Source organism: Streptomyces sp. NPDC046887, assembly GCF_040644755.1.
Lineage (GTDB): Bacteria > Actinomycetota > Actinomycetes > Streptomycetales > Streptomycetaceae > Streptomyces > Streptomyces lichenis.
The window spans coordinates 55,306-112,976 of record NZ_JBEYXH010000002.1 but is presented as its reverse complement, the minus strand read 5'-3'; the positions used below and the strand labels follow the sequence as shown (position 1 = coordinate 112,976).

45 protein-coding genes and 2 tRNA genes are annotated in these 57,671 nt (G+C 73.6%); 29 read left to right on the top strand and 18 right to left on the bottom strand.

The features are described 5' to 3' along the window. The first annotated feature begins 123 nt into the window (after positions 1–123). The 5 genes from ABZ945_RS03540 (at position 124) to moeZ (ending at position 6,754) form a co-directional block, all read left to right on the top strand. Positions 124–1,863 carry a DUF3492 domain-containing protein gene (locus ABZ945_RS03540; RefSeq protein ID WP_361263199.1) on the top strand — a complete coding sequence of 580 codons (1,740 nt, stop codon included), beginning with the start codon at positions 124–126 and terminating at the stop codon, positions 1,861–1,863. After that, positions 1,856–3,361, top strand: a complete 1,506-nt coding sequence (locus ABZ945_RS03535; protein ID WP_361263196.1) for a hypothetical protein — start codon at positions 1,856–1,858, stop codon at positions 3,359–3,361. Before ABZ945_RS03540 ends, ABZ945_RS03535 begins: the two co-directional genes overlap by 8 nt. 189 nt (positions 3,362–3,550) lie before the next feature. Then, positions 3,551–4,681: an NAD-dependent epimerase/dehydratase family protein gene (locus ABZ945_RS03530; protein WP_361263193.1), complete on the top strand. Its 1,131-nt coding sequence runs from the start codon at positions 3,551–3,553 to the stop codon at positions 4,679–4,681. Further along, entirely contained in the window at positions 4,669–5,514 is an 846-nt protein-coding gene (locus tag ABZ945_RS03525; protein ID WP_361263190.1) for a spherulation-specific family 4 protein, read from the top strand. Before ABZ945_RS03530 ends, ABZ945_RS03525 begins: the two co-directional genes overlap by 13 nt. Before the next feature lie 61 nt (positions 5,515–5,575). Continuing rightward, positions 5,576–6,754 carry an adenylyltransferase/sulfurtransferase MoeZ gene (gene moeZ, locus ABZ945_RS03520; protein ID WP_361263187.1) on the top strand — a complete coding sequence of 393 codons (1,179 nt, stop codon included), beginning with the start codon at positions 5,576–5,578 and terminating at the stop codon, positions 6,752–6,754. 150 nt (positions 6,755–6,904) lie between these two features. On the opposite strand, the gene ABZ945_RS03515 is transcribed toward moeZ, so the two are convergent. The 3 genes from ABZ945_RS03515 to ABZ945_RS03505 form a co-directional block, all read right to left on the bottom strand. Continuing rightward, a complete protein-coding gene (locus ABZ945_RS03515) occupies positions 6,905–8,461 on the bottom strand; it encodes an alpha/beta hydrolase (protein ID WP_361263184.1) in 1,557 nt (518 codons plus the stop codon). A gap of 230 nt (positions 8,462–8,691) precedes the next feature. Further along, complete coding sequence (locus tag ABZ945_RS03510) at positions 8,692–10,260, bottom strand: alpha/beta hydrolase (protein WP_361263181.1); 1,569 nt, start codon at positions 10,258–10,260, stop codon at positions 8,692–8,694. A gap of 162 nt (positions 10,261–10,422) precedes the next feature. Then, positions 10,423–13,188: a lysylphosphatidylglycerol synthase domain-containing protein gene (locus ABZ945_RS03505; protein ID WP_361263178.1), complete on the bottom strand. Its 2,766-nt coding sequence runs from the start codon at positions 13,186–13,188 to the stop codon at positions 10,423–10,425. A 221-nt stretch (positions 13,189–13,409) separates the two neighbouring features. Here ABZ945_RS03505 and ABZ945_RS03500 point away from each other — a divergent pair, with 221 nt between their 5' ends. The 5 genes from ABZ945_RS03500 (at position 13,410) to nudC (ending at position 23,615) form a co-directional block, all read left to right on the top strand. Beyond that, complete coding sequence (locus ABZ945_RS03500; protein WP_361263175.1) at positions 13,410–13,814, top strand: MGMT family protein; 405 nt, start codon at positions 13,410–13,412, stop codon at positions 13,812–13,814. Positions 13,815–14,023: 209 nt separating this feature from the next. Beyond that, positions 14,024–17,392 carry an ATP-dependent DNA helicase gene (locus ABZ945_RS03495; protein WP_361263172.1) on the top strand — a complete coding sequence of 1,123 codons (3,369 nt, stop codon included), beginning with the start codon at positions 14,024–14,026 and terminating at the stop codon, positions 17,390–17,392. 84 nt (positions 17,393–17,476) lie between these two features. Beyond that, positions 17,477–21,172: a UvrD-helicase domain-containing protein gene (locus tag ABZ945_RS03490; RefSeq protein ID WP_361263168.1), complete on the top strand. Its 3,696-nt coding sequence runs from the start codon at positions 17,477–17,479 to the stop codon at positions 21,170–21,172. Positions 21,173–21,182: 10 nt separating this feature from the next. After that, positions 21,183–22,586: a dipeptidase gene (locus ABZ945_RS03485; RefSeq protein ID WP_361263163.1), complete on the top strand. Its 1,404-nt coding sequence runs from the start codon at positions 21,183–21,185 to the stop codon at positions 22,584–22,586. 78 nt (positions 22,587–22,664) lie between these two features. Next, on the top strand, positions 22,665–23,615 hold the full coding sequence (gene nudC / locus ABZ945_RS03480) for an NAD(+) diphosphatase (protein ID WP_361263160.1): 951 nt from the start codon (positions 22,665–22,667) through the stop codon (positions 23,613–23,615). A gap of 34 nt (positions 23,616–23,649) precedes the next feature. On the opposite strand, the gene ABZ945_RS03475 is transcribed toward nudC, so the two are convergent. Together ABZ945_RS03475 and ABZ945_RS03470 are read right to left on the bottom strand one after the other, a co-directional pair. Beyond that, the gene (locus ABZ945_RS03475; protein ID WP_361263158.1) at positions 23,650–24,132 is read right to left on the bottom strand and encodes a GNAT family N-acetyltransferase; all 483 of its coding nucleotides are present in this window, start codon (positions 24,130–24,132) and stop codon (positions 23,650–23,652) included. Between the two features lie 131 nt (positions 24,133–24,263). Next, complete coding sequence (locus ABZ945_RS03470) at positions 24,264–24,521, bottom strand: mycoredoxin (RefSeq protein WP_361263156.1); 258 nt, start codon at positions 24,519–24,521, stop codon at positions 24,264–24,266. Between the two features lie 769 nt (positions 24,522–25,290). Here ABZ945_RS03470 and ABZ945_RS03465 point away from each other — a divergent pair. The 5 genes from ABZ945_RS03465 (at position 25,291) to ABZ945_RS03445 (ending at position 29,448) form a co-directional block, all read left to right on the top strand. Beyond that, positions 25,291–27,654, top strand: coding sequence for an ATP-dependent DNA helicase UvrD2 (locus ABZ945_RS03465; RefSeq protein WP_361263153.1), 2,364 nt, complete (start codon positions 25,291–25,293; stop codon positions 27,652–27,654). Positions 27,655–27,822: 168 nt separating this feature from the next. Then, positions 27,823–28,146 carry a hypothetical protein gene (locus ABZ945_RS03460; protein ID WP_361263150.1) on the top strand — a complete coding sequence of 108 codons (324 nt, stop codon included), beginning with the start codon at positions 27,823–27,825 and terminating at the stop codon, positions 28,144–28,146. Positions 28,147–28,315: 169 nt separating this feature from the next. Then, the gene (locus ABZ945_RS03455) at positions 28,316–28,684 is read left to right on the top strand and encodes a WhiB family transcriptional regulator (RefSeq protein WP_361263147.1); all 369 of its coding nucleotides are present in this window, start codon (positions 28,316–28,318) and stop codon (positions 28,682–28,684) included. Beyond that, a complete protein-coding gene (locus ABZ945_RS03450; RefSeq protein WP_361263144.1) occupies positions 28,681–29,007 on the top strand; it encodes a hypothetical protein in 327 nt (108 codons plus the stop codon). Before ABZ945_RS03455 ends, ABZ945_RS03450 begins: the two co-directional genes overlap by 4 nt. 222 nt (positions 29,008–29,229) lie before the next feature. Then, a complete protein-coding gene (locus ABZ945_RS03445) occupies positions 29,230–29,448 on the top strand; it encodes a hypothetical protein (protein WP_361263874.1) in 219 nt (72 codons plus the stop codon). 19 nt (positions 29,449–29,467) lie between these two features. Here the strand turns inward: ABZ945_RS03445 and ABZ945_RS03440 are convergent, their stop codons facing one another. Together ABZ945_RS03440 and ABZ945_RS03435 are read right to left on the bottom strand one after the other, a co-directional pair. Beyond that, positions 29,468–30,916 (bottom strand): AarF/ABC1/UbiB kinase family protein, encoded by a 1,449-nt coding sequence (locus ABZ945_RS03440; protein ID WP_361263142.1) that lies wholly within the window; start codon positions 30,914–30,916, stop codon positions 29,468–29,470. A gap of 84 nt (positions 30,917–31,000) precedes the next feature. Continuing rightward, a complete protein-coding gene (locus tag ABZ945_RS03435; protein ID WP_361263139.1) occupies positions 31,001–32,173 on the bottom strand; it encodes a ThiF family adenylyltransferase in 1,173 nt (390 codons plus the stop codon). 179 nt (positions 32,174–32,352) lie between these two features. On the opposite strand from ABZ945_RS03435, the gene ABZ945_RS03430 reads away from it, so the two are divergent. The 4 genes from ABZ945_RS03430 to ABZ945_RS03415 all read left to right on the top strand — a co-directional run bounded on the left by ABZ945_RS03430 (position 32,353) and on the right by ABZ945_RS03415 (position 36,458). Continuing rightward, positions 32,353–32,931 carry a M48 family metallopeptidase gene (locus ABZ945_RS03430; RefSeq protein ID WP_361263136.1) on the top strand — a complete coding sequence of 193 codons (579 nt, stop codon included), beginning with the start codon at positions 32,353–32,355 and terminating at the stop codon, positions 32,929–32,931. Between the two features lie 211 nt (positions 32,932–33,142). After that, on the top strand, positions 33,143–34,990 hold the full coding sequence (locus tag ABZ945_RS03425) for a TerD family protein (protein WP_361263133.1): 1,848 nt from the start codon (positions 33,143–33,145) through the stop codon (positions 34,988–34,990). Positions 34,991–35,003: 13 nt separating this feature from the next. Beyond that, positions 35,004–35,684, top strand: coding sequence for an AIM24 family protein (locus ABZ945_RS03420; protein WP_361263131.1), 681 nt, complete (start codon positions 35,004–35,006; stop codon positions 35,682–35,684). A gap of 18 nt (positions 35,685–35,702) precedes the next feature. Further along, the gene (locus tag ABZ945_RS03415) at positions 35,703–36,458 is read left to right on the top strand and encodes an AIM24 family protein (protein WP_248632559.1); all 756 of its coding nucleotides are present in this window, start codon (positions 35,703–35,705) and stop codon (positions 36,456–36,458) included. 113 nt (positions 36,459–36,571) lie between these two features. Here ABZ945_RS03415 and ABZ945_RS03410 read toward each other — a convergent pair whose 3' ends face one another. Together ABZ945_RS03410 and ABZ945_RS03405 are read right to left on the bottom strand one after the other, a co-directional pair. Then, the gene (locus ABZ945_RS03410) at positions 36,572–37,111 is read right to left on the bottom strand and encodes an NUDIX hydrolase (RefSeq protein ID WP_361263128.1); all 540 of its coding nucleotides are present in this window, start codon (positions 37,109–37,111) and stop codon (positions 36,572–36,574) included. Next, complete coding sequence (locus tag ABZ945_RS03405; RefSeq protein ID WP_361263125.1) at positions 37,108–38,571, bottom strand: zinc-dependent metalloprotease; 1,464 nt, start codon at positions 38,569–38,571, stop codon at positions 37,108–37,110. Before ABZ945_RS03405 ends, ABZ945_RS03410 begins: the two co-directional genes overlap by 4 nt. A gap of 255 nt (positions 38,572–38,826) precedes the next feature. Between ABZ945_RS03405 and ABZ945_RS03400 the strand changes: the two genes are divergently transcribed. The 4 genes from ABZ945_RS03400 (at position 38,827) to ABZ945_RS03385 (ending at position 42,253) form a co-directional block, all read left to right on the top strand. Next, positions 38,827–39,936 carry an SDR family oxidoreductase gene (locus ABZ945_RS03400; protein ID WP_361263122.1) on the top strand — a complete coding sequence of 370 codons (1,110 nt, stop codon included), beginning with the start codon at positions 38,827–38,829 and terminating at the stop codon, positions 39,934–39,936. A 221-nt stretch (positions 39,937–40,157) separates the two neighbouring features. Then, positions 40,158–40,619: a molybdenum cofactor biosynthesis protein MoaE gene (locus ABZ945_RS03395; protein ID WP_361263119.1), complete on the top strand. Its 462-nt coding sequence runs from the start codon at positions 40,158–40,160 to the stop codon at positions 40,617–40,619. Positions 40,620–40,892: 273 nt separating this feature from the next. Beyond that, positions 40,893–41,075: a hypothetical protein gene (locus tag ABZ945_RS03390; protein ID WP_361263116.1), complete on the top strand. Its 183-nt coding sequence runs from the start codon at positions 40,893–40,895 to the stop codon at positions 41,073–41,075. A gap of 89 nt (positions 41,076–41,164) precedes the next feature. Next, positions 41,165–42,253 carry a PDZ domain-containing protein gene (locus ABZ945_RS03385; protein WP_361263113.1) on the top strand — a complete coding sequence of 363 codons (1,089 nt, stop codon included), beginning with the start codon at positions 41,165–41,167 and terminating at the stop codon, positions 42,251–42,253. 85 nt (positions 42,254–42,338) lie between these two features. Here ABZ945_RS03385 and ABZ945_RS03380 read toward each other — a convergent pair whose 3' ends face one another. After that, entirely contained in the window at positions 42,339–42,896 is a 558-nt protein-coding gene (locus ABZ945_RS03380; protein ID WP_361263110.1) for a PPA1309 family protein, read from the bottom strand. 246 nt (positions 42,897–43,142) lie between these two features. Here ABZ945_RS03380 and ABZ945_RS03375 point away from each other — a divergent pair, with 246 nt between their 5' ends. The 3 genes from ABZ945_RS03375 (at position 43,143) to ABZ945_RS03365 (ending at position 48,510) form a co-directional block, all read left to right on the top strand. Further along, a complete protein-coding gene (locus ABZ945_RS03375) occupies positions 43,143–46,169 on the top strand; it encodes a UPF0182 family protein (protein ID WP_361263836.1) in 3,027 nt (1,008 codons plus the stop codon). Between the two features lie 144 nt (positions 46,170–46,313). Continuing rightward, positions 46,314–46,387 (top strand) — tRNA-Met (locus ABZ945_RS03370). A 272-nt stretch (positions 46,388–46,659) separates the two neighbouring features. Then, on the top strand, positions 46,660–48,510 hold the full coding sequence (locus tag ABZ945_RS03365) for a tetratricopeptide repeat protein (protein WP_361263107.1): 1,851 nt from the start codon (positions 46,660–46,662) through the stop codon (positions 48,508–48,510). A gap of 69 nt (positions 48,511–48,579) precedes the next feature. On the opposite strand, the gene ABZ945_RS03360 is transcribed toward ABZ945_RS03365, so the two are convergent. Beyond that, positions 48,580–49,176: a TetR family transcriptional regulator gene (locus ABZ945_RS03360; protein ID WP_361263104.1), complete on the bottom strand. Its 597-nt coding sequence runs from the start codon at positions 49,174–49,176 to the stop codon at positions 48,580–48,582. Between the two features lie 101 nt (positions 49,177–49,277). Here ABZ945_RS03360 and ABZ945_RS03355 point away from each other — a divergent pair, with 101 nt between their 5' ends. Continuing rightward, on the top strand, positions 49,278–50,120 hold the full coding sequence (locus ABZ945_RS03355; RefSeq protein WP_361263101.1) for an NAD(P)H-binding protein: 843 nt from the start codon (positions 49,278–49,280) through the stop codon (positions 50,118–50,120). Positions 50,121–50,170: 50 nt separating this feature from the next. Continuing rightward, positions 50,171–50,244, top strand: a tRNA-Met gene (locus ABZ945_RS03350). Between the two features lie 132 nt (positions 50,245–50,376). On the opposite strand, the gene ABZ945_RS03345 is transcribed toward ABZ945_RS03350, so the two are convergent. Then, entirely contained in the window at positions 50,377–50,796 is a 420-nt protein-coding gene (locus ABZ945_RS03345) for a Fur family transcriptional regulator (protein ID WP_361263098.1), read from the bottom strand. Positions 50,797–50,926: 130 nt separating this feature from the next. On the opposite strand from ABZ945_RS03345, the gene ABZ945_RS03340 reads away from it, so the two are divergent. Further along, positions 50,927–52,378, top strand: a complete 1,452-nt coding sequence (locus tag ABZ945_RS03340; protein WP_361263095.1) for a catalase — start codon at positions 50,927–50,929, stop codon at positions 52,376–52,378. 78 nt (positions 52,379–52,456) lie between these two features. On the opposite strand, the gene ABZ945_RS03335 is transcribed toward ABZ945_RS03340, so the two are convergent. The 6 genes from ABZ945_RS03335 to ABZ945_RS03310 form a co-directional block, all read right to left on the bottom strand. Continuing rightward, a complete protein-coding gene (locus ABZ945_RS03335) occupies positions 52,457–52,885 on the bottom strand; it encodes a CBS domain-containing protein (protein WP_361263092.1) in 429 nt (142 codons plus the stop codon). 141 nt (positions 52,886–53,026) lie between these two features. Then, positions 53,027–53,839 carry a histidinol-phosphatase gene (gene hisN, locus ABZ945_RS03330; RefSeq protein WP_361263090.1) on the bottom strand — a complete coding sequence of 271 codons (813 nt, stop codon included), beginning with the start codon at positions 53,837–53,839 and terminating at the stop codon, positions 53,027–53,029. Positions 53,840–53,918: 79 nt separating this feature from the next. Beyond that, positions 53,919–54,242 (bottom strand): multidrug efflux SMR transporter, encoded by a 324-nt coding sequence (locus ABZ945_RS03325; RefSeq protein ID WP_361263087.1) that lies wholly within the window; start codon positions 54,240–54,242, stop codon positions 53,919–53,921. 135 nt (positions 54,243–54,377) lie between these two features. After that, positions 54,378–55,388 (bottom strand): ribosome small subunit-dependent GTPase A, encoded by a 1,011-nt coding sequence (gene rsgA / locus ABZ945_RS03320; protein ID WP_361263084.1) that lies wholly within the window; start codon positions 55,386–55,388, stop codon positions 54,378–54,380. A 12-nt stretch (positions 55,389–55,400) separates the two neighbouring features. Next, positions 55,401–56,744 carry a 3-phosphoshikimate 1-carboxyvinyltransferase gene (gene aroA / locus ABZ945_RS03315; RefSeq protein WP_361263082.1) on the bottom strand — a complete coding sequence of 448 codons (1,344 nt, stop codon included), beginning with the start codon at positions 56,742–56,744 and terminating at the stop codon, positions 55,401–55,403. Positions 56,745–56,866: 122 nt separating this feature from the next. Next, positions 56,867–57,619, bottom strand: coding sequence for a M50 family metallopeptidase (locus ABZ945_RS03310; protein WP_361263079.1), 753 nt, complete (start codon positions 57,617–57,619; stop codon positions 56,867–56,869). Between the last annotated feature and the right edge of the window lie 52 nt (positions 57,620–57,671).

Genomic DNA, 57,671 nt, shown 5'->3' with positions numbered 1-57,671 from the left:
CTTCCGGTGGCGCGACGGACAACCGTCCATCGCGCCACCCGCGCTTCCGCTTACGTTCATCCCGCCGCCGGTCAGCGCACCCCAACGGTGTCGACCGCAGGCAGAAGGGGATGGGGGTGTGCTGTGCGGATCGGACTGCTCACGGAGGGCGGATACCCGTACGCCAAGGGGGAGTCCGCGCTCTGGTGCGACCGGCTTGTGCGCGGGCTCGCGCAGCACGAGTACGACGTCTACGCGCTGGGTCGCACCCCCCGCCAGGAGCGGGCCGGCCGGTTGCCGGCGGCGCCCGCCGTGCGGTCGGTCCGCACGATGGCGCTGTGGACCCCCGCCGAGGACGGCCCCGGAAACGGCCGCTCTTACGGCCGGCGTGAGCGCCGCCGGTACGCCGGATGCCTGGCCGAGTTGGCCGCCGGAGTGTGCGGGGACGGGCCGGAGCACGGGGGCGCCGACGCCGACAACGCCTTCGCCGCGGGGCTGTACGCACTGGCCGATCTGCTCCGGGCGCACGGTGCCCCACCCGCCGCCCTGCGGTCCGAGGCCACCGTGCGCGCCCTGGAAGCCGCCTGCCGTGCGCCCGGCGCACGCCGGGGCGTACGGCAGGCCACCCTGCGGGACCAGCTCGCCTTCTCGGACTGGCTGGAGCGCGCACTGCGCCCGCTCACCCCGGACTGGTACGGGCCGGACGCCCTCGGCGCCGCCGACCTCTGCCATGCCGTCTCCGGCGGCCTGGCCGCCCTCCCCGGACTGCTGGCCAAACGCTTCTTCGGAGTGCCGCTGCTGCTCACCGAGTACGGGGTGCACATCCGGTCGCACTATCTGACGACCGCAGGCGCTCCCCTCAGCGCCCCCCTGCGCGCCCTGCTCGCCGCGTTCCACGGGCGGCTCGCCACCGAGGTGTACCGCCAGGCCGCCGCCATCACCCATGGCAACGCGCATGCCCGGCGCTGGCAGCAGCGGTGCGGCGCCGACCCCGTCCGGCTGCGCACCATCCACCCGGGGCTCGACGGCCACCGGTTCGCCGCCGTCGGGGAGGCGGGGGAGACCGGTGACCCGTACACCCTGGTGTGGGTCGGCCGCGCCGAACCCGCCAAGGACCTGCTCGGCCTGGTGCACGCCTTCGCGGCCGTGCACCGCGAGGAGCCCCGGGCGCGGCTCCGTATCGTCCACGCGCCCCCCTCGCCCCGCGAGCCCGCCGACTACCTCGCCCACTGCCGGACCACGGCCACCCGGCTCTTCCCCGGCGCCGGGCCGATGGGCCAGGAGGCGCCGGCCTTCCCGGTGACCTTCGAGGAGGTCGGCGGCCCGAGTGTTCCCGACCGGACCGACGCCTACGCCGACGGCGCCGTCACCGTGCTGTCCAGTGTCGTCGAGGGGTTCCCGGCCGGGCTGGTCGAGGCGATGCTCTGCGGCCGCGCCACCGTCTCCACGGACGTCGGCGCGGTGGTCGAGGTCGTCGGGGGCACCGGGCTGGTGGTACCCCCGCGCAACCCCCAGGCGCTCGCCGCCGCCTGCCTGGCGCTGCTGCGCGACCCCGCGCGCCGCGCGCGCCTGGGCGCCGCGGCCCGCGCCCGCGCACTGGAGCTGTTCACCGTGGAGCAGAACCTCTCCGCCTTCCACGGGCTCTATCTGGAGCTGATGTCCCGCGCCCCGGTACGCCGCGACCGGGACGGCACGGCCGCCGACGGCACCCCGCTGCCCTTCGCCCACCCGGCCGAGGCGTACCTCCCCGGACGCTGGACCGGCCGCCTCGACCGAGTGCCGGCCCCCGCCCGGCTCGGCCCTCCGGTCGGCGCGGGCGCCATGAGCGGCACCTGCCCTCACCGCGACGCGGACAACGGCGGAGTCGGGAGCGGCGATGCGTGACAGCGGCCCCCACCATGACCTCGCCCGCGAGGAGGCAGCCGACGGTCCACCGGCCGAGGGCCTTCGCTCCGCGGGAGCGCCGGCCACGGCGGCGCGGCAGGGCGGTGACCCCGTCAAGGCACTGCTGCACCGCCACCGGGCGCTGTGCGAACGGGCCGTCGACCCCCTGGAGATCGCCGCCGCCCTGGAGGCCCACGGCGTCACCGACCGCACCGCCGCCCGCTTCCGGCACCGGGACGTCTTCTCCCTCGCCGAGGAGCTGTACGCCCGGACGCCCCGGTCGGACGACGAGCACCTCGCCCATCAACGGTCCGCCGGTACCGAACACCCCGGCCGAGGGTCCGACGGCGACCGACCCACCAGCGGCCGGCCCACCCCCGGGACCGGCACCCGACCCCTCCGCGGCGACCGGTCACCCGGTGCCGATGGTGCCCGTCCTGCCGACCGCCCGCCGATGCGCGGCCTACGCGGGGCCGCCGGAGTGCGGGGCGCGGCAGCCGACCTGGCCCGCGAGGACGGAACCGGCCGCCCCGTCCCGGCGGAGGAGATAGCCCGGCGAGCCGGGCGCCCCCTGGTATGGGCACCGCTCGCCCTCCTGCCGGGAGCCGCCGTCGGACTGACCCTCGCGGGGCTCGCCGCGACCAGCGGCCCGGCGCGGTTCGCCGTCGGCGCGGCCGGGACGGCGGCCGCCGTCGGGGCGCTCGCCGGCTCCCTTCGCCATGGCCCGCTCCGGGCGGCGCGGCGCACCCACGCGGCCGGCCCCGTCCTGGTCCGGGCCCTGTCCGCTGTCCGCACCCCCCTGTGGTGCACCCTCCTGCTCGGCTGTCTGCTGCTGGACGCCGTCCCCGACCACGATCCGGGCCGCACCTGGGGCCTCGCCGCTCTCACCGCCGAGCCCGACCGGACCGGCGTACCGCTCCACCTCCTTTCCGTCGGCGCATCCGCGACGCTCCTCGCCCTGGCGCTGGCGGTGGCGCCCGCACTCTGGTGCGCGCACCTCTTCTTCGTACGGGCCCGGCGGGCGCTGGCCGCCAGTCGCCGCCTCGCGGACTTCGCCGCCGGTGCCCGACCGCTGCTGCTCGGTGCCGTCGCCCTGTTCGCCGTGCTGCTCGGCGCGCTGGTCGCGATCACCGGCACCGTCCTCGGCGACGCCCCCCGAGGCACCGTGCTCGTCGGCTGCCTCGCCCTCGGCACCCTGTTCTTCCTGGCCCGGCTGCTCACCGCCCATGGCTTCGCCCGGACCGCGGGCAGCGCGCTGTTCGCCACCTGTGCCGCGCGGACGTTCGTCCTCGCCGCGGAGCAGGCGGCCCGCGTCCCCCGACTCGGCTGGCTCGACACCCCGACGCGGGCCGCCGCCGACCTCTGCGGGCCGGGCGCGGTGACCGCGCTGGTCTGCGGGGCGGCCGCGCTCGCCCTGCTGGTCCGCGCCTGCGCCCTGCTGACCCGGGCCTCCGCCCATGCCGTCGACTGGCCGGCTCCCGCCCATGCCGGCGGCTGACCTCCCCTCCGGGCCGCGCCCGGCCCCCGGGACCGCGCCCCTCCGGCCCATCCGGACCGGCCCCCCTCCCCTCGGAGGCGGCCCCTGCCACCTCCCTCCCCCTACCTCTCCCCGACACCCAGGAAGCAAGGAGACGACGACCATGACCGCCACCGCCGCCACGCCCGGCCTTCGCGAAGGAGGCGCACGATGAGGGTGCTGCTGCTCGGCGCCAACGGATTCCTCGGCCGGTTCGTCGCCGACCGGCTGCTCGCCGACCCGGCCGTCCACCTCACGGCCCTGGGCCGGGGCGACGACGCCGACGTACGGTTCGACCTCGCCGGGGGGAGCCCGGGTGCCCTCACCCGGTTCCTGGACGCCGTCCACCCCGGGGTGGTCGTCAACTGCGCCGGGGCCACCCGGGGCGGGGCCCGCGAGCTGACCCGGCACAACACGGTCGCCGTGGCCACCGTCTGCGAGGCGCTGCGCCGCAGCACCTGCCAGGCCCGCCTGGTCCAGGTCGGCTGCGCCTCCGAGTACGGGCCCTCGCAGCCCGGTTCGTCCACGGCCGAGGACGCGGTGCCCCGCCCCGGCGGGCCGTACGGGGTGTCCAAACTGGCCGCCACCGAACTGGTCCTCGGCTCCGGACTGGACGCCGTGGTGCTGCGGGTGTTCTCCCCGGTGGGCCCCGGTACCCCGGCCGGGTCCCCCCTCGGCCGGCTTGCCGAGGCGCTGCGCCGGGCCATCCAGAACGGCGACGGCGAGCTGAAGCTGGGCGGCCTCGGCGTCCAGCGCGACTTCGTGGACGTCCGGGATGTGGCGCGGGCGGTGCACGCCGCCTCGCTGTCGGCGGCCCAGGGTGTCATCAACATCGGCACCGGACGGGCCGTACGGCTGCGGGACGCCGCCGCGGTACTGGCCAGGGTCGCCGGATACCCCGGCAACCTCCATGAGGTGGACGTACCGCCGAACCGGCCGCTCATCGGTGTGCAGCGCGGCGAGGGCGGCGCTGTGCGCGGCGCCGACGGCGGTCTGCTGCGCGGCACCGACGCCAGTGTGCTGCGCGGCACCGACGGCGGCCTGGTACGCGGTGCCGACGGCGGCCCCGTGCGGGGTGGCGACGGCGGCCTCGGGCGGGGTGGCGACGGCGGCCTCGGGCGGGGTGGCGACGGCGGCCCGGACCTCCCGCAGCCGGGGCCCTCCTCCCCGTATCCCGACGGCTGCGGCAGCTGGCAGCAGGCCGATGTGCGCACCGCCCGCGACCGGCTCGGCTGGCGGCCCCGGATCAACCTGGAGGAGTCGCTCGCCGACATCTGGATGGAGGCGGCATGCCGCATCTGACCCGGACCGGTGCCCCGCTCGCCGCCACCGGTGCCGACCGGCTCGGCTTCGGTGTGCCGGGCTACGCCCATCCGCTGCTCGCCCCCGTCGAGTGGGCGGAGCTCACCCGGCCCGGGGTGCCGCTGCACTGGGCGGTGCTCAATGTGGCCGCCGGGCCGGGCGCCCGGCCCGACCCGCACTGCCTGGAGGCGGCCGGCCGGCTGCGCAACGCGGGCGTGCGGGTACTGGGCCACATCGATCTGGCGCACGGCGCCCGCCCGTTCGCGGAGGCCGTGGCCGACGCCCAGCGGTTCGCGGACTGGTACCGGGTGGACGGCTACCTGCTGGACCGCTGCCCGCCGGACCGGGAGCGGCTCGCGTCCGTGCGGCGCACCGCGGCCACCCTGGAGGCGGTGCTCGACGGGGCGGACGGCTGCCATCTGGTGCTGGGCCACGGAGTCCACCCCGATCCGGGGTACGCCGAGGTCGCCGACCAGCTGGTCACCTTCCGGGGGCGCTGGGCCGACTACCGCTGGTCGCAGGCGGCCCCGTGGACGGCCGACCATCCACCGGAGCGCTTTGTCCATCTGGTGCACGGCGTACCGCGCACCCATCTGGAGGAGGCGGTACGGATCGCGCGCTGGCAGGGGGCGGGCACCATCTTCTTCACCGACCGCACTCCGGGGCCGCCACCGGCTGCCGGCCCGGCGGCCGGACGTGCCGGATCCGCGGCAGGCGTTGGAGGTGCCGAGCCCGAGGTCAGGGGGCGAATCGGAGGAAACGCCGCATTCGAGGCGCTGCCCGGCTACTGGGACGAAATCGTCTCGCGCATCGGACCAGGTGTCTCGGAATGAGGAGTGCCATGGCAGTGTTACGGAGAGACAACCGTACTGACTACCGACCAACGGAGTCCCCGTGTCGCTGCCACCCCTGGTCGAGCCGGCTGCCGAGCTCACCGTAGACGAGGTCCGCAGGTACTCCCGCCACCTGATCATCCCGGACGTCGGGATGGACGGGCAGAAGCGGCTCAAGAACGCCAAGGTGCTCTGCGTCGGCGCCGGCGGCCTCGGGTCTCCCGCCCTGATGTACCTGGCCGCCGCCGGTGTGGGCACGCTCGGCATCGTGGAGTTCGACGAGGTCGACGAGTCCAACCTCCAGCGCCAGATCATCCACAGCCAGTCGGACATCGGCCGCTCCAAGGCCGAGTCCGCGCGGGACTCGGTGCTCGGCATCAACCCGTACGTCAACGTGGTCCTCCATGAGCAGCGGCTTGAGGCCGACAACGTGCTGGACATCTTCGGTCAGTACGACCTGATCGTGGACGGCACGGACAACTTCGCCACCCGCTACCTGGTCAACGACGCCTGTGTGCTGCTGAACAAGCCGTATGTCTGGGGCTCGATCTACCGGTTCGACGGCCAGGCCTCGGTGTTCTGGTCGGAGCACGGCCCGTGCTACCGCTGCCTCTACCCGGAGCCCCCGCCGCCGGGCATGGTCCCCTCCTGCGCCGAGGGCGGTGTGCTCGGCGTGCTGTGCGCCTCCATCGGCTCCATTCAGGTCACCGAGGCGATCAAGGTGCTGGCCGGTGTCGGTGAGCCGCTGGTCGGCCGGCTGATGATCTACGACGCCCTGGAGATGCAGTACCGGCAGGTCAAGGTCCGCAAGGACCCCGACTGCGCGGTCTGCGGTGAGAACCCGACCGTCACCGAGCTCATCGACTACGAGGCCTTCTGCGGCGTCGTCTCCGAGGAGGCCCAGGAGGCGGCGGCCGGCTCCACGATCACTCCCAAGCAGCTCAAGGAGTGGATCGACGACGGTGAGAGCATCGACATCATCGACGTCCGTGAGCCCAACGAGTACGAGATCGTCTCCATCCCGGGCGCCCGGCTCGTCCCGAAGAACGAGTTCCTGATGGGCACCGCGCTCCAGGATCTCCCTCAGGACCGGAAGATCGTCCTGCACTGCAAGACGGGTGTCCGCAGTGCGGAAGTCCTCGCGGTGCTGAAGTCCGCCGGTTTCGCGGACGCCGTCCATGTCGGCGGCGGCGTCATCGGCTGGGTCCACCAGATCGAGCCGGAGAAGCCCGTCTACTGATCACCTCCTGATCGCGTCTTGCCTTGATCACTTACTGATCGCAGCGCCGACCCACCGGGGCCGGGCCCACCACCAGGGCCCGGCCCCGACGGCTGCCGGGGTGGCTGCGAGCGTCCTCAAGAGCGGGTGCCGCCTCAGCCGTGGCTGCCCTCAGGAGCAGATGGTGCCGTTCGCCGGCGCCTTGCCGTCCAGCAGATAGGCGTTCACCGCCTTGCTCACGCAGGAACTGCCGCCGTTGTAGGCCCCGTGGCCCTCGCCCCGGTAGGTGAGCAGCACGCCCACCCCCTTGCCCAGCTCCTTCGCCATCCGCACGGCCCCCTCGTACGGGGTCGCCGAGTCACCGGTGGTGCCGACCACCAGTACCGGCCCGGCGCCGGGAGCGCTCGCCTGCGAGGTGGCGCTCTCGCCCTTCACCGGCCACTGGTGGCACCAGCCCGCGGTGTCCCAGGCCATGAACTCCCCGAAGACCGGGGATATTCGGCGGAACTCCGGGAGCAGGGCCCGGGCCTCGGCGGCGGTGGGCCGGCTGCTGCTGTCGGCGCAGGAGATCGCGCGCTGGGAGTGGGCCTGGGTGCTGTAGGAGCCGTCCTCCTGGCGGTCGTTGTACATGTCGGCGAGCTCCAGCAGCCCGTCGCCGCTGCCCTCCCGGGCCTGCCGGAGTCCTTCGGTCAGCATCGGCCAGAGGCTTTCCGCGTACAGCGCCTGGGCTATACCGGTGAGCGCCAGGCTCTCGGTCAGCGGCCGCCCGTCGGAGGTCGCCAGCGGCTGGGAGTCGAGCCGCTTCAACTGCGCCGTCAGCTTGGTGGAGCCGGCCGCCCCCTCGCCGGTGGACTTGAAGTAGTTGTCCAGCGCCCGCTGGAAGCCGGTCGTCTGGTGGCGGGCCTGGCCCACGCTGTCGGCGGTCGGGTCCACCACCGCGTCCAGCACGGTGCGGCCGACCTGTTTGGGGAAGAGGTGCGCGTAGGTGCCGCCGAGCTGGGTGCCGTAGGAGATGCCGAAGTAGTTCAGCTTGGCGTCGCCGAGGACATGGCGGACGACCTCCAGGTCCCGGGCGGTGTTGCTGGTGGTGACATGCGGCAGCACCTTGCCGGAGCGCTGCTTGCAGCCGGCCCCGAAGTCGCCGCCGTCCGCCAGGTAGGCGGCCTCCTCGGCGGGGGTGTCCGGGGTGCGGTCGATCCGCCGCAGGGACTCGGCCTCCTCGGCCGACTCCCGGCACACCACACCGGAGCTGCGCCCCACCCCGCGGGGGTCGAAGCCGACCAGGTCGTAGCGGGCGTTCAGCGCGGTGTACTCGGGGGCGAACTGCGGCAGCAGGTCCACGCCCGAGGCGCCCGGGCCGCCGAAGTTGAAGAGCAGCGAGCCGATCCGCCGGTCCTGCTGCACGGCCTGCTTGCGGATGAGCGCGACGGAGATGGTCTCGCCCTTCGGCCGCTGGTAGTCCAGCGGCACTTCCACCTCGGCGCAGCGCCACTCCGTGCCGGGGGCCTGGCCGCCCTTCGGCGCCTTGCACGACCGCCAGTCGGGCCGCTGGCCGGTCAGTGCGGCGGGCAGACCCGGCACCGCGGGCGCCGTGCCCGCCTTCGGTCCGCCGCCCGCCGCCGGGCTGTCGTCACCTTCCCCGCCGCCACCGCTCTGGCAGCCGGTGACCAGTCCCGCGGTCAGCAGGGCCGCGGCCGCGAGGGCTCCCGCCCGTACTCGATTGGACATCCGTTCCCCCAACGTTGGTACTGCGCGCCATCCTAGGCATAGCCACTGACAGTGGCCAGAGCGTGACGTATTGTCGCCAAACGCTGGAAGCACGGGCGTTCGCCGTGGCAGGGTCGCAGACATAAGGAAGCGGACGACGCACGGGGGCGGGGACGATGGAACGACCGAGGGGAACGGTACGGCGGTGGGGCCGGCGGGGTGCCGGGAGCGCCGGCCGGGTGGCGGCGGCGTCAGCGGCAGACGGTGCCGTTCTTCGGCACCCTGCCGTCCAGCAGGTAGCCGTTGACCGCGTCGCGGACACACGCGGAGCCCCCGTTGTAGGCGCCGTGCCCCTCGCCCTCCCAGGTCAGCTCCACCCCGACGCCCTTGCCGAGCGCGTTCGCCATCGCCTTCGCCCCCGCGTAGGGGGTGGCCGGGTCGCCGGTGTTGCCGATCACCAGGATCGGCGCCGAGCCCGCGGCGCTCACCTCCGGGCGGTCCCAGCTGCCGTCCACCGGCCAGTGCGAGCAGCCGATCAGACCCCAGGCCAGGTAGTCGCCGAACACCGGCGAGGCCTTGCGGAACTCGGGCAGCCTGGCCTCGGCCTGCGCCACCGTGAAGCGGGCCTTGTCGTCCACGCAGTTGATCGCCGCGTTCGCCGCCTGCACATTGCTGTAGTTGCCGTTCTGGTCGCGGCCGTTCATCGAGTCCGACAGGGCCAGCAGCAGGCCGCCGTTGCCGCCGTCCGCCTCGTCCAGACCCTGCTCCAGATAAGGCCAGTACTCCTTGGAGTACAGCGACTGGGCGATGCCGTTGGTCGCCGCCGTCGCGGTCAGCTTGCGCTCCCCGAGCCCGGTGACCGGCTTCTTCTCCAGCCGGTTCAGCAGATCGGTGACGAAGCCCTCCACCTCCTGCACGCTGCCCCCGGGCAGCTTGCACTTGTCACCCCGGGCGACGCAGTCCTTGGCGAAGTTGTCCAGGGCCAGCTGGAACCCCTTCGCCTGCCCGAGGGCGCTCTGCACCGTGGTGCTGGTGGGGTCCACCACCGCGTCGAACACCGCCCGGCCCACGGTCCTCGGGTACAGGTGCGCGTAGACGCCGCCGAGCTCGGTGCCGTAGGAGATGCCGAAGTAGTACAGCTTGTCGTCGCCCAGCACCTGCCGCATCAGATCCAGGTCGCGGGCCGCGTTCACCGTCCCGACGTGGGGCAGTTCACCGCCCGAGTTCTCCTCGCACGCCGCGGCGAACCGCTTCAGCCCCTCGTCGTACGCCCGGACCTCCCGCTCGTCGTCGGGCGTGGAGTCCAGCGCGTAGAGGGCGTCCAGGCCGGCGTCGTCCAGGCACTCCACACCGGCGCTGCGGCCGACCCCGCGCGGGTCGAAGCTCACCAGGTCGTAGCGGGTGCGCAGGGTCTCGTAGTCCTGCGCGAAGGACGGCAGGGCGGTGATCCCGGAGCCGCCGGGGCCACCGAAGTTGAAGATCAACGACCCGATGCGCTTCGCCGGGTCGGAGGTCTTGGCGCGGATCAGGGCCAGCTCGACGGTCTCGCCGCCCGGGTCCGCGTAGTCCAGCGGCGCGTCCATGAAGGAGCACTGCCAGCGGGTGCCGCCCGGCAGCGGAGAGGGCGCGGTACCGCCGCCCTCCTCCATCGAGGGCGGCGGGCAGTCCCGCCAGGTCAGCCGCTGGGAGGCCAGCTCCCTGAGCCGGTCGGCGCCGTCCCCGCCCTCGTCCCCGTTCCCGCCGGAGCAGCCGGCCGCCAGCAGGGCGGCGGCGGTGGCGGCGGCGAGGACGGCTGCGGGCCGGGCGGCGCGGAGGGTCATATGTCCCATGGTGCGCCCGCCGGTCGGCGCCCGCCCGTGCCCGGGGCCATGCGGGTGGCCGGCCCCGCCGCCCCACCGGCCCGGCCCCGGCGCGCGAGCCCCCGGAAGCCTCGGCCCGGCACCGGCCGTACCCCGGCCGGCCCCATCAGCGCACCGGACCGGTCAGAGGGCGCCCTTGCGGGTCAGCGAGTTGAACGACAGCCACCCCGGCAGCACCGGCAGCCACAAGGTCATCACCCGGTACATCAGCACCGCCGGGGTGGCGATCTCCAGCGGCAGCCCGCCGACCGTGGTCAGACCGGCGATCAGCGCACCCTCCACCGCGCCCACCCCACCGGGCGTGGGGGCGGCCGAGCCGAGCGCGTTGCCGGCCAGGAAGACCACGGCCAGGATCGCGTAGCTCACCGGCTGGTCACCCCGCGCGAACGCCCGCACCGAGGCGTCCAGGCAGAACACGAACGCCGCGGTCAGCAGCAGCATGCCGCTGAGCCCGGTGAGCAGCTTCACCGGCCGCTGCAGCACGTCCAGCATCCGCGGCACCACCCCGGCGAACAGCGACCGCAGCCGGGTGGTGACGAACTTGCGCAGCACCGGGATCGCCGTCACCACCAGCGCCAGCACCGCGACCGTCAGCAGACCCGCGATCACCGTCCGGGACGGGGTGAAGTCCTGCGTCTTCTCCGTCCCGGAGAGGTAGCCGAAGGAGAGCAGCAGCAGGATGTGCGCGCCCAGCCCGAACAACTGCGAGGCGCCCACACTGGCCACCGCCAGCCCCGGGCGGACCCCCGAGCGCTGGAGGAAGCGGGTGTTCAGCGCCACTCCGCCGACCGCCGCCGGGGCGACGATCTTCACAAAGGAGCCCGCCACCTGCGCTACCACCGTCCGCTTGAACGGCACCCGCTCCGGGACGAAGCCCAGCAGGCTCATCGCCGCCGCGACATAGCTGAACGCGGAGAACAGCAGCGCCACCGCCACCCACAACCAGTCGGCCTGGGCGAACGTCGACAGCGACAGCGACGACTGCGAGATCGACGACAGCAGGAAGTACACGGCGATCGCGGCGGCGATAAAACTGATCAGCGTCCGCGGCTTGATCCGCTCCAGCCGCACCGGTTCCACCGGCGCCTGCGGCCGGATCAGCAGCACCTGCTGGCGGATCTGCACCAGCAGATCCTCCTCGCGGGCCTCGTCCATCGCCTCGTCCAGCGCCCGCTTCTCCGCCTGCTTGTGCGCCTTCTCCGCCTTCCGCTCGGCCTTGCCGACCGGCTCGCCGCGGTGCTCCGCATGGCGGGCGTGCGCCTCCACCCGGGCCTGCTTGTCGGCCTGCGAGGCGGCCAGCACCGCCTCCCGCTCCCGCTGCGACCGCTCTCGGGCCAGCCTGCGCAGTGTGGCGCGGGTCGACCGGCTCAGCGCGATCGGCTGGAGCAGCGGCAGGCAGCCGGCGACCTTGTCCGGCCCCAGCGCGGCCACCGCCGCCGCCACCGCCCGCTCCGCGCCCACCCGCAGACCCAGCGTCGTCAGCAGCTGCGCCACGTCCATCCGCAGCACCAGATCACCGGCGGCGATCTCACCGCCCCGCAGATCGGTGAGGATCACCCTGCCGGAACGATCCACCAGCAGCGCGTCACCCGTCAGCCTGCGGTGCGCGATACGCCGCGACTGCAGCGCCCGCACCTGCAACCAGGCGCCCCGCACCACCTCGTCGGTGATCTCCTTGTCCTCCAGGGAGTCCAGCGAGCGCCCGCCCACATGCTCGTACACCAGCATCACGGCGTCCGGGCCCAGCTCGGAGGTGGCGATCAGCTTGGGCGCGTTGGCCCCCGCCGCGATCGCCGCGTACGCCAGCAGCGCCTCCTGCTCCAGCGCCTGGCGCAGCGACTGCAGCGAACGCCCCGTGGTGATCCCGCGCAGCGTCAGCCGCCGCCACACCCGGTAGAAGAAGCCGTGCGCCTGCTGCTCCCGGTCCACCACGGTCACATCCAGCGGCGGACCCTCCTCCAGGGTCACCAGGTAGCGGCGCCCCCGGTCCGCCTCCGTACCGTCCGGCAGATCCTCCGCGCGCATCGCGCCCACCGGCCGGAACCCGACATGGCGCAGACCCGCCAGCAGTGTCTGCCCGGTGGGCCGCACATTGGGCGAGCCCACCGCGTACACCGTGCCGTAGGCCACCGTCCAGCCGATCAGGATGGTCAGCACGATGGAGAACGGAGTGGTGTAGCCGGCCACCAGCATCGCGAACGCGTCCAGCAGCAGCACCATCCACAGCACCACCCGCCAGCGCGGCCGGCGCGCCATGCCGACGGCCGTCATATAGGCGATCACCGGCGCCAGGTAGCCGTGCACCGGATCCGACAGCCCGCCACCCGCCTGCGGCTGGGTCAGCGCCTCCTGGATGGTGTCCGGCGCGCCCTGCGCCACCCACAGATCGGTGGCGAGGGTGACACCGTGCGCCAGCACCGCCGCCAGCACCCCGTCGGCGATCCGCAGCCCGTCCCGCTTGACCAGCCGCTCGATCGCGAAGGCCACTGGCACCAGCAGCACCGCGATGCTGGACGCCAGCCCGGCCAGCTGGACGAACACATCGGGCGCCTGCCCGGTCCGCCGGCTGATGTCCGCCTCCAGACCGGAGGTGGTGCCCCGGGCGAACGCGGCGATGGCGATGACCACCGCGATCGCCAGCACACCGACCAGCAGCCGCAGCAGGTCGGACGGCCGGTGCGCCCGGGCCGCCAGCAGCGGCTCGTCACCGGAGACGCGGTCGATGTCCCGCTCCGCGTTCACGCCCACCGTCTCCTCCGGCCGCGGCCGATCGGGGCCCGGGTCCGAAAGCCGGGTCCGCGCGCCCGCCCGTGCCCGTGCCGTGCTCCCTGCCTCTGGCCGGGCCCGTGCCGCGCCCTGGCCCTGCCCCTCCGGCTCATCCTTGTCCATGGTCTCAGGAGCGCCCGCCGGGATCCCAGAAGCGCCCGCGATCGCCGCGGAAGCCCCTGCGCGCCCGGGAGGCCGCACATCCTCCCCCTTCGCCCTCTCGGTCTCTTCTTGCTCTCGTGTCACCGGTCACCGCCCGGAAGATGGTGGCATGCCCGGGCCCCGGACGGGGGCATCAGGGTGCGCGGCCCGCCTTGTCGGTGGTGTGGTGCAGGATGGACCGGGTGACTGCCGAGGAGATTCCGGAGTACCCCGAGTACGCGGAACGGGTGCTGGACGTCGCCGACCTGATCCCGCCCGGCCGGGTGATGACCTACGGGGACGTGGCCGAATGGCTGGGCGACGGCGGCCCCCGCCAGGTGGGCCGCGCTATGGCGCTGTACGGCGGCGCGGTGCCCTGGTGGCGGGTGGTGCGCTCCGACGGGCGGCTGCTGCCCGGCCACGAGCTGCGCGCCCTCGACCACTACCGCGAGGAGGGCACCCCACTGCGCCAGACCGGCAACCGGGCCGAGGGCCATCTGCCCCGGCTCGACATGCGACGCGCCCGCTGGGACGGCTCCCCGGCCGCCCCACCCGAGGACAGCGCCGGGACCGGGGACGGTGCTGGGACCGAGGACCGGACGCCGTAGCGGTCCGCCGACGGCACCATCCGGACCCGGACAGCGCCCGGCGGGCCGTACCGTAGCGGGGCGGCGGACGCACCACCGACGGCCGCGCCACGGACGGATCCCATCCGCCCCGACCGGCACCCGCCGCCGCGCACCCCGCACCGCCACCCACGTCCGCACCCGACCCAGCCTCCTCGTCACCAGCACACCCACCAGGACCGGCGATCCCGTTGAGCACCTCTTCGACCACCACCGGCCGTACGCCCTACCGCGGGCGGGCCGCGGGCCCGTACCGCCTGGTGCGCACCCCGCCGGCCCGGCCCCGCCCCCCTGAGCTGGACGCGTCCCAGCGGGCCGTGGTTGAGCACCCCGGCGGACCGCTGCTGGTCCTGGCCGGCCCCGGCACCGGCAAGACCACCACCCTCGTGGAAGCCGTCGCCGCCCGGATCGCCCAGGGCGCCGACCCCGAACGCCTCCTCGTCCTCACCTTCAGCCGCAAGGCCGCCGTCGAACTCCGCGACCGGATGGCCGCCCGCCTCGGCCCGGCCCGCGCCCCGCAGGCCACCACCTTCCACTCCTACTGCTACGCCCTGATCCGCGCCCACCAGGACGCCGACCTCTTCTCCGAACCACTGCGGCTGCTCTCCGGGCCCGAGCAGGACCTCGCCGTACGCGAGCTGCTCGCCGGCCAGCTCGACCTGGAGAAGGAAGGCCTCGCCCGCATCCGGTGGCCCGACGAACTCCGTGCCTGCCTCACCACCCGCGGCTTCGCCGACGAGGTCCGCGCGGTGCTCGCCCGCTCCCGTGAACTCGGACTCGGCCCCCGCGCCCTGGCCGACTTCGCCGCCCGCACCGGGCGGCGCGACTGGTCGGCGGCGTCCGCGTTCCTGGCCGAGTACCTCGACGTGCTCGACATGCAGGGCGTCCTCGACTACGCCGAACTGGTCCACCGGGCGGTGCTCCTCGCCGGACAGGTCACCCTTCCGGAGTACGACGCCGTCTTCGTCGACGAGTACCAGGACACCGACCCCGCCCAGGTCCGGCTGCTGCGGACGCTGGCCGGCGGGGGAAGGACGGTGTACGCGTTCGGCGACCCAGACCAGTCGATCTACGCCTTCCGGGGCGCCGACGTCGGCGGCATCCTGGACTTCCCGTACGCCTTCCCGCGTACCGACGGCAGCCCCGCCCCGGTCGCCGTGCTGACCACCTCCCGCCGCTCCGGCGCCGCGCTGCTCACCGCCACCCGGCTGCTCACCGCCCGGATGCCGCTGCCCCGGCTGCCCGCCGACAAGGTCCGCGCCCACCGGGACCTCGCCGCGGTACGCGACGGCGGCCGGGTGGAGGCGTACACCTTCCCCACCGCCTCCACCGAACTGGAGAACATCGCCGACATCCTGCGCCGCGCCCATCTGGAGGACGGCGTCCCCTGGCGCGAGATGGCCGTACTGGTCCGCGCCGGCGGCCGCACCATACCCACCGTCCGGCGCGCCCTGACCTCGGCCGGAGTGCCCCTGGAAGTCGACGGCAACGACCTCGCCCTGCGCCACGAACCCGCGGTGGTCCCACTGCTCACCGCCCTGCGCGCGGCGGCCACCCTGCCCGGCACCACGGCGGACGTGCCTCCGGACGCCGACCCCGACGAGCCCTCGGGACCCGCCGAAGGCACACCCGGCGAAGGCACACCCGGCGAAGCCGTATCCGCGGAGGCTGCTCCCACCGCCCCCGCCTGGCTCGACACCGAGACCGCCCTCACCCTGCTCGCCTCCCCCCTCGGCGGAATGGACGCCGCCGATCTGCGCCGCCTCGGGCGGGCCCTGCGGGACGAGGAGCGAGCCGCCGGAAACGCGCTGCCCCCGCCCTCCGACGTGCTGCTCGCCCGCGCCCTCGCCGAACCGGAACGGTTCACCGCGCACGACCCGGCGTACGCCCGCGGCGCCCAGCGCCTCGGCGCGCTCCTGGCGGACACCCGCGCGCTGCTGGCCGCCGGCGGGACCGCCGAAGAGGCCCTGTGGATGCTGTGGAACGGCACCCCTTGGCCCGCCCGGCTCCAGCGCGGCGCCCTGCGCGGCGGCCCCGCCGGGCGCAACGCCGACCGCGACCTGGACGCGGTCTGCGCCCTGTTCGACACCGCCGCCCGCGCCGAGGAGCGCACCGGCGGCCGGGGCGCGCTGAACTTCCTGGAAGAGCTCGACGCCCAGGACATCGCCGCCGACACCCTGGTCCGGCGTGCCGTACGGCCGGACGCCGTCCGGCTGATGACCGCCCACCGCTCCAAAGGGCTGGAGTGGAGCCTGGTCGTCGTCGCCGGCGTTCAGGAAGGCCTCTGGCCCGACCTGCGCCGCCGCGGCTCACTGCTGGAAGCCGACCGCATCGGGCGCGACGGACTCGCCGAACCGCTCACCCCCGGCGCGCTGCTCGCCGAGGAGCGGCGGCTGTTCTACGTCGCCGCCACCCGCGCCCGCCACCGGCTCGTCGTCACCGCCGTCAAGGCACCCGCCGACGACGGCGACCAGCCCTCCCGCTTCCTCACCGAGCTCGGCACCGAACCGAAGGACATCACCGGCCGCCCCCGCCGCCCCCTGGCCGTCGCCGCGCTCGTCGCCGAACTGCGCGCCACCACCGTCGACCCCGCCGCCTCACCCGCCCTGCGCGAGGCCGCCGCCCACCGGCTGGCCCGGCTCGCCGCCCTCGCCGACGACGAGGGCCAGCCCCTCGTCCCCGCCGCCCACCCGCACCGCTGGTGGGGCCTGTTCGAACCGACCCACTCCACCGCGCCGCTGCGCGACCCCGACCACCCGGTCGCCCTCTCCGGCAGCGCCCTGGACCAGCTCGCCAACACCTGCGCCCTCCAGTGGTTCCTGGGCCGCGAGGTCAAGGCCGACGCCCCCGCCACCGCCGCCCAGGGCTTCGGCAACGTCGTCCATGTCCTCGCCGACGAGGTCGCCTCCGGCCGCACCCCCGCCGACCTGGACGTCCTCATGGAGCGGCTGGACTCCGTATGGGACGCGCTCGCCTTCGACGCCCCCTGGAAGTCGGCGCAGGAGAAGGAGCAGGCGCGCGCCGCCCTGGAACGCTTCCTGCGCTGGCACGTCATGGACCGCGGCGGCCGCACCCCCGCCGCCACCGAGCACGGCTTCGACGTCACCCTGGAAGCCGGGGACTACCAGGTCCGCGTCCGCGGCTCCATGGACCGCGTGGAGGCCGACGAGCACGGCCGCGCCTACGTCGTCGACTTCAAGACCGGCAAACAGACCCCCACCAAGGGCGAGGTCGCCCGCCACCCGCAGCTCGCCGTCTACCAGCTCGCGGTACGCGAAGGGGCCCTGGACGAGGCCTTCGAGGGCCGCCGCCCCGAGCCGGGCGGCGCCGAACTCGTCCACCTGCGCCAGGCCGCTCCCAGGAACGAGGGCGGCGAGGCGCTGCCCCGCGTCCAGGGCCAGGAACCGCCCGAGGGGGAGTGGGTCGGCGACCTGCTCGCCACCGCCGCCGGCCGCGTCCTGGACGAGCGGTTCACCCCCACCGCCGGCCAGCACTGCGCCCGCTGCTCCTTCCAGGCCTCCTGCAGCGCCCGCCCCGAAGGCCGCCAGATAGTCGAGTAGGCCGGGCCGCCCCATCCGTCCCCAGAGCCGTCACGGACCGCGTCCGGCCGGCACTGTCAGTGGTGCCGGTTAGCCTCGATGACCGTGACCACACGTCTCACCGACCCCGAGGAGCTCAAGGAGCTCCTGGGCATCCCGTTCACACCGGAGCAGACGGCCTGCATCACCGCGCCGCCCGCCCCGCAGGTCATCGTGGCCGGAGCCGGCTCCGGCAAGACCACCGTGATGGCCGCCCGGGTGGTCTGGCTGGTCGGCACGGGCCAGGTCGCCCCCGAGCAGGTCCTCGGCCTCACCTTCACCAACAAGGCCGCCGGCGAGCTCGCCGAACGCGTCCGCACCGCCCTCGTCCGCGCCGGAATCACCGACCCCGAGCCCCTGGACCCCGCCCTCGGCCCGGTGCCCGGCACCGGCGGCGGAGACCCCGGTACGGGGCAGGGAACCGCCGCCACGGGGCAGGCCGGCTCTGCCACCGGGCAGGGAGCCGACCCGTACTACCTCCCCGGCGAGCCGCGCATCTCCACGTACCACGCCTTCGCCGGCCAACTGCTCACCGACCACGGACTCCGCCTCGGGCTGGAGCCGGCCTCCCGGCTGCTCGCCGACGCCACCCGCTACCAGCTCGCCGCCCGGGTGCTCCGCGAAGCCCCCGGCCCCTACCCCGCGCTCACCAGCTCCTTCCCCACCCTGGTCAGCGACCTCCTCGCCCTCGACGCCGAGCTCGCCGAGCACCTTGTCCGCCCCGAGGACCTGCTCCGCCATGACACCGATCTGCTCACCGCCCTCGCCGGCGCCCGGCTGACCAACGAGGACCTGCGCAAGATCCCCGACGCCGCCGCCGCCCGCCGGGAGCTGACCGACCTGGTACGCCGCTACCGCCAGGCCAAGAAGACCCGCGATCTGCTCGACTTCGGCGACCAGATCGCCCTCTCCGCCCAGCTCGCCCTCACCCGGCCCGAAGTGGGGGAGATCCTGCGCGGCGAGTTCCGCGTCGTCCTCCTGGACGAGTACCAGGACACCTCCGTCGCCCAGCGACTGCTCCTCTCCGGGCTCTTCGGCAACGGCACCGGACACGCCGTCACCGCCGTCGGCGACCCCTGCCAGGCCATCTACGGCTGGCGCGGCGCCTCCGTCGCCAACCTGGACGACTTCCCCGACCACTTCCCGCACACCGACGGCACCCCCGCCACCCGCCAGTCCCTCAGCGAGAACCGCCGCAGCGGCGGCCGGCTGCTCCAGCTCGCCAACGGACTCGCCGAACCCCTGCGCGCCATGCACGAAGGCGTCGAAGCGCTGCGCCCCGCACCCGGCGCCGAACGCGACGGCACCGTACGCATCGCCCTGCTGCCCACCCAGGCCGAAGAGCTGGACTGGCTCGCCGACTCCATCGCCCACCTGGTCCGCACCGGCAAGGAGCCGGGCCAGATCGCCATCCTCGCCCGCACCGCCACCGACTTCCCCGACATCCAGGCCGCCCTGGTCGCCCGAGACGTCCCCGTCGAAGTCGTCGGCCTCTCCGGACTCCTCCACCTGCCGGAGATCGCCGACCTCGTCGCCGTCTGCGAAGTCCTCCAGGATCCCGGGGCCAACGCCCCACTCGTCCGGCTCCTCACCGGCCCGCGCTGGCGCATCGGCCCCCGCGACCTCGCCCTGCTGGGCCGCCGCGCCCGGCTGCTCGTCCACCGCTTCACCGCCGACGCCGACGGCGACCGGGACGAACGCCTCGCCGCCGCCGTCGAAGGCGTCGACCCCGCCGAGGTCATCTCCCTCGCCGACGCCCTGGACACCTTCCTCGAACCGGCCGGCGAAGACGACGGACTGCCGTTCTCCGCCGAGGCCCGCGTCCGCTTCGCCCGGCTCGCCACCGAACTGCGCGAACTGCGCCGCGCCCTCGCCGACCCCTTGATGGACGTCCTCCACCGCGTCCTCGCCACCACCGGCCTCGAAGTCGAGCTCTCCGCCTCCCCGCACGCCCTCGCCGCCCGCCGCCGCGAAACGCTCTCCCACTTCCTCGACATCGCCGCCCGCTTCGCCGCCGTCGACGGCGAGGCGACCCTCCTCGCCTTCCTCGGCTTCCTGCGCACCGCCGCCCAGTACGAGAAGGGGCTCGACAACGCCCTGCCCGGCGGCGAGAACACCGTCAAGGTCCTCACCGCCCACAAGTCCAAAGGCCTGGAGTGGGACGTGGTCGCCGTCCCCGGCCTGGTCGCCGGCCAGTTCCCCAGCGGCCGCGCCCGCGAGTCCTGGACCGCCCAGGCCAAGGTCCTGCCGCACACCCTGCGCGGCGACGCCCCGACCCTCCCCACCCTCGGCAGCTACGACGCCCGGTCCCTCAAGGAGTACAAGGAGGCCATGCGGGACCACCAGCACACCGAGGAGCTGCGCCTCGGCTACGTCACCTTCACCCGCCCCCGCTCCCTGCTGCTCGGCTCGGGGCACTGGTGGGGCCCCACCCAGAAACGCCGCCGCGGCCCCTCGCCGTTCCTGCACGCCCTGTACGAGCACTGCGCCCTCGGACACGGAGAGATCGAGGCCTGGGCGGAGGAGCCCGCCAAGGACGCAGAGAACCCGTCCCTCGCGGACACCGCCCCCGACCACGCCTGGCCCCTGCCCCTGGACCCCACCGCCCTCGCCCGCCGCCGCGCCGCCGCCGACCTGGTCCTGCGGCACCTGGACGAGCTGACGGCCCCACCCCCTGCCCCGGCCCGCCCGGACAGCGCCCAGGACAGTGAGGCATCCTCCGCCGGCGACCCGTACGAGCCGCCGGATCCGTACGAGCCAGGGGAGCACCCGGCCGACGCCGAGGACGGCCTCGCCGACTGGGACGACTGGTCCACCGCCGCGCCCACGACGATCCCGCACCATCCGGACGTACCGGCCCCCCGGCACCCCGCCGATCCGGAGCCGGCCGATCCCGGGCAGCGCCACCCGGCCGACCCCGCGTCCCGCCACCCGGCCGACGCGGACATGACCGACCCCGCGCCCCGCCCCAAGGACACCCACCGGCACGGCGGCGACCGGGGCACCGACCGGGAGGCCCCCGCGCGCGGCCCCCGGCTCACCCCCGAGGAGGCACGGGCGGCCGCCTCCTGGGACCGCGATCTCGACGCCCTCGCCGGGGAGCTGCTGCGCACCCGGGCCACCACCCGCGACGTACCGCTGCCCGCGTCCCTCTCCGCCTCCGACCTGGTGCGGCTCGCCGCCGACCCGGACGGCTTCGCGGCGGAACTGGCCCGGCCCATGCCCCGGCCGCCCCAACCCGCGGCGCGGCGCGGCACACGGTTCCACGCCTGGGTGGAGGCGCGCTTCGAGGCGCTGCCCCTGCCCATGCTCGGCCCCGACGAGCTGCCCGGTGCCGAGAGCGACGAGGACGAGCCCGAGATCGCCGACGAACGGGATCTCGCCGCCCTCAAGGAAGCCTTCGAACGGACCCCGTACGCCCGCCGCACCCCGTACCGGGTCGAAGCGCCGTTCCAGCTCGCGCTGGCCGGGCGGGTGATCCGCGGCCGTATCGACGCCGTCTACCGGGACCCGGACACCGGCGCGTACGAGATCGTCGACTGGAAGACCCACCGGTTCCGCACCGCCGACCCCCTCCAGCTCGCCGTCTACCGCCTCGCCTGGGCCGAGCAGCAGGGCTTGCCGCCCCACGAGGTCACGGCCTCCTTCGTCTATGTACGCACCGGGCAGGTCGTACGCCCCGACGAGCTGCCCGACCGCGCCGCCCTGGAGCGCGTCCTGCAGGGTGGGACGGCGGACGGCCCGCCGCCCGGCTCCGGATAGGCTCAAGGACATGAGCCCCACCCCGGACAGCGCCGTCCGCACGTACATAGCCGGCCACCGTGACGCCTTCCTCGGCGACCTCGCGCAGTGGCTGCGCATCCCGTCCGTGTCGGTGCAGCCGGAGCACGCCCAGGACGTACGGGAAAGTGCCCGGTGGCTCGCCGACCACCTGGCCGGATCCGGCTTCCCGGCGGCCGAGGTGTGGGAGACCGACGGCGGCCACCCCGCCGTGTACGCCGAGTGGCCCTCCGACGACCCGGACGCGCCGACCGTCCTCGTCTACGGCCACCATGACGTCCAGCCCGCCGCCCTCGCCGACGGCTGGGCCACCGACCCCTTCGAGCCGGTCATCAGCGACGGCCGGCTCTACGCCCGGGGCGCCGCCGACGACAAGGGCCAGGTGCTCTTCCACACCCTGGCCGTCCGCGCCCACCTCGCCGCCACCGGCCGCACCACCCCCGCCGTCCACCTCAAGCTGCTGGTCGAGGGCGAGGAGGAAGCCGGCTCCACGCACTTCCGGGCACTGATCGAACGCCACCGCGAGCGGCTCGCCGCCGACGCGGTCGTCGTCTCCGACACCGGTATGTGGTCGGAGACCACCCCCACCGTGTGCACCGGCATGCGCGGCCTCGCCGAATGCCAGATCACCCTGCGCGGACCCGCCCAGGACATCCACTCCGGCTCGTTCGGCGGCGCCGTCCCCAACCCGGCGACCACCGCCGCCCGGCTGGCCGCCGCCCTGCACGACGAGGACGAACGGGTCGCCATCCCCGGCTTCTACGACGGCGTCGCCGAGCTCACCGACGAAGAGCGGAAGCTGATCGCCGAGCTGCCGTTCGACGAGGCGTCCTGGCTGGCCTCCGCCCACTCCGGCGCCACCCACGGCGAACACGGCCACAGCACCCTGGAGCGCGTCTGGGCCCGGCCGACCGCCGAGGTCAACGGCATCGCCGGCGGCTACCAGGGCCCCGGCGGAAAGACGATCATCCCCGCCTCCGCCGTACTGAAGCTGTCCTTCCGGCTGGTCGCCGGACAGGACCCGGACAAGATCGAACTCGCGGTACGGGACTGGGTGCCCACCCGGCTCCCGGCCGGCATCCGGCACGAGATCACCTTCAGCGGCGCCACCCGGCCCTGCCTCACCCCGCTCGGCCACCCGGCGCTCACCGCCGTCGCCCGCGCCATGAGCACCGCCTTCGACGGCGCCAAGGTCCGCTACACCCGCGAGGGCGGCTCCGGACCAGCCGCCGACCTCCAGGACGTGCTGGCCGCGCCCGTGCTGTTCCTCGGCATCTCCGTACCGTCCGACGGCTGGCACGCCCCCAACGAGAAGGTCGAGCTCGACCTGCTGTTCAAGGGCGCCGAAGCCGGCGCGCACCTCTGGGGCGAACTACGAGGCGCTCTGAGCAGCTGACCGCCCCCGCCGGGCCGGCGACACGGCACAAGGCCCGGCTCCCGAGACATCCGCATCCACCGGGGGAGTAGGAAACCAGTGAGCACGATCAGCAACCCGGGCCACCGCCCCATCAGCCTCACCGCGCCCAGCGGCATCGACCGCGCCGCGCACCACCGCCTGGACGAGGCCTGGCTGGCCGCCGCCTGGAGCCACCCCACCACCCGGGTGTTCGTCGTCTCCGGCGGCCAGGCGCTGATCGACGACACCTCCGACGGCGGCACCGCACTCGTCATGACCCCCTCCTTCGAGGCGCCGGTCACCGAGACGCACCGCTACTTCCTCGGCACCGACGAGGACGGCGTCAGCTACTTCGCCCTGCAGAAGGACGCCCTGCCCGGCCGCATGGACCAGTCCGCCCGCCCCGCCGGACTACGCGAAGCGGGCCTCCTGCTCTCCCCGCGCGACGCCGGGCTGATGGCGCACGCCGTGGCCCTGGAGAACTGGCAGCGGCTGCACCGGTTCTGCTCACGCTGCGGGGAACGCACGGTGATCGCCGCCGCCGGGCACATCCGCCGCTGCCCCGCCTGCGGCGCCGAGCACTACCCGCGCACCGACCCCGCGGTGATCATGCTGGTGACCGACGAGGAGGACCGCGCGCTGCTCGGCCGGCAGGTGCACTGGCCCGAAGGCCGCTTCTCGACCCTGGCCGGCTTCGTCGAGCCCGGCGAGTCCATCGAGCAGTCGGTGGCCCGCGAGGTCTACGAAGAGGTCGGCGTGACGGTCGGCGAGGTCGAGTACGTGGCCAGCCAGCCGTGGCCGTTCCCCTCCAGCCTGATGCTCGGCTTCATGGCGCGCGCCACCTCCTCGGAGATCACCGTGGACGGTGACGAGATCGAGGAGGCCCGCTGGTTCTCCCGTGAGGAGCTGGGCGCCGCGTTCGACTCCGGCGAGGTGCTTCCTCCGTTCGGCATCTCCATCGCCGCCCGGCTGCTCGAACTCTGGTACGGCAAGCCCATCCCCACCCGCACCCCCGGCCCGGCGGCCTGACGCCGACGCGGGCGGCGCCCGGTGATTCCCTCCGTCAGCCGACCGTCCGCCGGTAGACCTGCCGGGTCCCACCCTCAGGCCCGGGCTCGGCGGGCTCCGCGGCGGTGAACCCGAGGCGTTCGTAGAAGGCCCGGGACCCGCTCGCAACTGCCCCCGGATGGTCCGCCCCGAACGTCACGACCTCCATGGTTCCCGGCCCCGTGACGAACCGCCGGGTCGCCTCCGCCATCAGCGCCCGCCCGGCACCCGTCCCCCGGGCCCACTCGGAGACGACCAGCCAGTGCACGTGGTAGGTGCCGGCCTCCGCACCGAACAGCAGCCCGCCCAGCAGGTCCTCGGCCCCACTCCCGTCCCTCTCACCGGAGACCGCGACCAGCGCGACGCGCCCACGGATGTGCTCCCGCACGGCCCGACGGAAACCGGGCTCCTCCACCATCGGGCCGAACCAGTGCTCCACCTGGGAGGCAAGTCGGAGAAAGCCGTCGAAGTCCTGGCCACCAGCGAGTCTGACGATCATCGGAACAGTCTGGCTGGGCGGCACCCGCGCCGAAAGGGCGGAGCCCCGGGGAGCCGGAACCTGAGAAACCGGGGCCGGAAACGCCAAGGCCCCGACCGGACACCTCCCGGCCGGGGCCCTCCGCGCACCGCTCAGGCGCCGAGCGCCTGCTTCACCTGCGCCAGACTCGGGTTCGTCATGACCACCTCGGCGCCATCCCCGGCGGCAACAACGCGCACCGTGGGCACAGTCTGGTTGCCACCGTTGGCCCTCTCGACGAAGGCGGCCGACTCCGGGTCCTGCTCGATGTTGATCTCGTTGTACGCGATGCCCTCACGGTCGAGCTGGCTCTTCAGCCGGCGGCAGTAACCGCACCACGTGGTGCTGTACATCGTCACAGTGCCCTGCATGGCCGTAGTGCTCCTCGTCGGTGCCTCGGGGCGGGTGCGCCTGCCGCACCCGTGCACCCCGCCCAACGTCCCGCACCGCCGACGCATTCCCGAGGACGCGGCCCCCTGCCGGACAATGTCCCCGCCGCCCTGCCGCCCTGCCCCCGGTTGGCCGCCGCCCCGTCGGCCTGCCGCTGCCCCGCTGGCCCGCCGGCCTGCCGCTGCCCCGCCGGCCCGCTGGCCTGCCGCTTCGAGCCCCGCTGGCCCGCCGCCCGTGAGCCCACTTCACAGCTCCGCTCGCTCGCCTTCCTTGGGGGCCCCTCCCCCCCCACCCCCCACCCCGCCCCCTCCGCCTCCACCCCCCTCCGCCCCCGCCCCCTCCGCCTCCACCTCCACCTCCCTCGGCCGGAGACCCGCGGTCGGCATGGCCTCGGGCGAAGCCGCCTGGGCCGAAGCCGCCTCGGGCGAAGCCGCCTGGGCCGAAGCCGCCTCTGCCGAAGCCGCCTGGGCCGAAGCGCGGAATCCGCCGGTGGCAGCCGCTTCGGCAGCTGCCACCGGAGACACCGAGGCCGAAGCCGCCACAGCCACCGAGGCCGAAGCCGCCCGGGCCGCAGTCGCTTCGGCTGAAGCCTCCGGAGCTGTCTGGGTCCCAGTCACCTGGGGCCGCAGCGCACCGCCCGAAGCCCCGGGAGCCTGCCCGGGCCCCAGCCGCTCGCCGGCGTCGTCGCGGCCGGGACGTGTGTCGGCACCACCTCCGTCCGTGTTGTGCGGCTCCGTCGGAAGAGAACGTATGCGGTGGGGGACGAGGGATGTGCTGGGCTGTCCACAGACACCGGCGTTGATACGACTGGGCCTGCTGCCCTGTGGACAGCCGTCCCGTCCGCCTCGGGGGACCTGGCAGCATGGCAGGGTGACAGCAGCAACGCACTCCCCCCTCTTCCCGTCCGCCTCGGAGGTGAGCCAGTTCCCGGCTCCTCCGCAGGACGCCGACGCGGTGCTCGACGGGCTGGATCCCGAGCAGCGCGAGGTGGCGACCGCCCTGCACGGCCCGGTGTGTGTGCTGGCCGGGGCCGGTACGGGCAAGACCAGGGCGATCACCCACCGCATCGCCTACGGGGTGCGCGCGGGCATCTTGCAGCCTTCCAGCGTTCTCGCCGTCACCTTCACCAACCGGGCGGCCGGGGAGATGCGGGGGCGGCTGCGGCAGCTCGGGGCGGGCGGGGTGCAGGCGCGCACCTTCCACTCGGCGGCCTTGCGGCAGCTCCAGTTCTTCTGGCCGAAGGCGGTCGGCGGTGAGCTGCCCCGGCTGCTGGAGCGCAAGGTCCAGCTGGTCGGCGAGGCGGCGACGCGCTGCCGGATCCGTCTGGACCGCAACGAGCTGCGGGACGCCGCCGGCGAGATCGAGTGGTCCAAGGTGACCCAGACCGTTCCCGCCGACTATCCCGCCGCCGTGCTGCGGGCGCAGCGCGACGCCCCGCGGGACCCTGCCGAGATCGGACAGCTTTATGGGGCCTACGAGGAGCTGAAGCGCGATCGCGGGGTGATCGACTTCGAGGACGTGCTGCTGCTGACGGTCGGCATCCTCCAGGACCGCCAGGACATCGCCGAGCAGGTGCGCCGCCAGTACCAGCACTTCGTCGTCGACGAGTACCAGGACGTCTCCCCGCTCCAGCAGCGGCTGCTGGAGCTCTGGCTCGGCGACCGGGACAGCCTGTGCGTGGTCGGCGACGCCAGCCAGACGATCTACTCCTTCACCGGGGCCTCCCCGGACCATCTGCTGGACTTCCGGCTGCGGCATCCGCAGGCCACGGTGGTCAAGCTGGTCCGGGACTACCGCTCCACCCCGCAGGTGGTCCATCTGGCCAACGGGCTGCTGAGCCAGGCCCGGGGCCGGGCGGCCGACCACCGGCTGGAGCTGGTGTCCCAGCGCGATCCCGGGCCGCCGCCGGTGTACACGGAGTACGGGGACGAGCCCGCCGAGGCAGAGGGCACGGCCCGCCGGGTCCGGGACCTGATCGCGGCCGGGGTGCCGGCCGGGGAGATCGCCGTGCTCTACCGGATCAACGCCCAGTCCGAGATCTACGAGCAGGCGCTCGCGGACATCGGAGTGCCCTACCAGCTGCGCGGGGCGGAGCGGTTCTTCGACCGGCCGGAGGTACGGGAGGCGGGCGCCGCGCTGCGCGGCGCGGCCCGCTTCGGGGCGAACGACTCCCTGCTGGACGCGGTGGTGGATCTGCCGTCCCAGGTGCGGGCGGTGCTCTCCACCAAGGGGTGGACGACCGAGCCGCCGGTGGGCTCCGGCGCGGTGCGGGACCGCTGGGAGTCGCTGGCGGCGCTGGTGCGGCTCGCCGAGGACTTCGCGGCGGCGAGGGAGGGGGCGACCCTGGCCGATCTGGTCGCCGAGCTGGACGAGCGGGCGGCCGCGCAGCACGCCCCCACCGTGCAGGGGGTGACGCTCGCCTCGCTGCACGCCGCGAAGGGTCTGGAGTGGGACGCGGTCTTCCTGGTCGGGCTGACCGAGGGCATGCTGCCGATCACCTACGCCAAGACCGAGGGGCAGATCGAGGAGGAGCGGCGGCTGCTGTATGTGGGTGTCACCCGTGCGCGGCGCCATCTGTCGCTCTCCTGGGCACTGTCCCGCTCCCCGGGCGGCCGGGCCTCGCGCCGGGCCTCCCGGTTCCTCAGCGGGCTGCGCACCGGGTCCGGAGCCGTGGGCGCGGGCGGGCCGCGGGGAGGCGCGGGCGGTGTGGAGCGGGGAGAAGGCGGAGAAGGGGTCCGCAATGCGGAGGAGGTGCCGGTGGCGGCCCGGCGCAGGAGCAGGACCGTGGCCCGCTGCCGGGTCTGCGGGGCGACGCTCACCGGCGCCGGTGAGATGAAGCTGATGCGCTGCGAGGACTGCCCCTCCGACATGGACGAGGCGCTGCACGGCCGGCTGTGGGAGTGGCGCTCGGAGCGGGCCCGGTCGCTCGGTCAGCCGGCCTGGTGTGTGTTCACCGACAAGACGCTGATGGCGATCGCCGAGGCGGTCCCGTCCACCGACGGTGAGCTGGCCCGGATCGCCGGCGTCGGGGTCCGCAAACTGAACCGCTTCGGCACCGATGTCCTCGCCATCTGCGCTGGTGAGGACCGTGCCGAGGGGGAGGCGGGGGAGTGACGGAAACTCGTCGGAAAAATAGTTTGCGCCCGCCCCGTCAAGCCCCATAGGTTCTTAACCACGGACACGGCGGCTTCTCCGAAGCCCCGCCTTCGTGCTGTACTTATCCGAATACCTGCGAGACCGGCTCCGGCCGGGCTCCCGAGACGCCGAGAGGAGGCGAGTCCAGTGATCAGCATCAACACCGGTATCACCCGTGGCACCACCAAAATGACCGATCGCTCGGTCGCCTCCGCCTGCTCGCTCGGCCTCTCCGGCTTCTCGTTCCTGGGCAGCGGTATGTCCGGCCATGGTGCCGCGCGTCCCGCCACCTTTGCCGCCCTCCCCGTCCGGGAGCGGAACGAGCGACCGACCAAGGCACTGGAAGCAGCTGTAGTGGCACAGGCGACGGCCTATGGCACGGCGGCTACCGGTGCCGAGACCAAGAAGCAGACGCAGCAGTACCTGATGTGGGCCTTCCGTGGGCTCGAACCCTGGAGCGATCCAGTCTGACGCAGAGTCAGACCGGCGCCTTCAGGGCCGCGGAACCCCACCCGGGATCCGCGGCCCTTCTGTTTTGCCCGAACAGGCGAGACAGGGCGAAGGGGCCTCGGGACCAGCAGAACCCGGTACCAATCCACCGGCCGACCGGCCGGACCGACCAGACGAGGAAGACACCACCGTGCAACTCGAAGCGCACGCCCCGTCCGTACCGCCCTCCCAAGCTCTCCCGCCGAACGGCCCCACGAAGGACCCCGCCTTGACTCCCCTGACCGCGCTCACCGCGCTTGACGCCGCCATCGAGAACCTCGGTGTGCCCGTACCGTGCCGCTCCTACGACCCGGAGGTCTTCTTCGCCGAGTCGCCGGCCGACGTCGAGTACGCCAAGTCGCTCTGCCGCACCTGCCCGCTGATCGAGGCATGCCTCGCGGGCGCCAAAGAGCGGCGCGAGCCGTGGGGTGTCTGGGGCGGTGAGCTGTTCGTCCAGGGCGTGGTCGTGGCCCGGAAGCGGCCCCGTGGCCGCCCGCGCAAGAACCCGGTCGTGGCATGAACGTCACGCTGGGAACCATCGACCGCCCCTACACGCACGATCCCCAGAAGCAGGCCCCGATGACCTCTTCCACCAGCGAGCCCTGCGGCTCCGCTACCCCAGCTGTCACCACCATCGGCGCGAACATCTCGCGTCAGAACAGGAACCGTGAGATGCAACTCATGCAAGAAGCCCTGGCTCGTGCGCATATGCACGACCGCCTGAGGGAGGCACGGGCGGAGCGCCAGGCCATGCACCTGGTGACCGCCCGGCGCCTGCAGCGCAGGGCGGAGCGCGCCTCGCTGCGCGCCCGCCGCGCGCTGGCCATGGCGGTCATGAACTGACGGCAACCGAAGGGCGGCGGACGTCGGCCAACTCGGCCAACGGGTCGGCGGCCGCCACCGGTGAGGTGCCGTCCGGCGTTCGGCCGCCGGCAACGGCCGCTGGACGCGACGACGACAAGCGCGGCACATCGAGTGATTGACACGGGCCCGGTCCTTCGCGGAGGACCGGGCCCGCGGTGCGTTGTCCACCCGGGGCGCGAGCGGTGGAGTTATCGTTTCGCGGTGAACGACCGGAACCGGACGACCCCACCCGCACCGCGGGACGGCGACGAGCCGCCGTCCGACGCGGTGGTCTGCGCCCGCTGCGGCGCCGTCTCCGACGACCCCGCCACCGCCTGGACATGCTCCCTGGAGAACGGCAGGCGCCACTACTTCTGCGACACCTGCGCCCGCGACAACCTCAGGGCGATCGAGAGCCGGCTGGACTCCGCCTGGTGGTGAGGGCCGGGGCGGAGGCGGCCTAGCTGCCGACCGGGTCGCCGCGGTCCGCGTCCTGCCGGACCTCAGCGTCCCGCGGATCGTCCGCGTCCTGCCGATCGTCGGCCTTGTGCTGCTCGTGCGCGTCCTGCTGGTCGGGAAGGAAACCGGGCAGCCAGTCAGCCAGTTCGTCGCGGAGACGGACCGAGGCGTTCAGCTGGCACAGCACACCGATGGTGCTGAGCGTGACCCGGTGGATGAGCAGATAGGACGGCGGAAGGTTCAGCTGCTTGCCCAACTGGTAGGCGGGGGAGCGGACATCGGCGATTCGCGCCGCCTGGCCCCGCAGCCACTCACGGGTGAAGGTGAACTCCTCGACCTGGGCCGGCTCGATGATCGGCACCAGGTATTCGAGGACCGCGTCCGGGTCGAGGTCGATCGTCTCCCGGACGAACCCCTCCCCGCGCAGCAGCTCGTAGACCCGGTCCGCCTCGCCCTCCAGGGTCATCCGCAGACAGACCCCGATCGTCTCGGGCAGCCCGCCCGGCAGCCGGTCCACCGTGCCGAAGTCCAGCACTCCCAGCCGCCAGTCCTCCGGGCCCTCCTCGCCGTCCGGGCCCGGCAGCAGCCGGAAGTTGCCCGGATGCGGATCGGCGTGCAGCAACCCCGTGCGGGCCGGACCGGAGAAGAGGAAGCGGGCCAGCAGCTGGCCCGCCCGGTCGCGCTGCTCGGGGGTGCCGTCCGAGATCACCTCGGAGAGCGGCACACCGTCGATCCACTCCGTCACCAGCACCTGGTCGCACTGGTGCACCACCCCGGGGACCACCACATCCGGGTCGTCGGCGAACTCCTCGGCGTGGGCGCGCTGCGCCGCCGACTCCAGGCCGTAGTCCAGCTCCTCCGCCACCCGGTCACGCAACTCGGTGATCAGCGGCTTGATGTCCATCCCGGGGATCAGCGGCCCCAGCAGCCGGGCGAACCGGCCCAGTTGCGCCAGGTCGGAGAGGAGCGCCTCACCGGCGCCCGGGTACTGCACCTTCACGGCGACCTCGCGGCCGTCCTCCCAGAGGGCCCGGTGCACCTGGCCGATGGAGGCCGCAGCCGCGGGCTTGTCGTCGAACTCCAGGAACAGCTCCCGCCAGTCCTCACCGAGCCGTTCCGCCAGCACCTTGTGGACCGTCCGCACCGGCATCGGCGGGGCGGCCTCCTGGAGCTTGGTGAGCGCGGCCCGGTACGGACCGGCGATCTCCTCGGGCAGTGCGGACTCGAAGACGGACAGGGCCTGCCCGAACTTCATCGCCCCGCCCTTCAGCTCACCCAGGACCCGGAAGAGCTGCTCGGCCGTGCGCTGCTGGAGCTCGCGCGCGACGATCTCGGCGGACTTGCCCCCGATCCGCTTGCCCAGGCCCCATGTGGCCCGGCCCGCGAAGCCGATCGGCAACGCGGCCAGTTTGGCGGTCCGGGTGACCGCCTTCCGGGGAAGATCAGACATGCGCCCCTCCAGGTCCTGACTGCCGTGCCGTGACGCCCGGACGGCCGTCCCGCCACCCGCCGGCGGCACCGCGCCCGACCACGCCTACCCCGCCATTGTGTCCTGCCCGAGCCCGGAGGCCGAGGCCCGGGCCGCCACCGACCGGGCCGCCGCCCCGCACGGGCAGTCGGCATGCGGGGCCACCCGCACCGCACGCCACTCCAGCAGCGGCAGTGACACCTCCCACCGCGCCCCGGTGCTCGCCGGCAGATCGCCGTCCAGGAAGGCCAGCGCATGGGCCGCGGCCAGACCCGCCACCGAAGCCGCCAGGCTGACGTCGCACGGAGGGATGAGACTCAGCCGGCCCGAACGCCACTGCGCCAGCATCCGCGGCCACGCCGGATCCCGGTCGGTGCGCTCCAGCTCCACACACCGGACGCACGCCGTGCCGCCCGGCAGCACCAGCGGGCCCACCACCCCCGTCGCCTCCACCACCCCCGCGTACAGATGCGGGGTGCCGGTCGCCACCCAGGCCTCCGCGGTCAGCGGGTCCGGGGCGTAGGCGGCGAGGCCGTCCCTCGGGGCGACCACCACCAGCGCCACCCCCGGCTCCGAACCGGCCGTCCCAGCGCGCCCCGGACCGGCGGACCGGGGCGAGCGGCCACCGGGCCGGCAGCGGCGCACCAGCCGTCGGGCCGACGTGTCCCGCCGCTCGCCCACCTCCTCCGGCGGCAGCCCGCCCGGCGCCACGTCCCAGGTCTCCGCCCGGCCCCCGTCCAGCACCTCCACCTGCCCCACCCCGGCCGCCGACAGCAGCGCCGCGATGCCGGCACCCACCCGTCCGGCGCCTCTGACCTGCACTCTCATCGCCGACCGGGCCTCCAGTCGGCGGGCCGCGCCGCCCGGCTCACGGTGCACCACCGACAGTGAGGCCCGGTCGGGGCACAGCCGCTCCTGCCCACCGCCGCCGCCCCTGCCGTCCTGCTCCGGACCCAGTGGCGGGGAGGGCCGTGGGCCGCCGGACGCGGCGTCGTCCAGCAGCCCGGCCGCCGCCAGCCGGTCCAGCAGCGCCTCCAGCCGCCCGTCGGGCAGGCCCAGCGCCCGCGCCTCCTGCCGCAGCAGCCCCAGCCCCCGGGTGCCGTCGAGCAGCCCGATCAGACTGCCGGTCGTGGTGTCCAACGGACCCAGCACCACCGCGTGCGCGGGCGCCGCTCCGAACTGCACATACTGAAGATCACGCCAGGCCCGCCGCAGCGCGGGCTTCACCATCGGATGCACACCGTCCCCCGTCTGTCCGTCCGTCCGAACCGGTCACTGTCAGCAGGATGGCCTCCTTCGGCCGAGGGCGCGGAAAGTTGTCCACAGGGGCGGTGGGCTGATCACACCGGGGGCATGGTGACGGCGCCCGGGTCCCTGCGTTCGGGACGTGGGCCGGTGGCACCCGGTAACGTCGAGGCGTGCCCGCCGATCCCCAGCGCAGCCCGACCAGCGACCCGCCCGCCCCGCCGGCGGCCCGTGCGGTCGAGGTACGCAGGAGCTCACGCCGCCGCCGCACCGTGTCCGCGTACCGCGAGGGCGACCGGACGATCGTCCTCATCCCGGCCCGGATGTCAGAGGCGGAGGAGCGGCGCTGGGTGACGGTCATGCTCGACAAGCTCGCCGCCCAGGAGAGCAAGCGCGCCCTCGGCGACGCGGAGCTCAGCGAGCGGGCCGAGCGGCTGTCCGCCCAGTACTTCGGCGGCCGGGCGTGCCCCACCTCGGTGCGCTGGGTGACCAACCAGAACTCCCGCTGGGGGTCCTGCACGCCCGCCGAGGGCAGCATCCGGCTCTCCCATCGGCTCCAGGGCATGCCCGAGTACGTCATCGACTACGTCCTCGCCCATGAGCTGGCGCATCTGCTCGTCCCCGGCCACGGCCCCCGGTTCTGGCGACTCCTTGAGGCCTATCCCCGCACCGAGCGGGCCCGCGGCTATCTGGAGGGGGTGGCGGCGGCCGCCCGGCTGCCCCATCCGCCCGGCGGCGGTGTGGACGAGTAGGGACGGCCGGGGACGGCGCCGGGACGGCCGGGGAGGGCAGCAGGCAGAGGGGGTTCGTCACTCCGGGTGACGGTCTTCACCGGCTCGGTGGCCTGGTGGTCCGTCACTTCGACGATCGTGTTCCGAAACCGTTCCGGCTTGGTCCATTGTCGGCGGCAGCCGTTAGCCTGGCGCGACGGAAACACCATCGGGATGGGGGACGGTCTTACGCATGGCCAGGGAATTCCAACGCGGCCACAAGGCCAAGATCAGCGACCTGACACCGGGGACCGATCTGTACGTCGGGGTGCAGATCACGGGCCCCGGTCTCACCTTCGACATCAGCTGCTTCGGGCTGGACGCCGGCGAACGGCTCTCGGACGACCGCTATTTCGTCTTCTTCAATCAGCCGAAGTCGCCGGAGGAGTCCATCCAGCTGCTCGGCGCCCAGGCCGGTGACACCGAGTCCTTCCGGGTCACCCTGGACCGCATCCCGGCGCACATCCACAAGCTGTCGTTCACCGCGACGATCGACGGGGCCGGGCAGATGTCCCAGGTCGCCCCCGGCTATCTGCGGATCGTCGCCGGCGGCCAGGAGGTCGCCCGCTACGCCTTCGACGGCTCGGAGTTCAGCACCGAGCGCGCCCTGATGCTGGGCGACTTCTACCTCAAGGACGTCTGGCGGTTCGCCGCCGTCGGCCAGGGCTTCGACGGCGGGCTGGACGCGCTGCTGAAGAACTTCGGCGGCGAGGTCGCCGAGGAGCAGCAGCAGGAGCAGCAGGGGCCGGGGCAGGAGCAGCCGCCCGCCTTCGCCCCGCCGCCCCAGGCCGCCGCCCCGAGCGCCCCGCCCGCCTTCGGCGCCCCCGCCGGCCACCAGGGCGGCGCCCCCGCCGCGCCCCCCGCACCCGCGCCCGCTCCGTCTTTCGGCGCCCCGGTCGGCCAGCAGGGCAGCGGCCAGGGCCCCGCCCCGTCCTTCAACGCGCCCCCGCCCCCGCCGCCCGCACCCGGGCAGCCCACGGCCCCCGGGGGATACGGCACTCCGCCGCACGGCCAGCCCACGGGCACCCCGCCGCCCGCCCCGGAGGGGTACGGCACCCCGCCGCATGGCCAGCCCATGCACTCGGCCCCCACCATGGCCGCCCCGCTGGTGCCCCCGGCGCCCGCGCCCGCGCCGCACGGGCAGCCCCCGCAGGCGCCCTACGGCCAGCCCCCCGCCGCGCCCGGCGGCCACACCCCGCCGTACGGGCAGGTGCCCGGGCAGGGCCAGCCACCCGCACCCGGCGGCTACGGGTACCCGCAGTCCGGCGGCTACGGCCAGCCCGCCCCGTACGGCCAGGGGCAGCCCGCCCCCTTCGGGCAGCAGCCGCCCGGCGGCGGAGGCCAGCAGTACGGCGTCCCGCAGGGCGGGCAGCCCGGTGGCCCCGGGCTCGCCGCCGCCCTGCAGAAGTACCGCGAGACCCCCACCGGGCAGCGCTGGACCCCGCAGAACCAGCAGCTGATGCGAGTCGACCTCGCCATGGGCGGCACGCCGGTGCTGGCCCGCCAGGGCAGCATGGTGATGTACCAGGGCAAGGTCGAGTTCGGCTACAAGGGCGCCGGTTTCAGCGGCCGCATCGTCGGCAACGCCACCGGCCAGGAGATGCAGCTGATGCGCTGCTCCGGCCGGGGGCAGGTCTTCCTCGCCGAGGACAGCGCCCATCTGCACCCCATCGAGCTCCAGGGCGACGGGATCTGCGTCTCCGCCGAGAACGTCCTCGCCTTCGACGAGTCGCTGCACCACGAGGTCCGCCGCATCGAGGGCCACGGCATCCCCGGCGGGGCGCTGTTCACCATGCTCTTCCAGGGCACCGGCACCGTGATCGTCAAGACCCACGGCACCCCGGTGGTCCTCCCCGTCACCCCGACCACCTTCGCCGACTGCAACGCGGTCGTCGCCTGGTCGGCCGCCTCCCAGGTGGTGCTCTCCAGCCAGGTCCGGCTGCGGCGCAACGCCTACCCGGGCCACAGCGGGGAGACCGTCAACCTCCAGTTCCGGGGCGCCCCCGGCAACTTCATCGTCGTCCAGCCCTACGAGGTCTGAAGGAGCCCGGATCATGAACCAGCAGCTCGCGGGCTACGCCCCGACCCCGGTGGCGGCCCGGATGGAGAACCACGGCCGCGCCATGCTCAAGGTCGCCATGGCCTCCGGCCAGGACCTGTACGCGCGCACCGGCTCCGTCGTCGCCTACGAGGGCTTCGTCACCTACGAGCCCAACCCGCCCGCCGTCCGGCAGATCGCCTCCTCCTGGGTGACTGGCGAGGGCGCGCCGATCATGAAGTGCACCGGAGACGGTCTGCTCTACCTCGCCGACTACGGGGCCGACGTCGTGGTGATCAACCTCGACAACGACGCGCTCTCGGTCAACGGCACCAACCTGCTCGCCTTCGACGCCCACCTCCAGTGGGGTGTGGAGAAGGTCAAGGGCATGGCGAAATTCGCCGGCCAGGGCCTGTGGAACGTGCAGATCGCCGGCACCGGCTGGGTGGCGCTCACCTCCCGCGGCACCCCGATCGTGGTCGACTGCGGACGCGGCGACGACGAGACCTATGTCGACCCGGACGCGCTGGTCGCCTGGTCGCCGTCGCTGAAGGTCAAGGGCAAGCGCAGCTTCAAGGCCTCCTCCCTGATCGGGCGGGGCAGCGGGGAGGCCTACCAGATGGCCTTCTCCGGCCAGGGCATCGTCGTCGTACAGCCGAGCGAGGACAGCACCGACCGGCTCCGGGTCCGGGGCTGAGGGGGAGCGGAACAGATCATGCAGAGCCCGCTTTTCAGCTACACCGAGCAGCAGACCCAGGACCGTTACGCGGTGCAGAACCCCCAGCTGCTGCGGGTCGCCCTCACCGGTCATGACGACGTCCTCGCCCGCAAGGGCGCCATGGTCGCCTACCAGGGCCTGGTCGACTTCGACGGCGAGGTGCAGACCGGCACCCAGCGCCGGGCCCGGGCCCGCACCGGCGAGGGCCTGGACCTGATGCGCTGCTCCGGCCAGGGCACCGTCTACCTGGCCAACCTGGCGCAGTACATTCATGTGGTGGACGTCGACCAGGACGGACTGACCGTGGACAGCGCCTATGTGCTGGCGCTCGACTCCACCCTGCACACCGAGGTCATCGCCGTGGACAGCCAGTACGGCATCTCCGGCTCCGGCAAGTACCAGCTCAACATCTCCGGCCGCGGCCAGGTCGCCCTGATGACCTCCGGCCAGCCGCTGATGATGCGGGTCACACCCGAGACCTATGTCAACGTGGACGCGGACGCCATCGTCGCCTGGTCATCGGGCCTGCGGGTGCAGATGCAGGCGCAGACCCACTCCTCCAGCGTGCGCCGCCGCCGCGGCGACACCGGGGAGGGCTGGGAGCTGAGCTTCATGGGCCAGGGCTTCGCCCTCGTCCAGCCCAGCGAGGTCATGCCGCCGCAGCACGCCGACATCGGCCAGGGCGTGCGCGCCCAGTTCGGCGCCGGGCAGCACGGCTCGCACGCCCAGAACCAGAACAACGCCTGGAACTGAGCGGGGCGGTCGGCGGCCGCGGTGAGAGGTACGGAGAAGGGGCCGGTCCCGGTGACGGGGCCGGCCCCCTTCCCGTACAGGCCATCCGGTACGGGGACGCGGCCCCGCACCCGTCACCCGGCCAGGGCCGCCCGGGCCGCCGCCACCAGGCGGACCACCGAGTCGTCGGCGACCTCGGCCACGTCCTGGTAGCCGAACCAGCGCAGGTCCAGCGACTCGTCGCTGATCGCCGCCACCGCGTCCGGCGGGGCGATCGCCGCGTACTGCACATCCAGGTGCCAGTGGCAGGGCGCCGGGATGGCATGCCGGTCCAGCCGCAGCGGTCCGCCGGGCAGCAGCGCCAGCCCGGACACCCCGGACTCCTCGGTCGCCTCGCGCAGCGCGGCCGCCGCCAGCGAGGTGTCACCGGGCTCGCAGTGGCCGCCCATCTGGAGCCACATGCCCAGCTTGCGGTGCAGGGTCAGCAGCACCCGGCCGCGCTCCGGGTCGACCACCAGCGCGCTCGCGGTGAGATGCCCGGCGCCGCAGGCCTTCCACAGGGCTTCCGGGTGGGCGGCCAGATGGTCCAGATAGGCCTGGCGCAGCGCGGACTGGTCCTCGCCCCGGCCCTCGTATCCCTTGAGGACCAGGGCCGCGTCATCGTGCAGGGTCACTTCTCGCTGTCGCCCTTGTCCTCATCCGTGCCGTCGGAGGCATTGCCGCCCTGGTCCCGGCCGGGCTTGGACCCGCCCGCCGCCTCCCCGAGCATCTTGTCCAGCTCGGAGAAGTCCAGGTGCTCGCGGTGGACGAAGCCGTCCGGGTCGTCCAGGTCGGAGGCGGTGGGGAGGTTGTCCGGGTGCTCCCACAGGTGGTCCCGGCCGTCCACCCCGCGGGCGTCGGTGAGCGAGGCCCACAGCCGGGAGGCGTCCCGCAGCCGACGCGGCCGCAGCTCCAGGCCGATCAGGGTGGCGAAGGTCTGCTCCGCCGGACCGCCCGAGGCGCGCCGTCGGCGCAGCGTCTCGCGCAGCGCGCCCGCCGAGGTCAGCCGGGACTTGGCGGCCTCGTGCACCACCGCGTCCACCCAGCCCTCGACCAGCGCCAGCGCCGTCTCCAGCCGGGCCAGCGCCGCCTTCTGCTCGGGGGTGTCCTCCGGCTGGAACATGCCCTGCTGGAGGGCCTCCTGCAACTGCTCCGGGTTCGACGGGTCGAGCCCGGACACCGCGTCCTCCAGCTTGGAGGTGTCCACCTTGATCCCGCGCGCGTATCCCTCGACCGCGCCGAAGAGGTGCGCCCGCAGCCAGGGGACATGGGCGAACAGCCGCTGGTGGGCGGCCTCCCGCAGCGCCAGATAGAGCCGGACCTCCTCCTCGGAGACGCCCAGGTCCTTGCCGAAGGCGGCCACGTTCAGCGGCAGCAGCGCCGCCTTGCCGGCCGGGCCCAGCGGCAGGCCGATGTCGGTGGAGCCGACCACCTCACCGGCCAGGGTGCCCACGGCCTGCCCGATCTGCTGACCGAACATGGCGCCGCCCATGGACCGCATCATGCCGATCAGCGGGCCCGCCATGGCCTGCATCTCCTCGGGCAGCACATCGCCCATCGCCGTGCCGACCCGCTCGGCGACCGGGTCGACCAGCTGCTGCCAGGCCGGAAGCGTGGCCTCCACCCACTCGGCGCGGCTCCACGCCACCGCCGTGCTCGCCCCGGACGGCAGCGAGGTCACCCCGTCCAGCCACAGGTCCGCCAGCCGCACCGCCTCCTCGACGGCCGCCCGCTCACCCGGGCCGACACTGGCGTCCTTGGTGCCGTCCGCGGTGCCCTGGGCGACGGTCTGCCGGGCGATCTGCTGGGCCATGTCCCAGTTGACCGGGCCGCCCTCGTAGCTGAGCATCTGCCCGAGCTGCTGGAAGGCCGCGCCGAGGTCGCCCGGGTTCATCGCGCCGAACATCGCGGCGAACGGGTTGTCCCCGCCCTGGCCGCCGGGGAAGCCGCCCGGCAGGCCGCCGAAGCCGAACGGGTTGTTCCCGCCGCCCTGGCCACCGTCCTGGCCACCTCCGGTGCCTCCCTTCTTCTTGCCGTCGTCGCCGTCCTCCGGCTCCTCCGGCGGAAGGCCGAATCCGAATGGGGTGTCACTCACGGGGTTCCTCGGCTCGTAGGGCCGCCGGCTTCTGCCGGCGGCGGGACTGCCCGACTTCTCCACCCAGCCTAGGTCCTCGCCCGCCACCCGCGAGGGGCCTGGCGGACGGGCCCTGACCACCGCCCCCGGCGGGGGCGCGGAGGGCACGCCCGGGGCTGGGTGCCCCGCCGGGCCCCGGCCTGCGGCAGGATGGACGCCACCTGGTACGTACGCGTCATATACATACGTACTGAAGACAACCGCTGGAGACGCCCGGTGAGTTCCCCAGATCCGCAGGTTCGCGCTGCGCGAAACGCATCAACCCAGCCCGCCGGCCGGGGCCCCGTCGTCGCGGTCACCGGCGCGGCCTCCGGCGCCGGCGAGCTGCTGACCCGCCGCCTGGCCGCGTCCGGGGAGGTCAGAAAGGTCCTCGCGATCGACGAGCGGCGCGGCGAGTGCGCCGAGGCGCAGTGGCATGTGCTGGACGTGCGCGACCCGGCGATCGCCGAGAAGCTGCGCGGCGCGGACGTGGTGGTGCACCTGGCGCTCGACCTCGATCTGGAGACCGACCCGGCCGCCCGCACCGCGTTCAACGTACGCGGCACCCAGACCGTGCTGACCGCGGCGGCCGCCGCCGGGGTGCGCCGGGTGGTGCTCTGCACCTCGGCGATGGTCTACGGGGCGCTGCCCGACAACGACATCCCGCTCTCCGAGGACGCCGAGCTGCGGGCCACCGCCGAGGCCACCGGGGTCGGCGACCTGCTGGAGATCGAGCGCCTGGCCCGCCGGGCGCCGCGCGCCCACCCGGGGCTGAACGTCACCGTGGTGCGCCCGGCCGTGCTGGTCGGTGGCACCGACACCGCGCTGACCCGCTACTTCGAGTCGCCGCGGCTGCTGGTGGTCGCCGGATCCCGCCCCGCCTGGCAGTTCTGCCATGTCGAGGACCTGGTCAGCGCGCTGGAGTACGCGGCGCTGGAGAAGGTCGAGGGCGACTTCGCGGTCGGCTGCGACGGCTGGCTGGAGCAGGAGGACGTGGAGCAGCTGAGCGGCATCCGGCGGATGGAGCTGCCGTCCGCGGTCGCGCTGGGCGCCGCCGCCCGGCTGCACCGGATCGGGCTCACCCCGTCCCCGGCCGGCGACCTCGCGTACACCATGCACCCCTGGGTGGTCAGCGTCGGGCGGCTGCATGACGCGGGCTGGCGGCCGAAGTGGACCAACGAGGAGGTGCTGGCGGCGCTGCTGGCGGAGGCCGAGGGGCGGCACACGGTCGCGGGCCGCCGGCTCGGCGCCAAGGACGCCATCGCCCCGGCCGCCGCGGGCGCCACCGTCGCCCTGCTCGGCACCGCCGCCCTGGTACGCCGGGCCCGCCGCAGGCGCGGGATCTAGGACCGGGTCGCGCGTACGGGTACGGGCCGGCGGCCCGCACCGGCGGCCCACCGCAGGGGTACGCGACCGGGTGCGCGGCGGTACGCCCACGGGTACGGGTACGTGCACAGGGCCCGGGCCCGTCGCCCCCGCGCCCCTGTAGGAGGCTCCAAGGGCGGGCCCGCCCGGGCCGGGTGAACGGGCAATTCCGCCCGGCCGGTGCGGTGCGGCACGATGGCGGTATGGCACCCACGCACGAGCACCCCGGCGAGTACGCGGCCGCGGACCCGATCCGGCTGCTGGACATCCGGGACACCCCGCTCTCCCTGGACGAGGTCTTCCGGGCCGTCGGGGACGACGCGGCCGGCGGCACCGCGCTCTTCGTCGGCACCGTGCGCAACCACGACGGCGGCGCCGACGTGGACGCCCTCGGCTACTCCAGCCACCCCACCGCCCTGGCCGAGCTGCGCCGGGTCGCCGAGAAGGTGGCCGCCGACCACCCGGTCCGCGCCCTGGCCGCCGTGCACCGGGTCGGCGAGCTCGCGGTCGGCGACCTCGCGGTGGTGGTCGCCGTCTCCTGCCCGCATCGCGCGGAGGCGTTCGCGGCCTGCCGGAAGCTGATCGACGACCTCAAGCACGAGGTGCCGATCTGGAAACACCAGCGTTTCTCGGACGGCACCGAGGAGTGGGTCGGCGCCTGCTGAGGTAGGGTGCGCCGCCCCGCGCACCGGTACGCCCCCTCCACCAGCGGTCTTTCCGGCGCCCGCGCGCCCGGTCGTCTCGCGCCCGCCGCACGGAGACCACCCGGACGGCGGGCGGACGACCGATTTGCGTAACCCGCCCCCGGGCACCAGCGTTGTAGGCGTGAAGGGCTAATCTGCTGATGCAGTCAGCCGCTTGTATGCATGCCGCTCGGATTTATGACGCGCATGCCGTCGGCGAGGTACTGCTCGGCACACTGGGGACGGGAGGTCGTGATGGCAGTTCTGGCCTGGTTGCTGATTCCGCTGTTCGCCGCCGTCGGCGCTGCGATATGGGGAGGCTGGGCCTCCCGCGACCGCACCACCGGCGATGTCGCCGAACTCGCGGGGTACGCCCGCTTCCGCGACGCCATGGAGAGGGCCGACTCCGAGGGCGAACGGCCCGAACCGGTCGCGTAGCCGCCGCCTGTCCACCGGAGTCCGCGGACCCGCCCCGGACGGACCGGCCCCGGGGGTGCACACACAGGCCGGTCCCGTACTGTCGTTCCATGCCACGCCGCACCGCGACGATGCTCGCCTCGACCCTCATCCTGATCGCGCTGCTCTGCGCGGGCGTCTTCTTCCCGGTGCCGTACTCCGAGATGAGTCCCGGCCCCACGGTCAACACCCTCGGTGAGGCGCGCGGCGAACCGGTGCTCCAGATCTCCGACCGCAAGACCTACCCCACCACCGGTCACCTCAATATGACCACGGTCAGGGTCACCGGCGCGGACTACCGGATGAACCTCCCCGAGGCCGTCTACGGCTGGATCGCCCACGACAGCGTGGTGGTGCCGCACGAGACGCTCTACCCGGACGGCAAGACCGAGGAGCAGTCCACGCAGGAGAACGCCGAGGAGTTCAGCCAGTCCCAGGAGAGCGCCAAGGTGGCCGCCCTCGGGCAGCTCGGCCTCCCGGTCGCCACCCAGGTGGTCGTCGGCTCCGTGCAGAAGGACGGCCCCGCCGAGGGCACCCTGCACGCCGGAGACGTGATCAAGGAAGTGGACGGGCAGCCGGTCCGCCAGCCCCAGGACGTGTCCAAGCTGGTCACCAAGCACCGCCCGAAGCAGGACGTGGAGTTCACCATCGTCACCGCCAAGGACGCGGCGGCCGCCGAGAAGGCCGGCCGGGAGCCGGTCGACACCGAGCGGGTGGTGCTCACCACCACCGCCTCCGAGGAGGGCGGCCGGGCCATCGTCGGCATCCAGGCCATGGTCGACCACACCTTCCCGTTCCCCATCGACATCAAGCTGGCCGATGTGGGCGGCCCCAGCGCCGGGCTGATGTTCTCGCTCGGGCTGGTGGACAAGCTGACCCCGGGCGACCTCACCGACGGCAAGTTCATCGCCGGCACCGGCACCATCGACGACCAGGGCAAGGTCGGCCCCATCGGCGGCATCACCATGAAGCTCGTGGGCGCGCGGAACGCGGGCGCCCGCTACTTCCTCACCCCCGCCGACAACTGCGCCACCGCCGCCGCCGACATCCCCGACGGGCTCACCCTGATCAAGGTCGAGAACCTGAAGAGCGCGGTGAACTCGCTGGAGAAGCTGCGGGCCGGTGAGACCTCCGGGCTGCCGAGCTGCTCGGCGGGCTGACGGCGAGGACGACCGGGGACGCGAAGGGGGTACGGGCGGAGCCGCCGCCCGTACCCCCTTCGTGCGCTTCTCGCGTACGGCGGTGTCAGCCCTCGAAGGTCGCGGCCAGCGCGTCGGCCAGGCCCGGGACCAGGTCGGAGCCGGTCAGCACCTCGGTGGCCGAGTCCTTGGCGCGCAGCCGCAGCGCCGACTCCCGGGCCCCGTCCCGTAGCACCGCCACCGTCATCCGGACCTCCTGGCGGTCCGGGTGCCGGGCCACCCACGCGGCCAGGCCCGCCTCGTCCAGACCGTCCGGCACCGAGGCCTCGGCGGACGGCGGCAGCATCAGCCGCTCCACGGTCATCGCGCAGCCGGCCACCGCCTCCGGCCAGGCCACCGTCCCCAGGAACTCGTCCAGCGGGCGGTCGGCGGGCACCTCGTCCTGCTCGATCGGGGTCAGCGGGGCGGCGGCCGACTCACCCTCCAGGCCGAGCTGGGCGGCGAGCCGGGGCTCCTGGGAGCGCAGCCGCTCGGTGTCGACCAGGGCGAAGAGCCGGGCGGGCTGGTCCCAGCCGAGACCGGCCGCGTACTCGTCGATCTCCAGCACGGCTCGGGTCAGCGGGCTGGCGGCCATCGGGGGACCGGAGGGGGAAACATTGGACATGGTCAATATCCTGCCTCCTCCCACCCCGGAAGCGGGAACCCGGCCTCCTTCCGTCCCGGACCGGGGGATCACCACGGACGTGGGAATCCCCGTCTTCCGCCCCGGATGCGGGAACTAGGTAAAGCCTCAGTAAGTTGCATCAGTGGGCTCTACCATCGCTGGGCCCGCACCGGCGCCACCGCCGCAGGCGGCGCGCACGTTTCAGAACACGATCGCGAACACAAGGGGCGCACGTTGGCTTTCCAGATGCCGGACCGCGGCGGAGGCCCGACCGGGCCACGGATGAGAGTCGGCCGGCCCTCCCGGCGGGCCCGTACCCTGCTCATGACGCTGGGGGTGCTGGCCGTGCTGGCCATGCTCTTCGTCATGTTCGCCGGGTTCTGGACGGACTGGCTGTGGTACCGGTCGGTGGACTACTCCTCCGTCTTCACCACCACCCTGCTCACCAAGGTCGGCCTGTTCGCGGTCTTCGGGCTGCTGATGGCGCTCGCCGTCGGCGTCAACATGTGGCTGGCCTACCGGCTGCGCCCGCCGCTGAGCGCGATGTCGCTGGAGCAGCAGAGCCTGGACCGTTACCGGATGGGCCTCGCCCCGTACCGCAAGTGGGTGCTGCTGGCGATCACCGCCCTGGTCGGGCTGATCGCCGGAGCCACCGCCTCCGGTCAGTGGCGGACCTGGCTGATGTGGGTCAACGGCGTGCCCTTCGGGCAGAAGGACCCGCAGTTCGACCTGGACGTGTCGTTCTACGCCTTCGATCTGCCCTGGTACCGCTTCCTGCTCGGCTTCGGCTTCGCGGCGGCCGTGCTGTCGCTGATCGCCGCCGCGCTGACGCACTACCTCTACGGCGGGCTGCGCGTCACCAGCCCCGGGGCGCGGGCCACCGCCGCCGCCACCGGCCATCTGTCGGTGCTGCTCGGCGTCTTCGTCGCGCTGAAGGCCGTCGCCTACTGGCTGGACCGCTACGGGCTGGCCGTGAAGTCCAGCGACTTCAAGGCCACCGGCAACTGGACCGGTCTGCGGTACGTCGACGCCAACGCCTATCTGCCGGCGAAGACCATCCTGTTCTGCATCGCCGTGATCTGCGCGGTGCTGTTCTTCGCCACCCTGTGGCGCCGCACCTGGCAGCTGCCGGTGATCGGCTTCGGGCTGATGGTGCTCTCCGCCGTCCTGATCGGCGGGCTCTACCCGGCGATCGTGCAGAAGTTCCAGGTCCAGCCGAACGAGCAGGCCAAGGAAGCCCCGTACATCCAGAAGAACATCGAGGCGACCCGCAAGGCCTACGCCATCGCCGACACCAAGGCGGAGAACTACAGCGGCAAGTCCACGGTCAAGGACAAGAACGTCCTGCGGGCCGACTCCGACTCGGCCGCCAGCTACCGGCTGCTCGACCCGAACATCGTCTCGCCCACCTTCCAGCAGCTGGAGCAGCGGCGGAAGTACTACCAGTTCCCGACCACGCTCGACGTCGACCGGTACCAGGGCAAGGACACCGTCGTCGGTCTGCGTGAGCTGAACATCCGCGGCATCCCCAAGCGGAACTGGATCAACGACCACTTCACCTACACCCACGGCTACGGGGCCATCGCGGCCACCGGCACCTCGGTCGACGCCAACGGCTCCCCGGTCTTCACCGAGTCCGGGCTGCCCAGCAGCGGCGACCTGGGCACGTACGAGCAGCGGATCTACTACGGCGAGAAGACCGAGCAGTACTCGATCGTCGGCGGACCGCAGAAGGAGCTCGACTACGACGCCAGCGGCGGCGAGGGCGAGAAGACCACCAGCTACCGCGGCAAGAGCGGGGTGGACCTGTCCAACCCGTTCAACCGGGCGGCCTACGCGGTCTCCTTCAGCGAGCCGCAGATCCTCTACTCCGGCGCCATCGGCGACGGCTCGCGGATCCTGTACAACCGCACGCCCAAGCAGCGCGTCGAGGCCGTCGCCCCCTGGCTGACCATCGACGGCGACGCCTACCCGGCCGTGGTCGGCGGGCGCATCCAGTGGATCGTGGACGCCTACACCACCACCAACGGCTACCCGTACGCCTCGCGCACCACCCTCGGTGACACCACCGCGGACTCGCTGACCTCCGGCAACCAGACCCGCGCGGTCATCGCCCAGCAGAACCAGGTCAACTACATCCGCAACTCGGTCAAGGCCACCGTGGACGCCTACGACGGCTCGGTGAAGCTGTACCAGTGGGACACCGAGGACCCGGTCCTGAAGACCTGGATGAAGGCGTTCCCCGACACGGTCCAGCCCAAGAGCGCCATCGCCGACGACCTCAAGGACCACCTGCGCTACCCGCAGGACATGTTCAAGGTCCAGCGCGAGCTGCTCACCCGCTACCACATCCAGAACCCGGCGCAGTTCTACAGCGGTTCGGACGCCTGGCAGGTGCCGGACGACCCGACCAACAAGAACGGCGACGCGGTCCCGCCGTACTACCTGAGCCTGAAGATGCCCGGCCAGGAGAAGCAGCAGTTCTCGCTGACCACGACGTTCACCCCCAGCGGACGCCCCAACCTGGGCGCGTTCATGAGTGTGGACGCCGATGCCAACAGCGCGGACTACGGCAAGATAAGGCTGCTGAGAGTCACCTCGGACGTGCCGGGCCCGGCCCAGGTGCAGTCCAAGCTCAACAGCCTTCCGTCGGTGGCCCAGTTCGTCCGCGACCTCAGAGGCGCCGACTCCGACATCCAGTACGGCAACCTGCTCACCGTCCCGCTCGACGGCGGATTCCTCTACGTCGAACCGGTGTACGCGCAGGGGCGCAACGCGCTCTATCCGCTGCTGAAGAAGGTGGCGGTGTCGTATGTGGACGCCGACCAGCCCGAGGGCGACACCACCAAGGACACCACGGTGTTCGAGGACAACCTCGCCCAGGCGCTGAACGCGGTCTTCGGGGTGGACGGCCAGACACCGCCGACCCAGCCGCCCGGTGACACCGAGCAGCCGCCGGCCACCGGTCAGGCCGCCCTGCAGAAGGCCATCGCGGACGCCCAGAAGGCGTTCTCCGACGGTGAGGCGGCGCTGGCCAAGCAGGACTGGACGGCGTACGGCAAGGCGCAGGAGGCCCTCTCCGAGGCGCTGCGCCGGGCCGCCGAGGCGGACGCCCGGATCGACGCGGAGAAGCCGGGCGCCAACGGCGCCCCGGCGACGGGCGACAAGCCGGCGGCCGGGGACAAGCCGGCAGCGGGCGAGAAGCCCGCGGCAGGCGAGAAGCCGGCGGCCGGGGACAAGCCCGCGGAGGGTGCGAAGCCGGCCGGGGAGTGAGTGAGGGACGGCGGTGGACCGGGGGTGTGTATGCCCGGTCCACCGCCGTCCTCCCGGGCCCGTCCCCGGGCGTCCGCGCACGTCATGGGCCGGACGGTGGTCAGGGGCGGCTCCGCACCCGTGCTAGGGTTGTGAACACAACGACGCGGGGTGGAGCAGCTCGGTAGCTCGCTGGGCTCATAACCCAGAGGTCGCAGGTTCAAATCCTGTCCCCGCTACTGAAGGGCGAGGGCCCGGATCCCAGACAGGGATCCGGGCCCTTGTCGTATGCCGTCACGGGGGGTGTGACGGGGACCTCGGGCATCCGAGCGGGACACTCCGCGTCAACGGGGCAGGGTTTGTCAGTGCGGGGTGCGAAGATCCAGCCTGCCGGGCGGAGTTGACCCACCGCGTGTTTGACTTGTCTCTCTGTGGGCATGTCGACAAAACGCTGAAGTGACCTCACTGGCTGCGGTATACCAGGTGTACGCGGGTAGCGGGTGGTGCGACGATGGGAATTATGGGGGACAGGGCAACTCTGTTGGAGACAGGGCGTTTTGTGCAGAGGCAGACCGGAACCGCCGCAGAGGCCACCGGTGACGCCGCCATGGACGCCGTCACCCTGGACGGGACCGAGGCCGCCGTGGAGGCCGAGGCCCGCCACCGCCGTGCCGCCGACGAGGGCGACACCGCCTCGATGAGCGTGCTCGGCGCGCTGCTGCTGCGCCGCGGCGACCTGGACGGCGCCGAGCCATATCTGCGCGCCGCCACCGCCGAGGGCGACCGCGCCGCCGCCAACAACCTGGGCGTCCTGCTGCACCAGCGCGGCTACACCGACGAGGCCGCCGGCTGGTGGCGGGTGGCCGCCGTGGCCGGTTCGGCCGCCGCCGCGCACGCGCTGGGCCGCCACCACCGCGAGCGCGGCGACGAGCCCGCCGCCGAGTACTGGCTGCGCCAGTCCGCCGAGCAGGGCCACGCCCTCGGCGCGTACGCCCTGGCCGACCTGCTGGAGCACCGCACCGACGTGGGCGCCGAGCGCTGGCTGCGGGCCGCCGCCGAGCAGGGCCACCGGGAGGCCGCCTACCGGCTCGCCCGCGCCCTGGACCGCAAGGCCGCCGAGCGGCCCGGCGCCGAGGGCACCGAGGTGGGCCAGGGCGGCGAGAGCGCCGAGCAGTGGTACCGGCAGGCCGCCGCCCGCGGCCACCGCCGGGCCGCCCTCCACCTGGGCGCCATCCTGGAGCGCCGCGGTGATCTGCGCGAGGCCGGCCGCTGGTATCTGACCTCCGCCAAGGACGGCGAGGCCCGGGCCGCCTGCGCCCTGGGCTTCCTGCTGCGCGACGCGGGCGACGAGGACAGCGCCGCCGTGTGGTGGCTGCGTGCCGCCCAGGACGGCGACGGCAACGCCGCCAACGCGCTGGGCGCCCTGCACGCGGCCCGCGGCGAGCACCAGACCGCCGAGCGCTGGTACCGGGCCGCCACCGACGCGGGCGACGTCAACGGCTCGTACAACCTGGGCCTGCTGTTCGCCGGGCAGAACCGCACCGCCCAGGCCGAGCAGTGGTACCGCCGCGCCGCCTACGCCGGGCACCGGGAGGCGGCCAACGCGCTGGCCATCCTGCTGCTCCAGGGCGGCGACCCGGGCGGCGCCGAGCCCTGGTTCTCCAAGGCCGCCGAGGCGGGCAGCGTGGACGCCGCCTTCAACCTGGGCATCCTGCACGCCGGGCGGGACGAGGACGGCGCCGCGCTGCGCTGGTACGAGCGGGCGGCCGCCGCCGGGCACACCGAGGCCGCCCTCCAGGTCGGCATGGCCCGGCTGCGGGACGGCGACGAGCAGGAGGCCGAGCGCCATCTGCGGTGCGCGGCCGGCGGCGGCAGCGCGGAGGCCGCGTTCCGGCTGGCCACCGTGCTGGACGCGCGCCAGCCCGGGCCCGTCGCCCCGGCGCTCGGCGAGTCCCGGACGCCCAAGACCGAGTGCGAGGAGTGGTACGAGCGGGCCGCCGAGCAGGGGCACCGCCGGGCGCAGGTGCGGGTCGGCATGCTGGCCGCCCAGCGCGGCGACAACCAGCAGGCCGCCCGCTGGTACCGGGAGGCCGCCGAGGCGGGCAGCCGCAACGGCGCCTTCAACCTCGGGCTGCTGCTCGCCCGGGACGGCCAGGAGCGGGAGGCCTGCCTGTGGTGGACCCGGGCCGCCCGGGCCGGGCACGGCCGGGCCGCGCTGCGGCTGGCGCTGCTGGCGGCCCGCCGGGGCGAGCTGGCCGAGGGACGCCGCTGGTGCGCCCGCGCGGTGGAGCTGGGCCCGGCCGAGGTGGCCGAGCGCGCGGCCCGGCTGAGCGAGGCCCTGCACCAGGAGCTGACGGCCTGAGCCACTGGTCCGGCCGGTCGGTCCGGTCGGCTGTGGGTCAAGCCGCTTCGGTCGGGAGCGCGCCACCCGTCAGCGCAGTTGGTGGAATGCCAGGTCGGCGTCGGCCACGGCTTCGGGGTGGACGTCGCGGGCGGCTCGGCCGTCGGCGATCCTCCGCCAGTTGGTCCGGGCGAGCACCCGTTGGACCGCGAGTACCTGGGCGGCCCGCAGATGTGCCCGGATGCCGTCACCGAGGGCGTCCGCCAGCGCCTCCTCGTCCTCCAGCTGGTACCGCGTGAGTCGTCCCGCCAGGCTCGGTGTGGTGAACACCAGCCGATGGAACGCCACCACCTCGGCGTGGTCGTTGAGGCCGGTGACGGGGTCGTGCCGATCGAGGCCGGCCCGGAAGTGCCGGTGCAGCGCCGCCACCGGCTCGATGCCGGGCCCGCGGTCGCGGACGACGCGTGCCGCCTCGCCCTGGTGGTCCGCGAACCGGTGCAGCACCAGGTCCTCCTTGGTGGGGAAGTACCGGAAGAGAGTCGGCTTGGAGACCTCGGCCGCCGCGGCGATGTCATTGACCGAGACGCGGTCGAAGCCGTGCTCCAGGAACAGTGAGACGGCCGCGTCGCCGATGGCGTCGCGCGTCCGCTCCTTCTTGCGGGCCCGCAGCCCCGTCGGCTCGCTCATCTGACCAGCGTAACATTCGTTACCCAGTTGCTTTTTTAACCGAGTAACGTTTTCATGGCGGCATGCATCAGCCGCATCAGACAGACATTCCCCCTGTGCTCGTGACCGGGGCGACGGGCCGGATCGGCCGCGTCGTCATCGACCGACTGCTCGAAGCGGGCGTGCCGGTCCGCGCCCTCACCCGTCGCTCCGGGACGGCGGTGACGCTGCCCGCGGAGGTCGAGGTCTTCACCGGCGACCTCGCCGTGCCCGAGTCGCTCGACCCGGCCTTGCGCGGTGCCGGTGCGGTCTTCCTCGTCTGGACCGCCCCGCCTCCGACCGCCCCGGCGGTCGTCGGGCGGCTGGCGGCCCAGGTGCGGCGGGTCGTCTTCCTCTCCTCCCCGCACCAGACGCCGCACCCCTTCTTCCGGCAGCCCAATCCCATGGCGGAGCTGCACGCCGGGATCGAGCGGCTCATCGCGGCCACCGGGCTTGAGTCGACGGTCATCCGGCCGGGGATGCTCGCGTCGAACGCGCTGGCCTGGTGGGCACCCGCGATCCGGGCCGGCGAGGTCGTCCGGTGGCCTTACGGCGCCGCCGAGACGGCACCGGTGGACGACCGCGACGTCGCAGCCGTCGCGGCGCGGACGCTCTACCAGGACGGACATGCCGGAGCCGACTATGTCCTCACCGGCCCCGCACCGCTGACCCAGGCCGCGCAGGTGGACGTCATCGCCGACGCCCTGGGGCGCCGGATCGCCTTCGAGGAGATGGCGCCGGACGAGTTCCGAAGGCTGTCGGAGGGCACGGCGCCCAGCGCGGTCGTGGAGATGCTGCTCGCCGCGTGGAGCGCGGCGGTCGGACAGCCCGCGTACCGCACCACCGCGGTGGCCGACATCCTCGGGACGGCGCCGCGGACGTTCCGCCGGTGGGCCGTCGACCACGCCTCCGCGTTCCGCCGCTGACCGGCGATTTGCATGGGCCGATGGCGACCCCGTAAGGTGGTGTTCACCGACGCGGGGTGGAGCAGCTCGGTAGCTCGCTGGGCTCATAACCCAGAGGTCGCAGGTTCAAATCCTGTCCCCGCTACTGAAACCGAAGGCCCGGTCCTGGAAACAGGACCGGGCCTTCGGCATTCCCCGCAGAAGACGCGAGAAGGGGGCGGACCCGTTGTTCGGGTCCGCCCCCTTCTGGGCATGGACGAGCTCTCGGATGTACGGATCAGGCCGCCGCGGCGCATTCCGGGCAGAGGCCGCGGTAGGTGACCTCCACGCCGGAGACGGTGAAGCCGAAGCGCTCCGCGGCCGGCAGGTCGGCCAGCGGGTTGCCGATGGGGTGCACATCCCGGATGGCGCCGCAGCCCGCGCAGACCAGGTGGTGGTGCGGGCGGTGGGCGTTGGGGTCGTAGCGCTTGGCGCGGCGGTCGGTGGAGACCTCCAGTACCTCGCCCAGGCTGACCAGCTCGCCGAGCGTGTTGTAGACGGTCGCCCGGGAGATCTCCGGGAGCCGTTCCACGGCACGGGCGTGCACCTCGTCAGCGGTGAGGTGGACATGGTCCCCGTCGAGGACCTCGGCCACGACCCGGCGCTGGGCGGTCATCCGCCAGCCCCGGCCGCGTAGGCGTTCCAACAGGTCACTCATGAAGCCAGCCTAACAGGAAGGGGACCTAACTCCGAACAAGTGTGGTCTTGGAAGTGAGCTTGACTTAGACAAAGTCCATTGTAGGATCGAGCCCAGATCAGTTGAGGGGCAGGACGCGGGAGGCGCGCAGATGACGCAGGGATGGCTCACCACCGAGGCCGGGGCGCCGGTCGCCGACAACCAGAACAGCGAGACCGCGGGCGCCGGCGGTCCGGTGCTGGTCCAGGACCAGCTGCTGCTGGAGAAGCTCGCCCACTTCAACCGCGAGCGCATCCCGGAGCGCGTGGTGCACGCCCGAGGCGCCGGCGCCTACGGCACCTTCACCGTCACCGCCGACCTCAGCCGCTACACCCGGGCCCGCTTCCTGGCCGAGATCGGCAAGGAGACCGAGGTCTTCCTGCGCTTCTCCACGGTGGCCGGCAACCTGGGCTCGGCGGACGCGGTACGCGACCCGCGCGGCTTCGCGGTGAAGTTCTACACCGAGGACGGCAACTACGACCTGGTCGGGAACAACACCCCGGTGTTCTTCATCAGGGACGCCGTCAAGTTCCCCGACTTCATCCACACCCAGAAGCGCGACCCGTACACCGGCTCCCAGGAGGCGGACAACGTCTGGGACTTCTGGGGCCTGTCGCCCGAGGCCACCCACCAGGTGACCTGGCTCTTCGGCGACCGCGGCATCCCCGCCTCGTACCGCCACCTGGACGGCTTCGGCTCGCACACCTTCCAGTGGAACAACGAGGCCGGCGAGGTCTTCTGGGTCAAGTACCACTTCAAGACCGACCAGGGGATCAGGAACCTCACCCAGGCGGAGGCGAACAGGCTCGCCGGTGAGGACCCGGACTCCCACCAGCGCGATCTGCGCGAGGCGATCGAGCGGGGCGACTTCCCGAGCTGGACCGTCGGGGTGCAGATCATGCCGGCCGCGGACGCCGCGACCTACCGCTTCAACCCGTTCGACCTGACCAAGGTGTGGCCGCACGCCGACTACCCGGTCATCGAGCTGGGCCGGCTGGAGCTCAACCGCAACCCGCGGAACGTCTTCGCCGAGGTCGAGCAGTCGATCTTCTCGCCGGCGCACTTCGTGCCCGGTATCGGCCCCTCGCCCGACAAGATGCTCCAGGGCCGGCTCTTCGGCTACGGCGACGCGCACCGCTACCGCGTCGGCATCAACGCCGACCATCTGCCGGTCAACCGCCCGCACGCCACCGAGGCCCGCACCTACAGCCGGGACGGCCTCCTCTACGACGGCCGCCACGAAGGCGCCAAGAACTACGAGCCGAACAGCTTCGGCGGCCCGGTCCAGACCGGCCGCCCGCTGTGGCAGCCGGTGCCGGTGAGCGGCGTCACCGGGCAGACCGAGGCCCCGGTGCACGCCGAGGACAACGACTTCGTCCAGGCGGGGGACCTCTACCGGCTGATGACCGAGGAGGAGAAGGAGCGCCTGATCGCCCACCTCTCCGGCTTCATCGCCAAGGTCTCGCGTGACGACATCGCCGAGCGCGCGATCAACAACTTCCGCCAGGCGGACGAGGACTACGGCAAGCGGCTGGAGGCCGCGGTCCAGGCCCTGCGCGGCTGATCACCAGCACTGGACCGCTTGCCGTACGAAGAGGGCCGGCCCCCGTCGCGGGGGCCGGCCCTCCGGCATGGGAGGACCCTAGGCGCGCAGTGCGGTCTGGCGCCGGTCGGGCTCGGCGCGGGCGGGGGCCCAGCAGCGGATGATGTCCCGGACCGAGACGATGCCGGCGGGTTCGTCGCCGTCGACGACGATCAGATGGCGGAAGCCGCCGTGCGCCATCGCCGCGGCGGCCTGCTCCAGAGTCCAGCCGGGCGCCGCCAGGACCACGTTGTTGGTGGTGTGCGCGCCGACCGATTCCAGGTCGGGGTTCTGGCCGGTGCCGACCGAGATGAGGATGTCCCGTTCGGTGAGTATGCCCAGGCCACTGGTGCCGGGGACGGTGGTGTCATGATCGAGGACCAGGGCCGCGCCGACCCGGCGGGCCGCCATCAGGGTGGCGGCCTGGCGCAGGGTGTGGGCGGGGCCGACGGTCAGCACGATCGGGCTCATGGCGTCACGGACGAGCATGGATGGAACCACCTCCTTGGTGGACGGTCTCCGTATGAGAAACCGTTCACAAGTTCACAAGTGGGGTCCCTTTCAGAGTGGCAGCCCGCGGCGGAGCCAACAAGGGGGAGTGCGGGTGAACCGGGCGGCGCGTGCGGAGGGCTACTCGGCGCCCGGCGTGCGGCGGTTCAGATAGTCGAGCAGCTCCTCGTGGAGCAGCCCGTTGGAGGCGGCCGCGTTGCCGCTGTGCGGGCCGGGCTGGCCGTCCAGGCCGGTGAAGGTGCCGCCCGCCTCCTGCACCACGATCGCGGGCGCCGCCATGTCCCACAGCGACAGCTCGGGCTCGGCGGCCAGGTCGATCGCGCCCTCGGCGACCATCATGTACGGCCAGAAGTCGCCGTAGCCCCGGGTGCGCCAGCAGGCCCGGGTGAGGTCCAGGAAGCCGTCGAGGCGGCCCTGCTCCTCCCAGCCGCTCAGCGAGGAGTACCCGAACGAGGCGTCCGACAGCTCGCCGACCTTCGACACATGGATACGGGAGGCGGAGGTGAGGTTCCGGCCGGTGTACGCGCCGAGGTCCTTCGCCGCCCACCAGCGGCGGCTCAGCGCCGGGGCCGAGACCAGCCCCACCACCGGCTGGAAGCCCCCGGGCCCGGCCTCCATCAGCGCGATCAGGGTCGCCCACACCGGCACCCCGCGCACATAGTTCTTGGTGCCGTCGATCGGGTCGATCACCCAGCGGCGCGGGCCGGTGCCCTCCTGGCCGTACTCCTCGCCGAGCACCGAGTCCCGGGGGCGGGCCCGCTTGAGCTGGCCCCGGATCAGCTCCTCCGCCGCCCGGTCGGCCTCGCTCACCGGCGTCATGTCCGGCTTGGTCTCGACCTTCAGGTCCAGCGCCTTGAAGCGGTCCATGGTGGCGGCGTCGGCGGCGTCGGCCAGCACATGGGCGAGCCGGAGGTCATCGTGGTAGTCGGCCATGTCCCCGACTCTAACCCCGGGCCGGCGGCGGACGATCACCCGTCCGGCGGACGGACCGGAGTGCTCTCCCGACCAGGGCTCAGTGCGAGGAGCCGGAGAGCTGGAGCCCGATCACGCCCAGGATGACCAGCGAGATGGAGATGATCTTCAGCGTGGAGACCAGGTCACCCAGGAAGAACATCCCGTAGATCGCGGTGCCCGCCGCGCCGATGCCGGTCCACACCGCGTACGCCGGACCGATGTCCAGCTTCCGCAGCGACAGCGTCAGCAGCCCGAAGCTGCCCAGCGCGAACGCGGCGAACGCCACCGTGGGCCAGAGCCGGGTGAACCCCTGCGACAGCTTCAGGCAGACCGCGAACCCGGTCTCCAGCAGCCCGGCGGCGATCACCAGCAGCCACGCCATCGTGCGTACCTCCCGCGTCCCGCGACGGTCGTCGTGGCAGCGAGTATGCACACAGCCCCCCGGCCTCCCGGCGGACGTGGTGGCGTCGGTTGCCCTCGCGTCGCACCGGGCGGCCGTACGCGCCCCGGCGGCCGGTCAGTCGCCCTCGCGCCGCTCGCGGGTGGCCAGCAGCCGGCGCAGCGATTCCAGCCGGGCCGGGTCGGCGTGCCCCTCCGCCACATAGGCGTCCAGCGCGCAGTCCGGCTCGTCGTGGGAGCAGGCCCGGGGGCAGTTCTCGGTGCCCGGCACCAGATCGGGGAAGGCGAGGATCACCCGGGAGGGGTCCACATGGTGCAGCCCGAAGGACCGCACCCCCGGGGTGTCGATCACCCAGCCGTCCGCCCCGGCCAGCGGCAGCGCCAGCGCCGAGGTGGTGGTGTGCCGGCCGCGCCCGGTGACCGCGTTGACATGCCCGGTCACCCGCCGCCGCTCCTCGCCCACCAGCGCGTTGACCAGGGTGGTCTTGCCGACGCCCGAGTGGCCGACGAAGGCGGTGGTCCGCCCGGCCAGCTGCTCGCGCACCCGGTCGGCGCCGTCCCCCTCGTACAACTCCTCCCGGCTGGTCACGACATACGGGATGTCCAGCGCCCCGTACATCGCCAGCAGCTCCTTGGGGGAGGCCAGATCGGACTTGGTGAGCACCAGCAGCGGCTCCAGGCCGCCGTCGTACGCGGCCACCAGGCAGCGGTCGATCATCCGCGGCCGCGGCTCGGGGTCGGCCAGCGCGGTGACCACCGCCAGCTGGTCGGCGTTGGCGACCACCACCCGCTCGTAGGGGTCGTCGTCGTCCGCGGTGCGGCGCAGCACCGACTCCCGCTCGCCGATCCGGACGATCCGGGCCAGGGTGTCCTTCTTCCCCGACATGTCCCCGACCAGGGACACCCGGTCGCCGACCACCGCCGCCTTGCGGCCCAGCTCACGGGCCTTCATCGCCAGCACCGTCCGCCCGTCGACCAGGCAGGTCAGCCGGCCCCGGTCCACGGTGAGGACCATGCCCTCGGCGGCGTCCTCGTGCTTGGGCCGGATGCTGGTACGCGGCCGGTTGCCCTTGCGGTTGGGGCGGGAGCGGATGTCGTCCTCGTCGGTGTGCTTGCCGTAGCGCCGCATCGTCGTCAGGCCCTACGCATTCCGGTCCGCTCCCACGGTCTCCAGCCCGAGCATCCCGGTCCACATGGCAGGGAAGTCCGGCAGGGTCTTCGCGGTGGTCGCCACGTTCTCGATCTCCACGCCGGGCACCGCCAGGCCGATCACCGCGCCGGCGGTGGCCATCCGGTGGTCGTCATAGGTGTGGAACACCCCGCCGCGCAGCGGACGCGGCCGGATGGCCAGTCCGTCGGCGGTCTCGGTGACATCGCCGCCCAGGCCGTTGATCTCCTTGGTCAGCGCGGCCAGCCGGTCCGTCTCGTGCAGCCGCAGATGCGCCACCCCGCGCAGCACCGACGGCGAGTCCGCCAGCGCGGCCACCGCGGCGATCCCCGGGGTCAGCTCGCCGACCTCGCCGAGGTCCACGTCGATGCCGTGGATGGCGCCCGTACCGGAGAAGACCAGGCCCTGCTCGGTCAGTTCGCAGGAACCGCCCATCGCGGTGAAGATTTCCCGCAGCGCGTCACCGGGCTGGGTGGTCCGCTCCGGCCAGTCCGGGATCACCACCCGGCCGCCGGTGACCAGCGCCGCCGCCAGGAAGGGCTGCGCGTTGGACAGATCGGGCTCCACCGTGAGGTCCCGGCCCAGCAGCGCGGAGGGGGAGACCCGCCACACATCCGGCTCGCCGCCCGTCTCCGGCTCGTCCACCTGCGCGCCGACCGCCCGCAGCATGTCCACCGTCATCCGGATGTGCGGCATCGACGGCAGCCGGGAACCGGTGTGCCGCACCTCCACACCCTGGTTGAACCGCGGCGCCGACAGCAGCAGCGCGCTGACGAACTGCGAGGACGAGGAGGCGTCGATCTCCACCGGGCCGCCCTCCAGCGCCCCGGCGCCGTGCACCGTCAGCGGCAGCGCGCCGCGTCCCTCGTCGTCGATCCGGGCGCCCAGCGCGCGCAGCGCGTCGATCACCCCGTGCAGCGGGCGCTCGTAGGAGCGCGGGTCGCCGTCGAAGCGGACCTCGCCGTCGGCCAGCGCGGCCACCGGCGGCAGGAAGCGCATCACGGTGCCCGCGTTGCCGACGTCCACCGCCGCGGGGCCGTGCAGCCGCGCCGGGATGACCCGCCAGGCCTCACCGGTGCCGTCCGGGCCGACGCCCTCCTCGATGCCCACGCCCAGGGTGCGCAGCGCCTGGGCCATCAGCAGGGTGTCCCGGGAGCGCAGCGGGCGGCGCAGCCAGCCCGGCTCGGAGGCGAGCGCGGCCAGCACCAGGGCGCGGTTGGTGACCGATTTCGAACCGGGCACGGTGACGGTCGCGTCGACGGCTCCGCTCGCGTGCGGGGCGGTCCAGAGATCAAGGTGGGCGGGGGTGTCGGCCATGCCCCTCACTTTAGTCGGGCGCCGGGGGGCGGGCGGAGCCCGGACCGACTGGTGAGAAGGGCCGCAATTGCGGGTCCCGGGCCTACAGGCCCAGCAGCCGCCGCCCGCCGCCGGTGCCAGGCCTACAGCCCGAGCAGCCAGCGCCCGCCGCCGATCAGCGAGCAGAGCGCCACCGCGTGGAACAGCAGCAGCCACATCGCCCCCGGCACATGCGTCAGCCGCGCCAGCTGGTCGGCGTCCGAGTCCGGCGCCCCGCCGTGCCGCCGCTTGCGCTGGAGCTCGAACACCGGCCGCACCCCGCCCAGCAGCAGGAACCACACCGCCGCGTACGCGAACGCCGACTGCACCTGCGGGGTGGTCAGCCAGGACACCAGCACGAACGCCCCGCCGGTCAGCACCACGGTGAGCATCCCGTAGGCGTTGCGGACCATCACCAGCAGCGCCAGCAGCAGCGCGGTGGCCACCCACAGCAGCAGGGTGATCCGGTGCGCGGCCAGCAGCCAGGCCCCGCCCAGTCCCAGCAGCGAGGGCGCGGTGTACCCGGCCGCCGCGGTGAGCACCATGCCCAGACCGGTGGGCTTGCCCCGGCTCACCGTCAGCCCGCTGGTGTCGGAGTGCAGCCGGATGCCGTCCAGGCGCCGCCCGGTGACCACCGCGAGCAGCCCGTGGCCGCCCTCATGGGCGATGGTGATCGCGTTTCGGGAGACCCGCCACAGCGCCCACGGCCCCACCGCCACCAACGCGGCCACCCCGGTGGCGATCACCAGCCACAGATCGGGGGCCGGCTGCAGCCCGGACAGCCGCTCCCACAGCGAACCGGGGTCGAAGCCGTCCGGGGCGGCGGCGGTCGGATGCGCAGACGTGTACGGGCTCATACAGGGGACGACTCCTCGCGGTGGCCGGGGGGTTCCCGCGTACGCGTGACGG

Coding starts and splice junctions, on each gene's coding strand:
- ABZ945_RS03310 (WP_361263079.1), bottom strand. CDS start 57,619: ATGAGCCCGTACACGTCTGCGCATCCGACCGCCGCCGCCCCGGACGGC.
- ABZ945_RS03390 (WP_361263116.1), top strand. CDS start 40,893: ATGGCAGTTCTGGCCTGGTTGCTGATTCCGCTGTTCGCCGCCGTCGGC.
- ABZ945_RS03385 (WP_361263113.1), top strand. CDS start 41,165: ATGCCACGCCGCACCGCGACGATGCTCGCCTCGACCCTCATCCTGATC.
- ABZ945_RS03465 (WP_361263153.1), top strand. CDS start 25,291: ATGCGGTGGGGGACGAGGGATGTGCTGGGCTGTCCACAGACACCGGCG.
- ABZ945_RS03505 (WP_361263178.1), bottom strand. CDS start 13,188: ATGGACAAGGATGAGCCGGAGGGGCAGGGCCAGGGCGCGGCACGGGCC.
- ABZ945_RS03375 (WP_361263836.1), top strand. CDS start 43,143: ATGCCGGACCGCGGCGGAGGCCCGACCGGGCCACGGATGAGAGTCGGC.
- ABZ945_RS03485 (WP_361263163.1), top strand. CDS start 21,183: ATGAGCCCCACCCCGGACAGCGCCGTCCGCACGTACATAGCCGGCCAC.
- aroA (WP_361263082.1), bottom strand. CDS start 56,744: ATGGCCGACACCCCCGCCCACCTTGATCTCTGGACCGCCCCGCACGCG.
- ABZ945_RS03380 (WP_361263110.1), bottom strand. CDS start 42,896: ATGTCCAATGTTTCCCCCTCCGGTCCCCCGATGGCCGCCAGCCCGCTG.
- ABZ945_RS03325 (WP_361263087.1), bottom strand. CDS start 54,242: ATGGCGTGGCTGCTGGTGATCGCCGCCGGGCTGCTGGAGACCGGGTTC.
- ABZ945_RS03425 (WP_361263133.1), top strand. CDS start 33,143: ATGGCCAGGGAATTCCAACGCGGCCACAAGGCCAAGATCAGCGACCTG.
- ABZ945_RS03535 (WP_361263196.1), top strand. CDS start 1,856: ATGCGTGACAGCGGCCCCCACCATGACCTCGCCCGCGAGGAGGCAGCC.
- ABZ945_RS03360 (WP_361263104.1), bottom strand. CDS start 49,176: ATGAGCGAGCCGACGGGGCTGCGGGCCCGCAAGAAGGAGCGGACGCGC.
- ABZ945_RS03335 (WP_361263092.1), bottom strand. CDS start 52,885: ATGCTCGTCCGTGACGCCATGAGCCCGATCGTGCTGACCGTCGGCCCC.
- ABZ945_RS03475 (WP_361263158.1), bottom strand. CDS start 24,132: ATGATCGTCAGACTCGCTGGTGGCCAGGACTTCGACGGCTTTCTCCGA.
- ABZ945_RS03395 (WP_361263119.1), top strand. CDS start 40,158: ATGGCACCCACGCACGAGCACCCCGGCGAGTACGCGGCCGCGGACCCG.
- ABZ945_RS03365 (WP_361263107.1), top strand. CDS start 46,660: ATGGGAATTATGGGGGACAGGGCAACTCTGTTGGAGACAGGGCGTTTT.
- ABZ945_RS03515 (WP_361263184.1), bottom strand. CDS start 8,461: ATGTCCAATCGAGTACGGGCGGGAGCCCTCGCGGCCGCGGCCCTGCTG.
- ABZ945_RS03470 (WP_361263156.1), bottom strand. CDS start 24,521: ATGCAGGGCACTGTGACGATGTACAGCACCACGTGGTGCGGTTACTGC.
- ABZ945_RS03510 (WP_361263181.1), bottom strand. CDS start 10,260: ATGACCCTCCGCGCCGCCCGGCCCGCAGCCGTCCTCGCCGCCGCCACC.
- rsgA (WP_361263084.1), bottom strand. CDS start 55,388: ATGCGGCGCTACGGCAAGCACACCGACGAGGACGACATCCGCTCCCGC.
- ABZ945_RS03525 (WP_361263190.1), top strand. CDS start 4,669: ATGCCGCATCTGACCCGGACCGGTGCCCCGCTCGCCGCCACCGGTGCC.
- ABZ945_RS03440 (WP_361263142.1), bottom strand. CDS start 30,916: ATGTCTGATCTTCCCCGGAAGGCGGTCACCCGGACCGCCAAACTGGCC.
- ABZ945_RS03345 (WP_361263098.1), bottom strand. CDS start 50,796: ATGAGTGACCTGTTGGAACGCCTACGCGGCCGGGGCTGGCGGATGACC.
- hisN (WP_361263090.1), bottom strand. CDS start 53,839: ATGGCCGACTACCACGATGACCTCCGGCTCGCCCATGTGCTGGCCGAC.
- ABZ945_RS03420 (WP_361263131.1), top strand. CDS start 35,004: ATGAACCAGCAGCTCGCGGGCTACGCCCCGACCCCGGTGGCGGCCCGG.
- ABZ945_RS03415 (WP_248632559.1), top strand. CDS start 35,703: ATGCAGAGCCCGCTTTTCAGCTACACCGAGCAGCAGACCCAGGACCGT.
- ABZ945_RS03530 (WP_361263193.1), top strand. CDS start 3,551: ATGAGGGTGCTGCTGCTCGGCGCCAACGGATTCCTCGGCCGGTTCGTC.
- ABZ945_RS03450 (WP_361263144.1), top strand. CDS start 28,681: ATGAACGTCACGCTGGGAACCATCGACCGCCCCTACACGCACGATCCC.
- ABZ945_RS03340 (WP_361263095.1), top strand. CDS start 50,927: ATGACGCAGGGATGGCTCACCACCGAGGCCGGGGCGCCGGTCGCCGAC.